The following is a 55,742-nucleotide window of genomic DNA, read 5'->3' as shown; positions in this document are numbered from 1 at the left end:
CGACGACCCCCGCGGCCCGGGCTCGCATGATCTCGTCCGGCGGCAGGTTGTCGGTCAGGTACAGCGTCATCAGCGGCTCGAAGGCTGCGCCTTCCGGCACTGCGGCAAGGATGCGCTCGCGGTAGGCCAGCGCCTGCGCCGCAGTGGTGACCGGCGGGCGCAGGTTGGGCATGATGATCGCGCGGCCGAACTGGCGCGCCGTGTCGGGCACGACCGTCTGCATCGCGGCGCCGTCGCGCACGTGCAGATGCCAGTCATCCGGTCGGGTCAAGGTCAGCGTCGTGGAGGTCATGGGCAGGGATTGTCCCACCACCGGACGGGGGAAATCACTGGCAACACATTGCCGGCCAGCAGGAGGGAGCAAGCTCTATCCTCGCCTGTTTTCCCTCATCGACCGCCTGGGAGAGACTGCCATGAACCCGATCGCCAAGAACACCCGCGCCACCGTGATCCCCTGCCTGCGCTACCGCGAGGCGCCCGCCGCGATCGACTGGCTGTGCGAGGTCTTCGGTTTCGAGCGCCACCTCGTCGTGCCGAACGACAGCGGCGGCGTCGCGCATGCGCAGTTGAGCTTCGGCAACGGCATGGTGATGGTGGCGTCGGCCGACCAGGAATCGGAGTACGGCGATCTCGTCAACCTGCCCGATCAGGTGGGCGGGATCGAGACGCAAAGCCCCTATCTCGTCGTCAACGATGCGGATGCAGTCTACGAACGGGCCAAGGCTGCCGGCGCGCAGATCATCATCGAGATCAAGGACGAGGATTACGGCGGCCGCGGTTTCACCTGCCGCGACCTCGAAGGCCGGCTGTGGAACGTGGGCACCTACGACCCCTGGCCCGCACAGTGAGTCAGTGGAAGTCGCGGCTTGCGGTGCCGAGCCGCCCGAGCAGCGGTGTCAGGTCTTCCAGGTGGTGAGCGACCAGGTGGCACACGCCGTTCTGCTTCTGCCACACGCCTGACACCGCCAGCAGGCGCGATTCGAGCAGCGCGCGCCGCTGTCGCTCGCGCACGCGTGGCCAGACGATCACGTTGACGGTGCCCGTCTCGTCTTCGAGCGAGACGAAGATCGTCCCCTTCGCCGTGCCCGGCTGCTGGCGCATCGTGACGATGCCACAGGCGCGCGCGAGCCGGCCGTCGGGCAGGCCGTGCAGCGCCTCCGACGTCAGCAGGCGCCGCTTCGCGAGCATCGGCCGCAGCAACTGCAACGGGTGGCTGCGCAGCGTCAGCTTCATCGAGCTGTAGTCGAACAGGATCTCCTCGCCTTCGGCGGCGGGCAGCAGTTCCAGCTGCGGCTCGGCCATCGGCGCATCTTTCAGCAGCGCAGTCGTCGGCTGCCATGCCGCAGCCTGCCAGACCTGCTGGCGCCGGTGCCCCGCCAGGCTGCGCAACGCATCGGCGCCGGCCAGACGCTTCAGGTCGGCCGGCTCGAGCTGCGCCCGGCGGGCCAGGTCCTGCACGTCCTCGAACGGCCCGTCGCCCCGCGCCTGGGCAATGCGCTCGGCGACATCTTCGCGCAAGCCACCGATCGACTTCAGCCCCAGCCGCACCGGCGGTTGCCGGTCGCGCGGCGCGGGCTCGAGATCCTCGAAGCCGGCCTCGACACCGCTGTACTGCACGTCCACCGGCCGCACCTCGATGCCGTTGCGGCCCGCGTCCTGCACCAGTTGGCTCGGCGAGTAGAACCCCATCGGCTGCGAATTCAGCATGGCCGCCAGGAAGGCTGCCGGCTCGTGGCATTTCATCCAGCTGCTGTCGTAGGCCAGCAGCGCGAAGGAGGCGGCGTGACTCTCGGGGAAGCCGTATTCGCCGAAACCTTCGACCTGCTTGAAGATCTGCTCGGCGAATTCCTCCGAATAGCCGTTCTTCGTCATGCCGGCAATGATCTTCTGGTGGAAAGGTTTCACGTTGCCATGGCGCTTCCAGGCCGCCATCGCACGGCGCAGCCTGTCCGCGTCGCCAGGGGTGAAATCGGCACACAGCATGCACAACTGCATCACCTGCTCCTGGAAGATCGGCACCCCCAGCGTGCGGCCCAAGGCTTCGCGCAGTTTCTCGTCCTCGATCACGGTCGGCGGCAGCCCCTGGCACCTGAGCTCGGCTTCCCTCTCGCGCCGCTTCAGGTAGGGGTGCACCATGCCGCCCTGGATCGGCCCTGGCCGCACGATCGCCACCTCCACCACCAGGTCGTAGAAGGTGCGCGGCTTCAGGCGCGGCAGCATGCTCTGCTGGGCACGGCTCTCGATCTGGAACACGCCGATGGTGTCGGCGCGGCAGATCATGTCGAAGGTGGCCGGGTCCTTGTCGGGCACGTCTTGCAGCCGGAACGGGTGGCCGCGACGCTGCGCGATGAATTCCAGCGCACGCCGCAACGCACTCAGCATGCCGAGCGCCAGCACGTCGACTTTCATCAGACGCAACGTGTCGAGATCGTCCTTGTCCCACTCGATCACGGTGCGGTCTTTCATCGCGGCGTTCTCGATCGGCACGATACGGCTGAGCTTGCCCCTGGCGATCACGAAGCCACCGGTGTGCTGGCTCAGGTGGCGCGGGAAGCCCTTCAGCTGCCGCGTCAGCGCGATCCATTGCTGTACGCGGGGGTCGTTCAGGTCCAATCCCAGCTCGGCCAGGCGCGCGGCCATCACCTCCAGGCTGTCCCACCAGTGGTGGCTTTTCGCCAGTGCGTCGATCTGCGTGTCGTCGAATCCCAGCGCCTTGCCCACATCGCGGATCGCGCTGCGCGAGCGGTAGCTGATCACCGTCGCGGTGAGTGCGGTGCGCTCGCGGCCGTACTTCTGATAAAGGTGCTGGATCACCTCTTCCCGGCGCTGGTGCTCGAAGTCGACATCGATGTCGGGTGGCTCGTCGCGCTCCTTGCTGATGAAGCGCTCGAACAGCGTATTGATGCGCGCCGGGTCGATCTCGGTGATGTGCAGGCAATAGCACACGGCCGAGTTGGCCGCCGACCCGCGCCCCTGGCACAGGATCTTCTGCCCGCGCGCGAACCGGACGATGTCGAACACCGTGAGGAAGTATTTCTCGTAGCGCTTCTCGCCGATGATGCGCAACTCCTTCTCGATCAGTTCGCGCACCTTCTCGGGCACGCCTTGCGGGAACCGATCCTGCGCGCCCTCGTAGGTCATGCGACGCAGGTAGCTCGCGGCCGTCTCGCCCGGGGGCACCACTTCCTCGGGGTATTCGTAGGCCAGCTCGCCGAGACTGAACGTGCACTGTGCGGCCAGGTCCGCCGCGGCCTGCAGCAGCTCGGCCGGATAGAGCTGCGCGAGCCGCAGACGCGTGCGCAGGTGACGTTCGGCGTTGGGTTGCAACACCGTACCGCATTCGCTCACAGGTCGACCAAGCCGGATGGCGGTCAGCACGTCCTGCAGCGGCTTGCGTGACCGCACGTGCATGTGCACGTCGCCAGACGCCACCAGCGCCACGCCGGCCAGCCGGCCCGCTTCCCGCAGCGTGTGCAGCCACGCGTGATCGTCGATGTCGCGCAGCAGCTCGACGGCCAGCCTCCCGTGGTCGCCGAAAGATCTGCGCAGCCACCCTGCCTGCGCGAACACGGCATCCGACGAAGCCCGGCGGTCGGGCACCAGCAGCACGAAACAGTCGCGCAGGCGCGATGGCATCACCTGCGGCCATGTCAGCCGGTAACTGCCCTTGGGGCTGTTGCGGCGCAGCCGCGTGATGAATTCGCTTAGGTTTTCGTAGCCGTTGCGGTTGCGCGCCAGCACCACCAGCCGGAACGGCGTCGGCGCATCGACGCGAAATTCGCTGCCGATCACCAGATGCAGCACCGGCGGCTCGGTGCCCTGCTCCTTCGCCTCTTCCTTCAGGTCCAGCAGCGCCTGGTAGGCCCGCACCACACCGGCGAGCGAACATTCGTCGGTGACCGCCAGCGCGCGGTAGCCCAGTTCATGCGCCCTGCGCACCAGCTCGCCCGGGTGCGACGCACCGCGCTGGAAGCTGAAGTTGGTCAGGCAGTGAAGCTCGGCATAGGCCGGCAGCGGGGTGTGCATGGCTGCCTCGCCTCACCCGAACACGCCTTGCAGGAACCAGCCGGCCGTACCGGCGGGCATGCGCTCGCGGTAGATCCACAGCAGCCCGGCCCGCGGGTTGAATGCCACGAAGTAGTCGCGTGCCACGCGACCGGGCGCACCGGGCTGCACCGCCCACCAGCCGGCTTCGATGCGATGCGGCCCGGCCAGCAGCTGCAGCGTGCCGTGATAGTGCGGGCGGTTCTGGCGCGTCTGCAGCGGCAAGGGCTGCGCCAGCAGCCAGCCGGGCAGCGGCAGCCCTTCCGGCATCGCCGGTGGGCGGCTCGCGGGCTGCCATTCAGCGGCCGGCACCCAGCGCTGCATCGCCTCAGGCCGGTGGTCCGAGTACAGCACCGGCCGCAGCACCCGCTCCTGCCCCAGGCGCGCCGACAGCCGCTCCAGCAACTGCGCCAGGGATGCGCCTTCGCGCACGGCGCGACTGGCGTCCAGCGCCAGGCCCCGGCTTTCGGGCACCAGCGGCTCGACCTCGTCGGCCCGCAGGCCCAGTTCGCCGACCGGGCCGGCCAGGGGCACATGGGCCAGCAGTTCGCTCAGCAGTCGGCACAGGTGATCCGGCTCGCGCGTCAATTCGGCCACGCGCACTTCCAGGGCGCCGGCATCGTCGACACCGGGGCGATGGAAGTCGTGCCGCCAGTGCAGCACGAAGTGCCGCACCCCCGCATGGCGGGCGGTGAGCCAGCCGCACATCTGCAGCAGCAGGCGACGGGCGCCGAACATCAGTGCGCCGGCCGCCTCGACCCGGCCCGGAAGTTCGAGCCGGGCGTCGAACACCTCCGGCAGCGCCAGCCAGTCGAAGCTCTCAGGCCGCTCGCCGTAGGCCTGGTCGAACGCTTCGACCAGCGCCGCGCCGCAACGGCGGCTCAAGCCTGCCCGAGGCAGCGCATGCACCTGGCCCAAGGTGCGACAGCCCAGACGCTCCAGCAGGGCTTCGTGTTCGGCGGCAGCGCTCAAGGCCGCCAGCGGCATGGCGTCCAGCCGCTGGCGCCAGGGGGCACGGGTGCTCGGCGGCGCGCTGCGCGCGAAAGCCAGGGCCGCCAGGGCCGTCGGGGCCCGCGCCATCGCCTCGCAGCCCAGATCGCGCGCCTCGCGCTGCACACGCAGGCACAGGGCCTGTGCACCACCGAACAGGCGCAGACTGGGTTGTACGTCCATCAGCACGGCTTCGTCGAGCAACACCACGCGCGGCGTGAACTGCAGTGCCCAGCAGCCGATCGCGCGCTGCTGCACAGCGTCGTGCGCGGGTTCGGCAGGTGCCCGGCGGGCGTCAACCGGCCACGGGCTCGACGGCGTGATCAGGGCCAGCCAGTACGGCATTGCTGTGCTCCTGTGGTTCGACGGGTGGAACAACGGACGCCGGTGCCACCATGCCGCGCAGCCTGCTGGCCAGCACCCCCGACATGCGCGGCGGCAACGTGGAAAGTTCCAGCACGCCTTCGTGCGTCGGGCCGCGGCGCTTCAGCAGCCGCACCTGCAGGCTCCAGGGTTGTGCAGGCGCCGCCCACAGCCGCAGCGGTGCCGGCGAAGACTGCTGCTGCGCCTCTTGCGGGCGAAACATGAACAACGGCGCATCCGCCTGCTGGGCATGGGCCTGCAGGCGGCGCAAAGCCTGGGGCCGCGCCGGCTGCGGCAGCCACAGCAGCACGGCCGCCGTCTGCCGGCAGTGCAGGGCCTGCTCGGCGGCCCACAAGGCCTGGGCCGGCGTATCGACAGCCACCCAGACCAGCGCGGCGGGGTCCAGGTCGGTCAATGCCAGACCCGGCATGTGCGGCGCCGTGCCCTTCGGCGCACCGATCAGGACACTGGCGCCGCCCTTCTCGGCCAGCCGCCCCAGCGCCGGGCCGAGCAGGCGCCATTCACAGCCGGCCCCCGGCGGCAGCAGCACCTCTGTCAGCGCCCCGCACGGCCACCCCCCGCCAGGAAGTTCACGGTCCAGCATCTCGTGGCCGGTGGGCAGCACACGCCCGGCTGTCCCGCCCAGGGCGTCCCCGCGCCACAGGCAACCACGCTCGGCCAGCATCTCGACGCCCGAGGGCAACGACACAGACAAAGAAGCCGGCTCGGCCGGCTGCAGGGAGGGCGCTTGCATGGTCATGGATACTGTATGAACGTACAGTATATGAGCCGGTGCGCCGTGTCGAGCGGTAATCCTTCATGGTGCCGCGGCAAAGCGGGTCGGCATGAAGGCTGCCGCCCCCACCGGCCACACCCAACGAGCCTCACCTATTGAAGCAAGAAACTCCGATAGCTTGCGCTGATCGAAGGCTTCGAGCGAAGCTTTTAGCACTCACCCATATCGAGTGCTAATATTTGCGGAACGAAAGGAGGTTCTGGATGTCTATGGCTTCTATGAACGTCTCACCCGCTACTGCACTGACTGTCCGTGATCCCTGGGCCCTGGTGCCTTCGCTGGGCAACCTGGACGCGTACATCTCGGCCGTCAATCGTCTCCCGATGCTGACTCAGGAAGAGGAAACTCGCTACGCCCGCCAGTTCCGCGAGCACAACGACCTGGAAGCCGCCGGAAAGCTCGTGATGTCGCACCTGCGCCTGGTGGTGTCGGTGTCGCGCCAGTATCTCGGCTACGGCCTGCCCCACGGCGACCTGATCCAGGAAGGCAACGTCGGCCTGATGAAGGCCGTCAAGCGCTTCGACCCGGAACAGGGCGTGCGTCTCGTCAGCTATGCGCTGCACTGGATCAAGGCCGAGATCCACGAGTACATCCTGAAAAACTGGCGCATGGTCAAGGTTGCGACCACCAAGGCCCAGCGCAAGCTGTTCTTCAACCTGCGCTCGATGAAACAGAGCCTGAAGGAAGAAGCCGCCGAGGGCGACACCCATCGCACCACGCTGACCGACCGCGAGATCGATACGGTCGCGCGCGAGCTGAATGTCAAGCGCGAAGAGGTGATGGAGATGGAAACCCGCCTGTCGGGCGGGGACGTGGCGCTGGAGCCGACGATCGACGACGGCGAGGAAAGTTATGCGCCCATCACCTATCTGGCCGACGAAGGCAGCGAGCCGACCCGTGTGATGGAAGCCCAGCGCCGCGACGTGCTGGCAACCGACGGTGTGGCCCTTGCGCTCCAGGCACTGGACGACCGCAGCCGCCGTATCGTCGAGGAACGCTGGCTGAAGGTCAACGACGACGGTTCGGGGGGCATGACGCTGCACGAGCTGGCGGCCGACTACGGCATCAGTGCCGAGCGCATCCGCCAGATCGAAGTGGCGGCCATGAAGAAGATGCGCAAGGCGCTGGCCGATTACGCGGCTTGAGCTCGAGCGTCGTCGCCTCTACCCACGAGCAAGCCGCCTCCGGGCGGCTTTTTTCATGGCCTTGCCGGGGGCCGTCGACTCCGCCGCGCCAACGGGCGCGCCGGCAAGCAGGGGCCGTCAGGCACCGAACACCCACCTCAACGCGAGGCCGGCCAAGGCGCAGCCGCCGATCACTTCCATCACGCCGCGCTGGAAACGGAACAAGGCCAACGCTGCAGCGACTGCGATCAACGCGCTGGCAGTCTCGATGCGCCCGCCCAGCCCTTCGGGCCACAACACGTGGTAGGCGAAGAACAACGCCAGATTCAGGATCACGCCGACCACCGCGGCGGTGATCCCCGTCAACGGCGCGGTGAACTTGAGGTTCTGGTGGGTCGACTCGACCAGCGGGCCGCCGAGCAGGATGAAGGCGAACGACGGCAGGAAGGTGAAGAAGGTGACCACCGTGGCCGCCAGTGCGCCGGACAGGAACAGCGCCTCGGGGCCGAGCACCGCCTTCGTCCAGCCGCCGACGAAGCCGACGAAGGCCACCACCATGATCAGCGGGCCGGGGGTGGTCTCGCCGAGCGCGAGGCCGTCGATCATCTGCGCCGCGGTGAGCCACTGGTGGTGATCGACGGCGCCCTGGTAGACGTAGGGCAACACGGCGTAGGCGCCGCCGAAGGTCAGCAGCGCAGCCTTGGTGAAGAACCAGCCCATCTGCGCGAGCGTGCCCTGCCAGCCGCCGAAGCCGGCCGCCAATGCCGCCATCGCTGCCCCCCACAGCAACACGGCGATTGCCGCGACAGCTGCGAAGCGGCCCCAGCGGTGGCGGGCGTGCGGCGGCGTCGGCGTGTCGCCGTCGATCGCTGCCGGCCCGTAACCGTCTTTCGCGGCACCGTGGCCGCCGCCCATCGCAAAGTGTCCGGGCGCCCAACGCCCGCCGGCTGCACCGATCAGGCCCGCGGCCAGCACGATGAAGGGAAACGGCACGTTGAACGCGAAGATCGCCACGAAGGCAGCCGCTGCAATCGCCCACAGCGCACTGCTCTTCAGCGCCCGGGAGCCGATGCGCCAGGCCGCGTGCAGCACGATGGCGGTGACCGCCGGCTTGATCCCGTAGAACAGTCCGGCGACCAGCGACGTGTGACCATACGCGAGGTAGACCCACGACAGCGCGGTCAGGATGAACAGCGACGGCAGCACGAACAGACCGCCCGCCACGATGCCGCCCCAGGTGCGGTGCATCAGCCAGCCGATGTACGTCGCGAGCTGCTGGGCTTCGGGGCCGGGCAGCACCATGCAGTAATTCAACGCATGCAGGAAGCGATGCTCGGAGATCCAGCGCCGGCGCTCGACCAATTCCTGGTGCATCACGGCGATCTGCCCTGCGGGGCCACCGAAACTGATGAAGCCGAGTTTGAGCCAGAACAGGAAAGCCTGCCGGAAACTCGGAAGTGCCGGCCTTTCCTGCGGTGGCATCAAGCAGCCTGCAGCAGTTGCTTCATGTCCTCGGTGAGCGCCTGGGCACCGGAACCATGGCGCGTGAAAAGGCGGATGCGGCCCTGCGTATCGAACACGTAGACACCGGCGGTGTGGTCCATCGTGTAGCTGCCGGGCGTCTTGCCGGGCACCTTCGCGTAGAACACCTTGAACTCCTTGGCCACCGCAGCCGTCTGCTCCGGCGTGCCGCGCAACGCGACGAAACCCGGATCGAAGTTGCCCATGTAAGCCTTCAGCAACTCGGGCGTGTCGCGTTCGGGGTCGACGGTGATGAACACGCCCTGCAGCTTGTCCCTGTCAGGTCCCAGCGCCTGCTTGACCTGCGCCAGCTCGGCCAGTGCGGTCGGACAAACATCGGGACATTGCGTGAAGCCGAAGAACACGGCCACCAGCTTGCCCTTGAAGTCGGCCAGCGTGCGCTCCTGCCCGTGCTGATCGGTCAGCTTGAAGTCGCGGGCGTATTCGGCGCCGGTGATGTCGATGCTGTGGAACTTCGCGCCGCTGGCGCCGGGTGCGCCGGCACGGTCGCAGGCAGCCAACACCGCCGATGCACCGGCAAGCAGAAGAAGGTGACGTCGTTTCATGCCAGCCAGGGCCTCGTGTAGTGGTCGATCAGCAAGGCTGCGAACAGCAGCGACAAATGCAGGATGGAAAACCGGAAGGTGCGGCGCGCGAGCGGGTCGGAATAGTTGCGCCACAACCGCCAGCCGTAGGCAATGAACCAGCCGCCGAGCACGATGGCCGCGCCCAGGTAGAGCCAGCCGCTCATGCCGTAGATGAAAGGCAGCAAGGTGGCAGCGAACAGCACGAAGGTGTAGAGCAGCACATTGAGCCGCGTGAACTCGGAGCCGTGCGTCACGGGCAGCATCGGCAGGCCGGATTTGCGGTAGTCCTCGGCGCGGTAGAGCGCCAGGGCCCAGAAATGCGGCGGGGTCCACAGGAAGATGATGAGGAACAGGATCATCGCTTCGGGGCCGACGTCGCCGCGCATTGCAGCCCAGCCGAGCACCGGCGGCATGGCGCCCGAAGCACCGCCGATGACGATGTTCTGTGGCGTCAGAGGCTTGAGCACCACCGTGTAAATGACGGCATAGCCCACGAAGGTGCCGAAGGTCAGCCACATCGTCAGCGGATTGACCAGTGCATAGAGCACCGCCATGCCGGCGCCGCACAGCACGCCCGAGAAAACCAGCGTCTGCGTGTTGGTGAGCTGGCCCTTGGCGGTCGGGCGCCAGGCGGTGCGCGCCATCTTCGCGTCGATGTGCTGCTCGACGAGACAGTTGAAGGCGGCGGCGGCGCTCGCGACCAGCCAGACGCCGGCGGTCGCCGCCAGAGCGACGCCAAGGTCGGGCAGGCCCGGTACCGCGAGGAACATGCCGATCACGGCACAGAACACGATCAGCTGCACCACGCGCGGCTTCGTCAACGCGTAGAACTGTGCGACGCGCGACGGCAGGGTGTGGGAGCTGGCGATCGATCCAGACATGGCGGACAGGGTGGGGAAGCGGTCGATTCTAGGACGCGAGCCGGGCCGTGCCGGTGGCGGGCGACGGACTCGCAGCGATGCGGCGCAGCCGGGTGCGGGTCAGCAGGGCGGTCAGCACGCCGACGAGCACTGCGGCCCCTCCCGTGTGGCTCACGGCGGCGGGCAGCGGCCAGCCGAGCACCACGTTGCTCAATCCGGTACCGAACTGCCAGGCGGCGCAACCCAGCAGCGCCCATGCAAAGCGCCGCGCCTGCCGCTCGTGCCCCTGGATGGCCAGCAGCCGCCATGCCAGCAGGCCGATGGCGACGAAAACCACATAGGCCGCGAGGCGGTGCGTGTAGTGGATCGCCGTGAGCGCCGCAAACGGCAGGTAGCCACCGTCGCGGCCGGCACCGAGCTCGCGCGCGATCGTGTAGCCGTGCTCGAAGTCCATGGCCGGCCACCAGCTGCCGTTGCAGGCCGGAAAACCCCGGCAGGCGAGCACCGCGTAGTTCGTGCTGACCCAGCCGCCGAGCGCCACCTGGAGCCAGACCAGTGCGAACACGGCCCAGGCCAGCCGGTGCACGCCGGGCGGCAACTGCAGCCGACGGCCGCGGAAGACCTGCGCCTGCGCTGTCAGCAGTGCGACCAGCATCAGCCCACCCAGCAAGTGCGCCGTGACGATGGCCGGGTACAGCTTCCAGGTGACGGTGAGTGCGCCGAAGGCACCTTGCACGCAGACCCACACCAGCGTCACGCTCGCCCACCACGGCGACAAGGCGATGTGCCGGCGCAGCAGCCAGCTTGCCACGGCCATCACGGTGATCAGCACGCCGACACCGGTGGCGAGATAGCGATGCACCATCTCGATCCAGGCCTTCTTGTGCGTGACCGGTCCGGTCGGCATCTCGGCTTGCGCCGAGCTGATCTCCTGGTGCGCACCGAAGGGGCTGGCGCTGCCATAGCACCCCGGCCAGTCGGGGCAGCCGAGACCCGAATCGGTCAGCCGCGTGAAGGCACCGAAGAGCACCAGATCGAAGGTCAGGAACAGCGTCAGCAGGGTCAACGCGGCCAGCCGCTGCGCGGGCGCCGCGCGGCGAGTGCGCAACCACACCCAGGCGAGCGGGCCGAGCGCGATCACGATGCCCAACAGGGCCATGCGAACGATCGGCGTGAGGTCGTAGAGCGCCTGCGATTCCATGGCGGTGTCCGTCAGCGCCCCGCGCGGTCCCAGTGCTGCGAGGCTCGCAGCAGCTTCGACAGGTCGCGCTTGATCTTCGCCGGGTCGGCGTCGGCCGGAAAACGCATCATCCAGTTGCCCATCGGGTCGACGACGTAGAGATGGTCGTCGAGCCGGTGGCCCGCGGCAGGTGCAAGCCACGATGCCAGCGCCTGTCGCGGCACGCGCAGCACCTGCGCGCCGGTGATGGCCTGCAGCACTGATGCACGCACGGCGGCGTCATCGGTGACGAACCAGACCTTGTCGAGACGGTCGCGGTCCTTGCCCAGCGTTTCGCGCAACTGACGCTGCAGGTAGAGGTTGCGCTCGCAATCCGCATCGCAGGCGCCACCGGCGACCGTGACGAGCAGCCATTGGTCCTTCAGCGACGCAGCGGGCACGGGTCGGCCCTGCAGGTCTTGCAGCGGCAGCTCGGCCATCGGCTGCGGCGGGAGGATCAGTTCACCGTAGTTCGTGCGGCCCTCGGGCCGGATCACGTAGTAGGTGAAGTACGACGCGATCACCGGCGCAGCGCAGACCAGCAGCACCAACAGCATCTTGAAGCGTCCCACGCGGGTGCGGCGATCGTCTTCCACCGCCGGCGTCGGCATGCTGTGCACCGTGAAGCTCAGCGGCTCCGGCGTCGCCGCATCAGCGCGCGCCGCGGAGCCGGGGGCGGAGGAGTTGGAACCAGACATACAAACCTGCCATCAACGCACTCATGGCGAACCACTGGAACGCATACCCATAGTGCTTGTGAACGTCCACCGCGGGCGCGGGCCACTCGCGCAGCAGGCCGTCGTCGGGCCCACCGTTCGCCACCGCGGTCTGGACGACGGAAACCGGCCACAAGGACGTGCCGATCTCCTGCTCGTAAGACGCAAGGTCGAGATTTTGCCGGATGGGGCCCGATGCTGTGCCGTCGAACTCGTATAGCTTGGCGGGCGGCGGGGCAATGCGGCCTTCCAGGCGCACGTCGCCGGCCGGCGTCGGGACCTTGGGCAGACGGGTGCGGTCCTGCACGTCGCGCGGAGCCCAGCCGCGCTGCACCAGCACCGCATCACTGCGACCGCTCAACTGCAGCGGCGTGACGACGTAGAAACCCGGCCGGCCGTTCATCTGCCGGTTGTCGAGGAAGACGGTGTGCTGCTCCACCCAGTGCCCATGCAACATCACGGGGCGGTGCAACAGGGCCGGATCGGCATCGCTGGGCCGGCTCGTCTCGTTCAGCATGACCGCCGGCAAGCGCGACCGGCTGTCGATCGCCGCCTGCAACGCTTCTTTCTGCGCCGCGCGGCCAAGCTGCCAGCGACCGAGCGAGGCAGTCACTGCGATGCCGGCGAGGGCCGCAGCGAGCACGACCCAGCGCCGCCAGGAGGAATGTGGGTGGGACTCGGACATGTGCGTCAGGGGTGCGGAGGATAATCGCCGCATGAAAATCCTTGTCGGCCTCGCCTTCGTTCTCATCATCGCGAGCCTTGCGTCAGCCCTTGTCTTCATGATGCGAGACGGCCGCAACGGCAAGCCCAAGACCAGCAACATGGTACGTGCGCTCGCGCTGCGCGTCGGGCTGTCGGTCCTGCTGTTCGTCTGCATCCTGCTGAGCTACAAGCTTGGCTGGATACAGCCCACCGGCGTGCCCATCGTCCGGTGAGTCGTGGCTCTTCCCGATAAAAGACAAACGCCGCGTCATGCGGCGTTTGTCGTTCTCGATGTGTCGTCTGCAAAGGGCGGCGTACCGCCCCCGCTCACATCCAGTAGACCAGCACGTACAAGCCCAGCCACACGACGTCGACGAAGTGCCAATACCACGCCGCACCTTCGAAGCCGAAGTGACGCTCGGGCGTGAAGTGGCCCTTCATCAGGCGCAGCGTGATGAACAACAGCATCAGCATGCCGACGAACACGTGGAAACCGTGGAAGCCGGTCAGCATGAAGAAGGTCGAGCCGTAGATGCCCGAACTCAGCTTGAGGTTGAGGTCCTGGTACGCATGGGCGTACTCATAGCCCTGCACGAACAGGAAGGTGATGCCCAGCAGCACCGTGATCCACATGAAGGCGATGGTCTTGGCGCGATGGCCCTCGCGCAGCGCGTGGTGGGCGATCGTCAGCGTGATGCCCGACGTCAGCAGCAGCGCGGTGTTGATCGTCGGCAGCGGCCAGGGGCCCATGATCTGGAACGGCTCGACGATGCCGGCCGGCGACGCGGTGGCACCGGTGCCCGGCGCGGAGCTGGGCCAGATGGCCTTGAAGTCGGGCCACAGCAGCTGGTTCTCCAGGTCGCCGAGCACGGGCAGCGTGTACAGGCGCGACCAGAACAGCGCGCCGAAGAAGGCGCCGAAGAACATCACTTCGGAGAAGATGAACCAGGCCATGCTCCAGCGGAACGACACGTCGATGCGGTCGCTGTAGAGGCCGCCCTCGCTTTCGCGGATCGCCTCACCGAACCACTGGTACAGCACGAAGGCCCACCACAGCAGGCCGAACAGCAGCGAGTAGGCGCCCCAGCCGTGGCCGTTGATCCACTGGCCTGCGCCCAGAATCACGAAGAACAGGCCGATCGCGGCCATGACCGGGTGCCGCGAGGGCCCGGGCACAAAGTAGTAAGGCGTGCTGCCTTGATGCGTCGCTGCCGACATGTTTTCTCCTAATGAACCTGACTCTTGTCTGTCTTGAGATGCTCGCGGGCACACCGCCCTGCCGCTCGCTTCAACAAATCAACCTGCCACGCCGCTGCCGATCACCCATCGCACCAGCAGGATCAACACCACGACGAAGACCGCTGCGCCGAGGATGCCCGCGATGATCACGTGCACCGGATTCAACTGACTCACGTCCTTCTCGTACTCGGACGACTTGCGCACGCCAAAGAAGGACCACGCCACCGCCTTCATCGTCTGCAGGAACGAGCCCTTACGCGCCACCACGGACTTCAGCTCGGCTTCGGGACGGTGGCCGCTCATGTGCGTGGCTCCTGCGTCCCGGCCTTTGCGGCGTTCTGGCCCTCGGGTGCAGGCGGCACCTTGCCGCCAACCTCGAAGAAGGTGTACGACAGCGTGATCGTCGTCACGTCGCGCGGCAGCTTTGGGTCGATGACGAACACCACCGGCCATTGCTTGGATTCGCCCGGCTTGAGCGTGTGCTCGCTGAAACAGAAGCACTCCAGCTTGTTGAAGTGCGATGTGGCCTGCTTGGGCGCATAGCTGGGAATCGCCTGCGCGGCCATCGTGCGGTCCTGCACGTTGCGGAACTCGTACATCACGGTGGCGAGCTCGCCGGGGTGCACCGTCACCGAGCGCGTCGCCGGCTTGAAATCCCACGGCCCACGGGCATTCGCGTCGAACTCGACCGTGATGGTGCGCGAGGTGTCGACCTGCGTGTTGGGCGAGGCCCGGTGCGACATGCCCGGGATCAGGCGCTCGCTCAGCGAGAGCACGTTGATGCCGAGCGCGTTGCAGATCGCCTCGTACATCGGCACGAGCGCATAGCCGAAGCCGAACATCATCGCGACGACGACGAGCAGCTTGCCCAGCATGCGGCGGTTGTCGCGTCGTTCACTCGGTGCGGCAGGTGTGCTCATGGTGTGACCGTACTGCGCAAAGGCCCGATCAACCGCCGAAGAAGGCCATGCGCACGATGAACCCGACGAAGAACGCGGCCACGACCGACGCCAGGATCAGCGCCAGCCGCAGGTTCTGCTTCTTCTTGTCGGGAGTCGTCATGGCAGGCCTTTCGCGGCGATCTTCAGCCGATGACCTTGGTGGCGCTGGCGTTCAGCTTGGGCGGATTTTCATAGGTATGGAAGGGCGCCGGCGACGGCACTTCCCACTCCAGGCCTTCCGAGCCCTCCCAGGGCTGCTGCGGCGCCTTCTGGCCCTGACCACGCATCGCCGGCAGCACGATGAAGACGAAGAAGTACACCTGCATCAGGCCGAAGCCCAGGGCGCCGACGCTGGCCAGCGCGTTGAAGTCGGTGAACTGCATCGGATAGTCGGCATAGCGGCGGGGCATGCCGGCCAGCCCGAGGAAGTGCATCGGGAAGAAGGTGACGTTGAAGGTGATCAACGAACCCCAGAAATGGATCTTGCCGCGGGTTTCGCTGTACATGACGCCGGTCCATTTAGGAGCCCAGTAGTAGTAGCCGGCGAACAGCGCGTACAGCGAGCCCGCCACCAGCACGTAGTGGAAATGCGCCACGACGTAGTAGGTGTCCTGCAGCTGGATGTCAACCGGCGCCACCGACAGGATCAGGCCGGTGAAGCCGCCCATCGTGAACACGAAGATGAAGCCGACCGCGAACAGCATCGGCGTCTCGAAGGTCATCGAGCCGCGCCACATCGTGGCAATCCAGTTGAAGATCTTCACGCCGGTCGGCACCGCGATCAGCATCGTTGCGTACATGAAGAACAGCTGGCCGGTCACCGGCATGCCGGTCGTGAACATGTGGTGCGCCCACACGATGAACGACAGGATGGCGATCGAGGCGGTCGCGTACACCATCGACGTGTAGCCGAACAGGCGCTTGCGCGCGAACGCCGGCACGATGTGGCTGACGATGCCGAAGGCCGGCAGGATCATGATGTAGACCTCGGGGTGGCCGAAGAACCAAAAGATGTGCTGGTACATCACCGGGTCGCCGCCGCCGGCCGGGTTGAAGAAGCTGGTGCCGAAGTGGCGGTCGGTCAGCGTCATCGTGATCGCGCCCGCGAGCACCGGCATCACCGCGATCAGCAGGTAGGCGGTGATCAGCCAGGTCCAGGCGAACATCGGCATCTTCATCAGCGTCATGCCGGGGGCGCGCATGTTGAGAATGGTGACGATGATGTTGATCGAGCCCATGATCGACGAGGCACCCATGATGTGCATCGCGAAGATGCCGGCGTCCATCGAGGGGCCCATCTGCAGCGTCAGCGGCGCATAGAGCGTCCAGCCGGCCGCCGGGGCGCCGCCGGGCATGAAGAACGACGCCACCAGCATGACGGCAGCGGGGATCAGCAGCCAGAAGCTGAAGTTGTTCATCCGCGCGAACGCCATGTCGGACGCGCCGATCTGCAGCGGGATCATCCAGTTCGCGAAGCCGACGAAGGCCGGCATGATCGCGCCGAACACCATGATCAGCCCGTGCATCGTGGTGAACTGGTTGAACAGCTGCGGGTTGACGATCTGCAGTCCGGGCTGGAACAGCTCGGCCCGGATCAGCAGCGCGAGGACGCCGCCGACCATCAGCATCGTGAAGCTGAACAGCAGGTACAGCGTACCGATGTCCTTGTGGTTGGTTGCAAAGACCCAGCGACGCCACCCGTGCGGATGGTCGTGCGCATGATCGTGGGCATGGTCGCCCGCAGCGTGACCGTGGGGGTCGAGAACTGCGCTCATCGTCGGTTCCTTTCGAATACTGCTTGCGTCACTGGCGGGCGGCCACGACTTCGGACGGTTGAACGATCTGGCCCGTCTTGTTAGACCAGGCGTTCTTCGTGTAGGTGATCACCGCAGCGATCTCGGTGTCGGACAGCTGCTTCCACGGCGGCATCGCGCCGTTGGCTGCGCCGTGCAGCACGATCCGGAGCTGCTTGGCCTTGTCGGCGTCGAGCACGATCGGCGAGCCGACCAGCGGCTTGATCGGGCCGGCGCCGGTGCCGTCGGGCTTGTGGCAGGCCGCACAGTTGGCGGCGTAGACCTTTTCGCCGCGGGCGGCCAGAGCGTCGAGTTCCCAAACCTTGCTCGGGTCGTCGGCCTTGGCGGCGATTTCCTTCTTCTTGGTCTCGACCCAGGCCGCATAGTCCTGCTGCGACAGCACCTTCACGTGGATCGGCATGTAGGCGTGCTCCTTGCCGCACAGCTCGGCGCACTGGCCGTAGTAGTCACCGACCTTCTCGGCGCGGAACCAGGTGTCGCGCACGAAGCCGGGAATCGCGTCCTGCTTGACGCCGAACGCCGGCACCATCCAGGCGTGGATCACGTCATTGGCGGTGGTGACGACGCGGATCTTGCGATCGACCGGCACGACCACCGGATTGTCGACCTTCAGCAGGTAATCGTCGCCGACCGGCTGGCCGGCATCGGAGGCTTGCCGCTGGGCGGTGTCGAGCGTCGAGACGAAGGAAATGCCCTCGCCCTCGCCCTTCAAGTAGTCGTAGCCCCATTTCCACTGGTAGCCGGTCGCCTTGATCGTGATGTCGGCGTTGGTGGTGTCCTTCATCGCGACGACCGCCTTGGTGGCGGGCAGCGCCATGCCGATCACGATCAGGAAGGGCACGATCGTCCACGCGATCTCGACCTTCACGCTCTCGTGGAAGTTGGCCGGCTTGGCGCCCTTGGACTTGCGGTGCTTGATGATCGAATAGAACATCACGCCGAACACCGCGACGAAGATCGCCCCGCAGATCCACAGCATCATGTAGTGCAGGTACTGCTGCTCCTCGGCGATCCGCGTGACCGGCGGATGCATGTCGAGCTGACGCACCGCGGGGCCGCCCGGCAGATCGTTGACGGCCATCGCACAGGTGGTGGCAAGCGCCGCGCCCAACCCGAGGCTCGCCTGCCCCACCTTGTGCCAAAGAGCTTTCATGGTCTTCATCGTGGTCACTTCAGTTTTCAAACTCTCTTCACCGGCGCTGCGCTGACCACCCTTCGTCACGAAGGACGGCAGCGTCGCGCAGCGCGGTGCGCAATTCTTCGGCCAGGCGAGCGCGCAGTCCGGGCCTCACGTGCTGCCCGATCTCCACGCTCGTTCCGCGCGCCGACAACACGATCAGCGCCTCCGCATGGTCCGGGCACTCGACCCTCACCCGGCGGGGGTCGAACTCGACCCGCTCGGTCCTGCTGCCGTCGCAACGCTCCACCACCAGGCGGCCCGATTGCAGAGCGACGCGCTCGCGGTCGCCAGCATGGCGCGCATAGAGCAGCATCGCCGCGGCCACCCCGAGCAGTTCGACCCAGGCAAAGAACATCACCACCCTGGCGCCGTGCGCCCAGAAGTAGGAGGCAATGCCGAAGGACACCACGCACAGAGAGGCGTACACCGCCATCAACTGCCGCGGAGAAATGGAGCAGTTGCGCTTGAGGACCCACTCCACGCCCCACTGCGTGCCCGACTCGCAGTCGCCCTGCCGGACGACCTGCCCGAACCGCAAAGGGCCAGGCACGGGCATGGGTGAAGCGACGGTCGCCACGGTGCTACTGCTCCAGTCACCTGGGCCGGACAAGTCCGAGGCTGTAACGACTGCGGAACCTACCCAACCAAACCGAAGGATTTTAGCGCAGCGCAAAGACCCGTCACAACCGGCCTTGACGAAGATCAGAAGCGTCTCGTGTGCAGTCTTCGGCGAATGGCTTGCAGCCGCTCACCGCGGCCGTTGCGATGAGCGCACCATCGCCCGCATGTCGGCCAGCGGCACACGTGTCTCGCCGCCGGCGGACGCACGTGGAGCGCCCTTGAATGCATGGCCGTAGACGATCTCGAAGCTGATCGCGACGCGTGATGCACCGGCCGCCAATTGCTCGAGCAGCGCTGCCTTCCAGCGCGGTGTGCGCAGCCCGGCGTGCCGCCCGGGATGGGTGTTGCGCCCGAGCGTGCGCAACTCGGCCAGCGCCTGCTCCGGCGTCTCCCAGGTCAGCGTGATGTGCTCCATGTCCATCACCGGGTCGGCGAAGCCGGCCTGCACCATCATGTCGCCGAGGTCGTGCATGTCGACGAACTCGGCGCCAGCCGGACCGTGGCCGTGACGTGCATGCAGCGTACGCAGTTCCTGCACGGTGTCCGGCCCGAAGCACGAGAACATCAGGAACCCGTCGACCGCGAGCGCCTGGTGCCAGCGGGCGATCATCTGCGCGGGGTCGGCGGCCCAATGCAGCACCATGTTGGCCCACAACAGCTCGGCTGCGGCGGCACCGGCTTGCGGCTCGGCCAGCGCAGACGGCCCCTTGGCCCAGTGCGACGGCGACCACCAGGGTCGGCGCTGCGCGGCGATCCACGCGTCGCGCGCTGCGTCGGTGGGCTCGACTGCAGTGAGTTCCGCCTGCGGATAGTGCTCGCGCAACAGCTCGCGACTCGCCGAGCGCGAACTCCACCAGTCGAGCACATGCCGTGGACGCGCCTTCATGATCTCCAGCCGCCCGGACATGCGGCGCGCGACTTCGCCGTGCAGCCACGGCGCCTCGGCGCCCGAGCGCCACCATGCGGCTGTGGCAACGGGGTCGAAGATGCGGGAGGAAGTCGGCATGGGCCCCGCAGTATATTGAGCGCACGGCCGCCCTGTGGGCGACGGGTGCAGGAACGGCCCGGGCCTCCCTTCACGGAGAACTATGTTCACGAGCCTGCTGAACCCCTCGGCACTGCTGAAGTCGCTGCCCAGCCTCTGCGCCGTGTGCCTCACCTGGCAGGCGCAACGCGTGTGCCCTGCCTGCATTGCGCGCTTCGCGCCGAAGGTGCAACGCTGCCTGCGTTGCGCAGCCCGCGTGCCCGATGGCATGTCGACCTGCGGTGCTTGCCTGAGGCGCCCACCGCCCTTCATGCTCGCGGTGGCGGCAGCCGACCACCACTATCCCTGGAGCCGGCTGGTCGCCGACCTCAAGTTCCACGCCGGGCTCGACCTCGTCGAGCCGTTGGCGCAGCGGCTGTTCGCCGCGCTGCAAGGTCGTGCCGGCAACCCGGTATCGCCGGATCTGATATTGCCCGTGCCGTTGTCCCGCGCCCGACTGGCCGAGCGCGGCTACAACCAGGCCTGGGAGCTGAGCCGCTGGCTGGCGCGCAGGCTGGGTCTGCCGGCACATGCCGACTGGCTGCTGCGGCTGCGAGACACGGCGCACCAGATCGATCTGTCGCTGCCGCAGCGGCAGAGCAACCTGCGCGGGGCCTTCGCGGTCCAGCCGCGAAGGCTCGGTGCGCTGCGCGGTCGGCAGGTGGCGATCGTCGACGACGTGATGACCACTGGCGCGACCGCCGGCGAGCTGGCGCGCACGCTGCTGCAGGCGGGCGCTGCCGGGGTTCAGGTGTGGGTCGTCACCCGCACTCCGCTCGATTGAACGACTCATACGCCGATAATCGCGGGCCATGTTCCGCATCGTGCTCGTTGAACCAGAGATTCCGCCCAACACGGGCAACGTGATCCGCCTGGCGGCCAACACCGGCTGCGAGCTGCATCTCGTCGAGCCGCTGGGCTTTTCGATGGAAGACCGGCTGATGCGGCGTGCCGGTCTGGACTATCACGAGTACGCCGACGTGCGGCGCCACCCCTCGTGGGCTGCCTTCGTCGAGGCGCAGCACCCCGATCCGCAACGCCTGTTCGCATTCACGACGCAGGGCAGCCGGCCCTTTGCACAAGTGGCATGGCAGCCGGGCGACTGGCTGGTGTTCGGCTCGGAGACGCGTGGGCTCGCGCCAGACCTGCGTGCTTCGTTCCCGGCCGTGCAGCGCGTGCGCCTGCCGATGCGCCCGGGGCAGCGCAGCCTCAATCTCTCGAACACCGTGGCGGTGGTAGTGTTCGAGGCGTGGCGGCAGAACGGCTATGCAGGCGGCGGGTAGGGCCCGGGTCCCGGCTCACTCCGGCTGAACCCCGGCGGCCTTGATCACCCGGCCCCAGCTCTCGCGCTCGTTTTTCATCAGGTTCGCCAACGCCTCAGGCGCGGTTCCGGCCGCGCTAAAGTACTGCGCGAGCATCCTGCCGCGCACCTCGTCGCTCTTGATGATGCGCACCAGCTCGGTACTGAGCCGGTCGATGACCGGCTTCGGCGTGCCGGCCGGGGCCAGCACCGCCTGCCATGAAATGGCCTCGAAGCCGGCGTGGCCCAGCTCGGCGAAGGTCGGCATCTCCGGCAGTGCGGCGCTGCGGCCGAGCGTCGTGACACCGAGCGCCTTGAGCTTGCCGGCTCGTACCTGCCCCATCGCGATGCCGGGCACCATGAAACCGGCCTGCACCTGGCCCGCGAGGATCGCGTTGACCACCTGCGGAAAGCCCTGGTACGGCACGTGGACCAGGTCGATGCCAGCGCGGGCCTTGAACAGCTCCATCGCGAGATGCGAAGCACTGCCGTTGCCGACCGAGCCGTAGTTGAGCTGGCCGCGGCGCTCTTTCGCGACGCGCACGAAATCAGCCAGGGTCTCGACGCCGAGCTGCGGCGACACCACCAGCACATTGGGGCTGGTGGCGACCAGCGACACCGGCACCAGTTCTTTCGCGGGGTCGTAGGGCAGGCTCTTGCTGAGCAGCGGCGCCGTCACCAGCGGCCCCTGGATCGTGAACAGCAAGGTGTAGCCGTCGGCCGGTGCCTTGGCGACCTGCCCGGTACCGATGTTGCCGCCTGCCCCGGGGCGGTTCTCGACCACGATGGACTGTCCGAGCGACGCAGCGAGCGGTTCGGCGATCACGCGCGCGATCAGGTCCGGCGACGTCCCCGGCGGGAACGGCACGACCAGCTTGATCGTGCGCGCCGGCCACGCCTGCGCCACCGCGGGCCAGCAGATCACCGCAGAGCCGGCGGCGGCCCTCTTCAACAGCTCACGACGTTGCATCGAAGTCTCCTTGTGTCCTTGCGTTGTGCGTCGAGCTCACCACTCCGAGCGCGCGCTGCGACCCATCAGATACTCCAGGCCTTGCCGAGCCGTGAAGCGGCCGTCGAGCACCTGCACGACCGCCTCGGTGATCGGCATCTCGACCGCCCACTCACGTGCACGCTGCAGCACCGTCGGTGCGCTGTAGACGCCCTCGGCGACATGGCCGAGCTCGGTCAGGATCTGCGACAGGGATTGCCCGCCGGCCAGCTTCAACCCGACCTGCCGGTTGCGCGACAGGTCACCGGTGGCGGTGAGCACCAGGTCACCGAGGCCGCTCAGGCCCATGAAGGTTTCGGCGCGCGCGCCGAGCGCAAGGCCCAGGCGGGTCATCTCGGCCAGGCCACGCGTGATCAGCGCGGCACGTGCGTTGAGGCCAAGCCCCATGCCGTCGGCGATGCCGGTTGCGATCGCGAGGACGTTCTTGACCGCTCCACCCACCTCGACACCGGCCGGGTCGGCCGACGTGTAGACGCGCAGCGAGTCGCTGTGAAAGGCCTGCACGGCCGCTTCGGCAAGCGCCGCATCGGTGGTCGCAGCCACCAGTGCCGTCGGCAGCCCGCGGGCCACTTCGACGGCAAAACTGGGCCCGGACAGCACGCCTGCACGCGCGCCCGGCTGCACTTCCCGCGCGACCTCGTGGCCCAGCAAGCCGGTGCGCGCCTCGAAACCCTTGCACAGCCACCAGACGCTTGCATGCTCCGGGACGCTCGCGAGCATCTCGCGCAGCGCAGCCATCGGCGTGGCGATCACGAGCAGGCCATCGCGCGCGTGTGCCAGCGCGGCGCCGAAATCGGGGGTCACCTGCAAGGCCTCGGGCAACCCGGCCTCGGGCAGGTAGCGCTCGTTGCGGCGCAAGGCCCGCATGTGCGCAGCCTGCTCGGGATCCCGCGCCCACAGCATGGTGGGGTGCCGCGACGCCGTGCTGGCGGCGAGCGCCGTCCCCCAGGCGCCGGCCCCCAGAACGGTGATGTTCATCGGGGCAACCGGCGCAGATCAGGCGTTGGTGATGATCGGCGAACCACCGTTGCCGCCCTGCTGCTGTTGCTGCTGGGCTTCGTACATCGCCTGGAAGTTGACTTCGGCCAGATGCACCGGCGGGAACCCGGCGCGCGAGACCATGTCGGCGACCACGGCGCGCAGGTAGGGGTAGACGATCTGCGGGCAGGCGATGCCGATGATCGGGTTCATCTGGTCTTCGGGGATGTTGCGGATCTCGAAGATGCCGGCCTGCTTGGCCTCGACCAGGAACAGGGTCTTGTCCTTGACCTTGGTGTGCACGGTTGCCACCACGCAGACTTCGAACACGCCGTCGGCCACCGGCTGGGCTTCGAGGCCCAGGTTGATGTCGACCTGGGGCTGCTCCTGCTCCAGCAGGATCTGCGGCGAGTTGGGCTGCTCGAGCGACAAGTCCTTCACATAGACGCGCTGGATCTGGAACACGGGGTTGTTGTCTTGATCGGCCATGGTGTGAACGTCTTCCTCAAACGAAAAAGCCCGCAACCGAAGTGGTGCGGGCTGCAATCGCGCATTATGTCCGAGCCGCGCGATGGCTCGGCGCGCCTCGTTCTCAGGAGGCCTGACCTTCGAGAAGCGGCGTCAGCGCGCCGCGTTGGTCGAGCGCGATCAGGTCGTCGCAACCGCCGACATGCGTGTCGCCGATGAAGATCTGCGGCACCGTGCGCCGGCCGGTCATGTTCATCATCGCTTCGCGCTGCACCGGGTCGAGGTCGACGCGGATCTCCTCGATCTCGGCGACACCGCGCTGCTTCAGCAGCATCTTGGCGCGTTGGCAGTAGGGGCAGACCAGCGTGGTGTACATCTTCACGGCTTGCATGCGGCAGTCCTCATTTTCAGGCGGCCGATTTCTCGATCGGCAGATTGGCCTCGCGCCACGACGCAACGCCGCCGGTCAGCGGCACCGCTTTCTCGTAGCCCAGTTTGCGCAGCGTAGCGGCCGCACGGGACGCGCGCGCGCCGGTCGGGCAAACCAGGACGATGGGCAGGGACTTGTTGGACGGCAGCTCCTTGGAGTTCTCCAGGCTGCCGAAAGGGACGTTGCGAGAACCGGCGACATGGCCGGCCGCATATTCGGCCGGGTCGCTGACGTCGACGACGACGCCTTTCTCGCGGTTGATGAGATGCACCGCCTGCGCAACGCTGATGCTGCCACCGCGGCCGCCACGCGCGACCATCGGCCACACCAGCAGGCCTCCGGAGACGAAAGCGGCGAGGATGAGGATCCAGTTGTCGATGAAGAATTTCACTGAGAAAGCCCGAACGATTGTTGAGGGTCTGTAACGGCCGCGGATTATAGAATTCCGGGCTTTTGGGCGGGCCCTCGCACCCCTACACACCTCAGGAGGTCTTCGATGTACAAGCTCGTGCTCATCCGTCATGGTGAGTCCACCTGGAACCTGGAGAACCGTTTCACGGGCTGGACCGACGTCGATCTGACGCCCACCGGCGTCGAGCAGGCCAAGGAGGCCGGTCGCGTCCTGAAGGCCGAAGGCTACGACTTCGACGTGGCGTACACCTCGGTGCTGAAACGTGCGGTCTGGACGCTGTGGCACGTGCTCGACCAGATGGACCGCACCTGGCTGCCTGTGGTGAATTCATGGCGCCTGAACGAGCGTCACTACGGCGCGCTGCAGGGCCTCAACAAGGCCGAGACCGCGAAGCAGTACGGCGACGAGCAGGTGCTGGTCTGGCGCCGCAGTTACGACACGCCACCGCCTGCGCTCGATGCGAACGACCCGCGCGGCCAGCGCCAGGACATCCGCTACGCGAAGCTCGCGCCTTCGGACATCCCGTTGACGGAATGCCTGAAGGACACCGTGGCACGCGTGCTGCCGTACTGGAACGAGACGATCGCGCCGGCCATCAAGTCGGGCCAGCGGCTGGTGATCGCCGCGCACGGCAACAGCATCCGCGCGCTGGTGAAATATCTCGACAACATCTCCGACAGCGACATCGTCGGGCTGAACATTCCCAACGGCATCCCGCTGGTGTACGAACTCGACGCCGACCTGAAGCCGATCAGGCACTACTACCTGGGCGACGCGGAAGCGGCGGCAAAGGCGGCTGCCGCGGTGGCGAACCAGGGCAAGGCCTGACGGCGTTTCGATGCATCCTCAGAGCGGCTTGAAGCCATAGAGCTTCTCCGCCGGCAAGCGCACCAGCACGTCCTTGTCGGGCACGATCCCGACGATCGCAAACTCTCGCTGCGACGTGTCGCGACGCACCGGGTCGACCAGTGCGTCGCTGGTGCGGTTGGTCAGACAGGCCACCAGTGGAGCACTCGCGTTGGCCCCGCGGCGCACCACGACGGCAGTCTCGCCGGACTGCAGCTTCACGAAACAGCCCGGCGGATAGATCCCGAACTCCTTGATCAGCGCGGCGGCCAGTGCGTCGCCCTGGCCCTCGATGAACAGCTCGCGCGCGGCGTGATTGGCCGGCAGTGCCGGCCGGCCGGCACGTGCGCTGATCCGGGCCGTGAAGACGTCGGCCTGGTGCAGCAAGCGGGCCGGCTCCGACACCTCCTGCAAGGCCAGCGGATAGCCGGCGCCGCTCGGCTGTTCGTGGTGTTCACCGACTGCGCGCAGCCACTCGGCATCGTCGACGCCGGCCGCCCTGAGCATCTCCACCCCGGCCATCGGGTGGCCCTGCACCAGCGCGCGCTGGCTTTCGGTCAAGGGCAGCGCCTGCGCGGCGAGCCGGCCCTGCAGATCGATCATCGCGATGTTCATGGTCAGTGCGGCTCGCACGAGCGTCGAGATGCGCGCTTCATCCCAGCCGAGGCGCTGCGCCATCAGCAGACTCACCAGCGCCGCATGCACCGAGTGGGTGACGCCGTAGAGCGCGTGCCGATTCGGGTCCTGTCGCAGGATCAGGTAGATGCCGATGTCGGCGTCCTGGCGCGCGAGGGTGACGAGTTGCCGCGCCAGCTCGGCGATGCGGTCTGGAAACCTGGGTTCGCTGGACGACGAGCGCAATACGTGTGCGAGCCGCAAGGACAGGTGTTCCCACAGGCCGAACGGGTTCTCGCTGGGGGTGTCGGCCTCGCGCCGGCGTGCGGCCTTCATCTCTTCTTCGTCGACGAAGGCGCCGCGTGTGAGCAGCGTGGCCAGTTGGCCGGGGTCGGTCAGCACCTGGCCTCTCGCCAGCAGGAGCTTGCCGTGCGCATCGCGGATGCCCCAGGGCAGAGGAATCCCCAAACGCACCTGGTCCTGGACCAGCTGGAGCAGTTGCATGCCGCCTCCTTCCCCGCTTGTGCGGAGTCGAACTGCGTGACCTCCCCAGGACACCCTCCCTGACCGGATTTCGGCAGACGGCAGAAAAACTTGAACGCCGAGGCCCGCAAGTGAGCGCCGGCTGCGCCCCGGGGCCTGTCAGTGCAGTGTCGACAGATGGGCGGCAATGCGGTCGGCCAGGCCCTGCGCGAGTGCACGCCGGTCGGCATGCCGGGTGCCTTCGGCCGGCAGGAAGCCGACACGCACCTGCAGCGAACGAGCACACACGACCCACCACAGCGATTGCACCAGGCTGGTATCGCCGACATAGGCGGCCGCCCGGCTCACGGCATGATCGGCGTCGCTGTAGCGCAGTGCGATCGGTTGCACCGGCGCTTCGGTCGCGATGGCCGCCTGCAGGATGTTGGCGTGAAACGGCAGCAAGGCGGTGCCGTCGGACGTGGTGCCCTCGGGAAACACCGCGACCGTGTCGCCGGCACGCAGTGCATCGGCCACCTGGTGCACCACACGCATCGCATCGCGCCGCCGCTCACGCTCGATGTAGAGCGTATCGGCCGCCGACACCAGCCGGTGGATCAGCGGCCAGCGCTTCACCTCGGCCTTGGACACGAAGCGCGCGGGCGACACGGCGTTGATCGCGACGATGTCCAGCCAGGAGATGTGATTGGCGACATAAAGCTTCGCACCGGGACGCGGCGTGCCGCCGACGATGAGTTCGATGTCCAGTAGGCGCAGCAGCTTCAGCGACCACCAGCGCACCCGTTCGCGCCGCGCCGGGGCGTCGAGCCGATCGAAGCGCAGCAGGACGATGGCAAGCCCGTGCAGCACGTGCAACACCAGCCGGACGAGCCGCACCATCGCGCGCATCGCTTTGCGTCCGGTGAATCGTCAGGCCGTCGGCAGCTCGGACTCGTAGGCCACCTGCCCGGCCACCACGGTGCAGCGCACGCGGCCTGGCAGTTCGTAGCCGGTGAACGGGGTGTGGCGGCCTTGGCTCTTCAGTTGTGCAGGCTCGACCCGCCAGGTTGCTTCCGGGTCGAACAGGCACAGGTCGGCCAAGCCTCCCTCGACCAGGCGCCCAGTGCTGGACGCCAGCGATCCGATCGCGTCGCCTAGCACGCGCACCGGCTCGCTCGTGACCACCGCCAACGGCCGCATCAGGCCGGCGCCGGTGTCCCGGCCCCACTTCAGCGCCAGGCTCAGCAGCAGTTCGAGCCCGGTCGCACCCGGCTCGGCTTCACCGAAAGGCAGCGTCTTGGCGTCTTCGTCGACCGGCGTGTGGTCGCTGGTCAGCGCATCGATGGTGCCGTCGGCCAGCGCGGCGCGAATCGCATCGCGGTCGCGCTGCTGGCGCAGCGGCGGCGTCAGCCGCATCGCTGCATTGAAGTAGCCGATGTCGACATCGGTCAGGTGCAGGTGGTTGACGCTGACGTCACAGGTGACGGGCAGCCCCTGGTCCTTCGCTGCGCGCACCAGCGCCAGACCCGCGGCGCTGCTGAGCCGGCACAGGTGCACGCGTGCGCCGATGGTGCGCACCAGTTCGAAGATCGTGTGCAGCGCGATGGTCTCGGCGATGACGGGCACGCCCGACAGGCCCAGCCGTGTCGCGACCGCTCCGCTCGCCGCCACCCCCTTGCCGAGGTGCGCGTCCTGCGGGCGCAGCCAGACGGTGTAGCCGAAACTTGCGGCGTACTGCAGCGCGCGCTGCAGCACCAGCGTGTTCTCGAGCGCCACGTCGGCCTGCGAGAAGCCGACACAGCCGGCTTCCGTCAGCTCGGCCATCTCGGTGAGCGCCTCGCCGGCCAGGCCGCGCGTCAGCGCGCCTAGCGGGTACAGCCGCGACTGGTTGAGGTTGCGCGCCCGGAACTTCAGCATCTCGACCAGGCCCGGTTCGTCGAGGGGCGGATCGGTGTCGGGCGGGCACACCAGGCTGGTCACGCCACCGGCAACCGCAGCCGCCATTTCACTTTCGAGCATACCTTCGTGCTCATGGCCCGGCTCACGCAGCCGCACCGACAGGTCGACCAGCCCAGGGGCGACGACCAGGCCGCCCGCGTCTATCACGCGGTCTGCGCCGAAGTCGGCGCTGACGCTGCCGAGCGAGACGATACGGCCGGCAGCGATGGCGACGTCGCCGACGCGGTCCAGAGTGGAGGCCGGATCGATCAGGCGGCCGTTCTTGATGAGGATCTTCATGTGTTGCTGCCCCGTGCTTCGGTCAGGCCTCGTTGCCGGCGATGATGGACATCACCGCCATGCGCACCGCGATGCCGAACGTCACTTGCGGCAGGATGACGCTCTGCTTGCCGTCGGCCACGGCCGAGTCGATCTCGACGCCGCGGTTGATCGGGCCGGGGTGCATCACGATGGCGTCGGGCTTGGCGTGGGCCAGTTTCTCGGGCGTGAGGCCGAAGTTCTTGAAGAATTCACCGGCCGACGGCAGCAGCGCGCCGCTCATGCGCTCGTTCTGCAGCCGCAGCATGATCACCACGTCGGCGTCGCGGATGCCTTCCTTCATGTCGTGGCACACGCGCACGCCCATCTCCTTCAGGTCGCCGGGCACCAGCGTCTTGGGGCCGACCACGCGCACCTCGGCCACGCCGAGGGTGGTCAGCGCATGGATGTCGGAGCGCGCCACGCGCGAATGCACGATGTCGCCGACGATCGCGACGGTCAGCCCGGTGAAGTCCTTCTTGTAGTGGCGGATCGTGTACATGTCGAGCAGCCCTTGGGTCGGGTGCGCGTGGCGGCCGTCGCCGGCATTCACGACATGCACGTGTGGCGCGCAGTGCTGCGCGATCAGGTACGGCGCGCCCGACTCGCTGTGACGCACGACAAACATATCGGCGTGCATGGCCGACAGGTTGGCGATGGTGTCGAGCAGGCTTTCGCCCTTGGCGGTCGACGAGCGCGCGATGTCGAGGTTGAGCACGTCGGCCGACAGGCGCTTGGCGGCAATCTCGAAGGTGGTGCGCGTGCGGGTGCTGTTCTCGAAGAACAGGTTGAACACGCTCTTGCCGCGCAAGAGGGGCACCTTCTTGACCTCCCGATCGTTGACGCTCAGGAAGGTCTCGGCGGTGTCGAGGATGTGGTGGATCACCTGCCGCGGCAGGCCCTCGATCGACAGCAGGTGGATCAGCTCGCCGTTCTTGTTGAGCTGCGGGTTGCGCTTGTAGAGCATGACGGCCTCTTGGGGGACTTTTGTTCTCAGAGTGACAGCGCCTTGACGTCGAAGCTGAAGCGGCCCTGCTCGTCACGCGCGAGCGACAGCCGCTGCGTCGGCGGCAGCGACACGCGTGCGGCCGAGAAGGCCGGTTGGATCGGCAGTTCGCGCCCGCCGCGGTCGACCAGCACCGCGAGCGTCACGCTGGCGGGGCGGCCGAAGTCGAACAGCTCGTTGAGCACCGCCCGCGTCGTGCGGCCGGTGTAGAGCACATCGTCGATCAGCAAAATGTGGCGGTCCTTCACGTCGAACGGCAATCTGGTGTGATCGGCGCCGCCGGACAGCCCGCGCGACCCGAAGTCGTCGCGGTGCAAGGCGCTGGAGATCACGCCGTGCTCGCCGGGCAGCGCCAGATCGCGCTGCAACCGCTCCGACAGCCAGGCTCCCCCGGACCAGATGCCGACCAGCACGCTGTCCGGCCGCAACAGGCCGTGCACGCCGGTTTTCAGGTCGAGGTAGATCGCTTCGGCGTCGAGATGCAAGGTGCTCATGTCGGTGTCGTCCGCAGGTACTGTTCGAGGATGATGCAGGCTGCAGCCGCGTCGGCATCGCGCACGCCGGCCGCCTGCGCTTCGGTGGTGGTGTAGCGCTCGTCGACCTCGTGCACCGGCAGCCGAAAGCGGCCGTGCAGCTGACGCGCAAAGCGACGCGCGCGTACGGTGTTCTCGTGTGCGCCCCCGTCCGGGTGGAAGGGCACGCCCACCACCAATGCGTCGGGCTGCCATTCGTCGATCAGCCGGCCGATCGCCGCGAAGCGGGCGTCACCCTCGGCCGCGACCGTGCGCAGCGGCTGGGCGGTGCCCGTCAGCGAGTTGCCCGATGCGACACCCACACGCTTGAGCCCGAAATCGAAAGCGAGAAAGCTGCGGGGACGGTCGGGCGAGTCGGCACCGGCCGGGCTCATGCGTGCCCCGCCTCCTGCATCAGCATGCTGGGGTGGATGCCGAGCAGCGATAGCGCGCGCTCGTAGCGCCGCTCGATCGGCGTGTCGAAGATCACCTCGGGTGCGGCCGAGACGTTCAGCCAGCCGTTGCGGGCGATCTCGTCTTCGAGCTGGCCGGCGCTCCAGCCGCTGTAGCCCAGCGTCACCAGCACCTTCCTGGGACCCGCGCCGTTGGACAGTGCTTCCAGCACGTCCTTGCTGGTGGTCATCTCCAGCCCGCCGGGGATCGCCAGCGAAGAGTTGTAGTGGCTTCCCACCGGCTCATGCAGCACGAAGCCGCGCTCCGTTTGTACCGGGCCGCCGAAGAACACGGGCGTCTCGGCCAGGTCTTCGCGGTCGAGCGTCAACTCGACCTTCTCGAACAGGTTGCGCAGCTTGATGTCGATCGGCTTGTTGATGACCAGCCCGAGGGCGCCTTTGTCGGTGTGTTCGCACAGGTAGACCACGGCGCCGGCAAAGGTATCGTCCGCCATGCCGGGCATGGCGATCAGGAACTGGTTGGTCAGGTTGATGCTGGCGGGGTCGGCGGCCATGCGCGGATTCTATTCCTCTGCGAACATGCGCCCCATGGAGAAAATCCTGGACTCGGCGCTGGTCTGGTTCCGCCGCGATCTGCGGGCGCACGATCATGCTGCGCTGTACCACGCCCTGAAGGGCGCCCGGCGCGTCTGGTGCGCCTTCGTGTTCGACACCGATATCCTCGACCCGCTGCCGCGGGCCGACCGACGCGTCGAGTTCATCCGCGACAGCGTGGTCGAACTGGACGAAACGCTGCGCCACCTGGGCGAGCAGCACGGCCGCGCCGATGTGGGGCTGGTCGTGCTGCACGGCAAGGCGACCGAATGGATCCCGCGTCTGGCGGTGGATCTGCATGTGCAGGCCGTCTACGCGAACCACGACCACGAGCCCGCCTCCCATGCGCGCGACGCCAAAGTGCGCGGCCTGCTCGCCGACGTGGGCGTGATGCTGCACACGGCCAAGGACATCGTCGTCTTCGAGGCCGACGAGGTGATGACGGTCGCCGGCACCGCGTATGGCGTGTTCACGCCCTACAAGAACGCCTGGTTGAAGCAACTGGCGCCCTTTTACTTGAAACCCTATCCGGTGGCGCGCTACGCCGACGCACTGGCGCCCCGGCCGGCCCAGCACCGCCGGGGTGTGCCGCCGCTGCGCGACCTGGGCTTCGAGCCGACCAACCTGCATCAACTGAAGGTGCCGATCGGCACACGCGGCGGGTACGAGTTGCTGGACGACTTCCTCGAGCGGATCGACCGCTACCACGAGACCCGCGACTTCCCGGCGGTGAAGGGGCCGAGCTATTTATCGGTGCACCTGCGGTTCGGCACGCTGTCGATCCGTGAAGTGGCCCAGCTCGCATGGGAGCGCAGCAGCGCCGGCTCGCGCGGTGCGCAGACCTGGCTGTCGGAATTGGTGTGGCGCGACTTCTACCATCAGATCCTGCACCACCATCCACGTGTCGTGGGGCACAGCTGGCGGCCCGAGTACGATGCCCTGCGCTGGGAGCACGGCAAACACGCCGAGCGCCTGTTCTCGGCCTGGTGCGAGGGCCGGACCGGCTTTCCCCTCGTCGACGCCGCGATGGCCCAGATCAACCAGACCGGTTACATGCACAACCGGCTGCGCATGATCACCGCCAGCTTTCTCGTCAAGGACCTCGGCATCGATTGGCGCTGGGGCGAGCGCTATTTCGCCGAAAAGCTGAACGACTACGACCTGGCCGCCAACAACGGCGGCTGGCAGTGGGCCGCGTCGACCGGCTGCGACGCGCAGCCGTACTTCCGCATCTTCAATCCCGTCGCGCAAAGCCGAAAGTTCGATCCTGAGGGCCGTTTCATCCGACGCTACCTGCCGCAACTGGCGAAGCTGCCCGACACGGCGCTGCACGCGCCCTGGCTCGCCAAGCCCGTGGAACTGGAGGCGGCCGGCCTGCACCTGGGAGCGGACTACCCGGAGCCCATCGTCTCGCACAACGACGCACGGCAGCGCACGCTGCAACGGTTCGCGGCCGTGAAGCGGACGCGCTGAAACTGGGGCTGCCTCGCCTCGCGAGCACGCTCAGAACAGCTCGATGTCGCCGATCTTGGTCGAATCTTTCAGCAGCCCCTGGCGCACCAGTTCACCGTGTCCGCAGACGCGGTTGCGGCCGTTCTGCTTGGCGAAATAGACCGCCTGATCGGCACGCTCGAAAGCGGCGCTGGGAGCGTCGCCCGGCAGCACCTCGGTGAAGCCCACGCTGGCAGTGACCTTCCCGACCTGTGGAAAGACGTAGTTCTCCATGTTCAGGCGCAAACGCTCGAAGGCGTGGGACGCGTCTTCCTCGCTGGCGCAGCGCAACAACACGACAAATTCTTCCCCGCCGAAACGGTAGAGCCGGTCCTGGAAACGGAAGGTGCTGCGCAGGATGCGCGCGACCAGCAGCAGCACCTCGTCGCCGATCAGGTGGCCGAAACGGTCGTTGACGAGCTTGAAGTGGTCGATGTCGACGACGCCGAGCCAGTGACGCGCCGACGACGCGTCGTGCCGGCGCTCGTCGCTGCTGCCCTGCGCCGGTCCGGCGGGCCGCAGCGCGGTCTTCAGGAACGCTTCGTCGAAGGTCTTGCGATTCAGCAGGCCGGTGAGCGTATCGCGCTCGCTGTAGTCGAGCAGCCCATGGAAGTTGCGATAGATGCGCAGGATGCTGTTGACCATGCGCTGGGTCCCGGCCCCCACCGGCGCTTCGGTGCGCACTTCGATGACGCCGATCGCCTCGCCCTCGGCCAGCAGGGGAAACAGCGTGATGCGCTCGCCGTCGTCGGTCTCGCCGCACACCACCGCCTGCGCGCCGATGCAATCGCTGCGCAGCGTGGCCGTGTCGCGAGGTGGTAGATCTTCGAACGCCACCCACGGCGGGTCGGATACCGCGGTCACCTGCTGGTCCTCCAGCCGGGCGCGCAGCAGCCAACGAGATTGATCGCCCTCGCCGACCAGTTTCCAGACCGCCACCTCGAGCGGATGGAGCAGGTCCATCAGCGCGTGGGCAAGTGTCACGTCCAGCAGGTCGCGATCACGGTAGCCCGTGAGGGCGGCAAGGTGGTCGATGGCCTTGGGCATGGCAGTGTCGAGGTCTGAGCGCGTCGAGGCCTGGCGACACCGGAGGCGGCGTCAGGCCGCCGCCTGCGTCAGGTCCGACTCCGAAGCATAGCGCCCGATCAGCGCCAGAAGCTCCTCTTCGCTGTACGGTTTTCCGAGGTAATGGTTGACTCCCAGCTCAGCCGCGTAGTCGCGATGCTTCTGCGCAATGCGCGAGGTGATCATGATGACCGGCAAATGTGCCAGGCGAGCATCGCCGCGGATATTGCGCACCAGATCGAATCCGTCCATGCGCGGCATTTCGATGTCGCTCAGCACCACCGTCGGCCGCTCTTCGCTCAGGCGCTCCAGGGCTTCCAGGCCGTCCTTCGCCACCGTCACGCGGTAGCCTTCGCGAGCCAGCAGGCGCTGCGTGACGCGGCGCACCGTCAGCGAGTCGTCCACCACCAGCACCAGCGGGGCGACGGGCGCCTCGGGCTGTACCGGCTTGATGGCGACCGCCTGCTGCAACGGGGCCTCTGCGCCCGGTTGCAGTGCAGCGGCTGTCATCGCGCGGGCCGCTTCGCCGTAGACGGTCGCCAGCGCCACCGGGTTGTAGATCAACGCCACGGCGCCGGAGGCCAGCAGCGTCATGCCGGCCAGGCCGGGCAGACGCGACAGCTGGGGCCCCAGGTTCTTCACGACCACTTCCTGGTTGCCGAGCACTTCGTCGACGTGCAGCGCGACACGCTGCTGGGCGCTTCGGATCACGATGATCGGCACCGTGCGGCCGATCTCGGTGCCGCGCGCACTGGATTGCAGCAGCGCACCGAGCCAGAAGAACGGCATCATCTGGTCGCCCATCGAGTAGACGCTGCTTTCGTAGCTGGCCATCACGTCCTTCGCCGTGCCGCGTCGGACGATCTCGATCAGGTTGGACGGAACGCCGACCACCACCTGACCGCAGCGCATCATCACGACCTGCGTCACCGCGGTGGTCAACGGCACCACCAGCTTGAAGCTGGTGCCCTGACCCGCGCTGGTGGCCGTCTCGATGCGGCCGCCCATCGCGTTCACGTCGGAGCGCACGACGTCCATGCCGACCCCGCGGCCGGCCAGCTCGGTCACCGTCTCGGCGGTCGAGAAGCCCGGCGTGAAGATCAGGTTGGCCAGTTCGGCATCGGTCGGCTGGGCGTCGGGCGCCAGCAGGTTCATCTGCACCGCACGGTTGCGGATCTTGCCCAGGTCGAGGCCGGCGCCGTCGTCGCGGAACTCGATCGACACCTCGTTGCCCTCCTGGTGCAGCGAGACGATGATGGTGCCGACGGCGTCCTTGCCCTGCGCCGAGCGCACCTGCGGCGGCTCGATGCCGTGCGTCACGCAGTTGCGCAGCAGGTGCTCGAACGACGCTGTCATGCGCTCCAGCACGCCGCGGTCGACTTCGATCGAGCCGCCGACGATGTCCAGGCGCACCTGCTTGCCGGTTTCCTTGGCCGCCAGCCGCACGACGCGGTACAGGCGTTCGGACAGGCCCTCGAACTCCACCATGCGCGTGCGCAGCAGGTCGTCCTGCAGGTCGCGCGTCAGGCGCGCCTGCGCGGCGAGTTCGTCTTCCGTGGTCTGCAGCGTGCGCTGCAGGGTGCGCTGCACGGTGGCCACGTCGTTGACCGACTCGGCCATCATGCGGGTGATTTCCTGGAAGCGCGTGAAGCGGTCGAACTCCAGCGGGTCGAAGTTCTGGCCCTCGGCCTTGGCGGCCTCCATGCGCGAACTCATCTGCGTCTCCGCCTGCAGCTCGATGTCGCGCAGTTGCTGGCGCAAGCGCTCCAGGTTGTCGGTCAGGTCGGTCAGCGAGCCCTTGATCTGGGTGACTTCGGATTCCAGACGGGCGCGGGCGATGCTCACCTCGCCGGCCTGGTTCACCAGGCGGTCGAGCAGTTGCGCGCGCACGCGCACCGCTGCGTGGTGCCCGGCGCCGCCCGGGCGTGCCGGCTGCACCGGCGTCGGCGACGAAGACCCGGCAAAACGTGACCAGTCGACACCTGGCGTCGACGCGGGAGCAAGCTGGACGGCCGGTGCAGCAAACACCTCAGGGGCCGGCGACTCGGCGATCGCGTCCGGCACGTCGACCGGGGCGACGTCCGTCGCTGCTTCGGGTGCCAGCGGCATCGACCCGGACGTGAAGAACTCGCCCTTCGGCGCGTGCTCCTCGACCAGCGCGGCCGGGGCCTCGAGCGGCAGGGTCTGCACTGCCGCGGTCGCCTCGGCATAAGCTTGTGCGTCGTGCGAGCGTAGCGCCTCGAACACGGCAGCCAACGCGTCGACACGGCCTTGCAGCGGCTCCAGTTCGGCCGGCGTGATCTCGCCGCCGTGCACCAGCAGGCGCTCGATCGCGGTCTCGAGCCGGTGCGCCATTTCGCCGAGCCGCATGGCGCCGGCGAGGCGGGCGCCGCCCTTGAACGTATGCAGCGTGCGCATGCAGGCGTTCGCGTGCTTCAGCTCCTGCGGCTGGTCGAGCCAGCCCTGCATCTGCCCGGCAAGCTGCGGCAGCAGTTCCTGGCCCTCTTCCTCGAAGATCGGGAACAGGTCGGCGTCGACCGCATCGACCGCATCGATGTCGTCGTCGATGTCGACGCCGCCCGGCAGGCCGGTCACGTGGGTGGTGGACTGCGCCGTGGTGTCGATCGCCGGCAATTGCCGGAAGTCGGCTTGTCCCAACCCCAGCGGCGCCAGCGTCGGCACCTGGGGCTCGGCAGGCACCGACGGGGCAGGCACGGGCGCCTCGAAGGCCGGCTCGGCCGCCTGGGGGGCTTCGGCGGACGGGGCAACAGCCTCGGGCACTTCAGGGGCCGGTTCAATGATCTCGGCTGCTTCGACGGCCGGTTCAGCGGCCTGAGACACTGCGGACTCGGACACCTCGGGCAGCATCAGGTCCACCGGTAGCGGCGCTTGGACTTCGGGTGTTTCGACCTCGACCTTCAGCGTCTCTTCGGGCTTCTCGAGCCCCCCGGTGCTGTGCACGTCGTCGCGCTGCAGGCGGGCGTTGACCGCCTCGAGCAGGCGAGCGGACTCCAGCTCGTGCCGCAACAGCCGTTCAAGCAGCTCGGGCGCCGGCTCCTTCAGGAAGCCCGCGGCGAACTGGTGCAGCAGACGGCGAATCTCCTCGGCGACATCCACGAAGAGACGGGCCTCTTCGGCGGAGCCGCTGCCGATCGCCTGAGAGCGCATCAGCGCGTGTTCCAGGCCGCGCGCGAGATGCGACAGATCACTGAAACCGACCGTGGACGAACTGCCGGCCAGCGAATGCGCCAGCGCGATCGGCGTCTCGCCGACCGGGCGGTGCAGTTCCATCGCCCACTCGGCGACCTCGGTGGTCAGGCGGCGCGACAGTTCGTCGGCCTCGGTGAGGTAGATGTTGAAAAGCGGGATGCTGATGCGCAGCGGGCCGACGATCTTGACCTGATCGTTGTTCTGCTCGGCCGCCGGGGCTTCGGCTTCAAGCGCCGGCATGGCAGCGCCGGAGGGCGCGGCTTCGACGATGGTTTGCACGGAAGCCGGCTCGAGCGCACCGAGATCCAGGTCGAACGACACGTCCAGCGCCGGCAACTCGCCGAGCGCCGGCGCCGCAGCCGCGTTGTCAGGGGTCTCGGTGGAGAGATCGAATGACTCGATCGACTCGACGACATCCGGCAACGCGTCGGCCGCAAGGTCGCCATCGAGTCGTACGTCGCCTGCGGGCAGCTGGGCGGGGGGCACCGCGGAGGCGCCGCCCTCGAATTCGTCCAGACTGATTTCGAGTTCGGGCAGCACGGACGGCGTTTCGAGCGTGGCGCCTGGCAACGGCTCGGATCCAGCCGTGCCCTCGGCTGCAACGGCCGGTTGCGCGTCGGGGGCCTGCAGCGGGGCACGGCGACCTTCGAGGCGCAACGCATCGGCGGCTGCCCGCACGGGCGCACTATGGTGCGTCGGCTCGGTGCGGGCCGCGATCTCGTCGATCCAGACCCCGAGGTAGGCCAGCACGTCAGCGGTCAGGCCGAGCAGGTCCTCGTTGGCCGGCCGCTGTTCGGCCAGCCACGCGTTGTAGAGTTGTTCGCACGCCCACCCTGCCTCGCCGAATTCATTCAGCCCGACCATGCGGGAGCTGCCTTTCAGCGTATGGAAGGAGCGGCGCACCGTGGTCAGCTGCTCGATGTCGTCGGGCTGGCGTCCGAGCTGCGCCACCGCCTCGTGGGCGTTGCCCATCACTTCCCGGGCTTCCTCCAGGAAGATGTCGCGCATCTCGTCGTCTTCTTCGAGACCGGAGCCGGTCGCAGGCGCCGGTGCCGGACGGGCAACCGGCGCAGGCGCAGGTGCAGGCGTCGGCAACGGCTCGAGCGTCGCCGCGTCGGACGCTGTGGCGACAAAGTCTGCCATCGCCTGCGCGACCTGTTCACGCGCGTCGTGCACGTTGGTCTGGCCGAGTTCGGCCTGCTGCACTGCCTCCTGGGCACTGGCGACGGACGCCACCAGCGCCGGCTGGTCGGCGACGATCACTTCCTGCGACAGTTTCAGCAAGCCTTCGGAAACGTCGTGCAGGGGCACGTCCTCGCGCACCGCCGTTTCGCCCAGACTCTGTGCCTGCTCGATCAGGCGCGGCTCGATGATCAGCGGCAGCGTCGCTTCGACAGGCTCGTCGTGCGGCGCCGCCGCGGTCTCGCTGCGCCCCATCACCGGACGCAATTCGCCACGTTCGGCGTCGTACACGAACAGCGACTTCGCCATCTGGGGCTGGTAGCTGAGCATGTCGATCAGGAAACCCAGCGCCCCCAGGTTCCCGGCCAGACGGTCGAACGTGCCGGCCTCGGCCGCACGCACCGGATCGACTTCGGTCGAGATCAGCTCGTCGATCACATCGCGCATCTTGAGCACGGCGTGCGAAGCCTGGTCCATGCCCAGCACCGACAGCACACCGCGCATCGCCGTCAGTTGTCCCGGCACGGGCATCAACACGCTGCGGTCGGACGGGTCGCGGAAGAACTGGTCGATGTTCTTTTCGGCGTCGGTCAGCGAGGAACGCAGTTCCTGCACCACGCTGCCCATGGTCTGGCGGTCGGAGACGCGGCGGTACAAATCCTCCATCCACGGCTCGAGCGGCTCGGGCGGGCGGCCTGCACGGACCGACTCGATACGTTCGGCCAGACGGCTGGAGCGCACCTCCTGATCCGGCTGGTCGAAGTCCACGTCGTCGAGCGAGGCCTCCAGGTAGAGCACGCTGGTCGCGACTTCCATCGCCAGCGACGGCACCGGACTGGCATTGCTCTCGACCGTCTGCTGCACGGCGTGCTGCAACGCCTGCGCCAGCGCTTCGCCGGCGGGGTAGATCTTGCGCAAAGAATCGCCGACCAGGCTGAACTGCTCGTTCAGCGCGGACATGCGGTGCATTTCGCCGCCGGCCACCGCGGACCAGGAATCCTTTGCGGCCGACACGCGCTTGCGCGCCTGGGTCAGCAGGGCCGGATCGAAACGGCCGAGGTGCGAGACTTCGTAGTCCACCGGCACGGCGGCATCCAGCCCGTACACCTGGCGCACCGACGCCAGCCTCGGCGCTTCGGCGGGGTCGAACGGAGTGCACTGAGAGCAGAAGAAAAGCAGGTCTTGCGCCAGGCGGTCGGACACGGCCGACTCGCCGCGCGCCAGCATGCCGAACTGCGCCAGGATGCGCGACGCCACGCGCTTGGTGTAGACGTCCGAACGCAACAGTCCCTGCGCCTGCCCCTCGAAGAAGGCCGACGCGAGCCGCCAGAACGTGGCGACCTGGAAGCTGACGGGTCCTGCGCCCAGGCCGGCGCACAGGTCGCTCATCTGGCGAGCGGCGGGCGCCGCCCCGCGCATCAGCGAGAGCAGCAGCCGTTCGAGTTCCTGCCGCGTCGACTCGTCGGCGGCACGCTCAGCCACCTCGCCGATGGCCGGAAGCTCGGCCCAGCGCCAGTCGACACTCCAGAGGTCGGCCGGATGGACGCGGTCGGCACCGGCCAGTTCCTGCACGCCGCGGTACTGCGGGAACAGCGAAACCGGAGACACCTTCTTGCCGGTCAGGACACGCGATAGATAGTCGAGCAGACCGAACGAGGCCTTCTCGATCGCATCGACCGCTGCCGCGTTGAGCTTCTGCGGCTTCTGCACATAACGCTGCACCGCCGCCTCGGAGGCGCGCAGCACGGCCGCAGCCGCCGGCATGCCGACCAGCTCGAGCGCGCCGACACCCTGGTGCAGTTGCTGGCGGGCGGTGCGCAGCACCGCCGGGTCGACGTCGTCCACATCCGAGCCGGCGACGCCTTCGGACTCCTTCAGAAAGCGCCGCAACGCCTTGTGGGCGGCATCGAGCGACTTGCGCAACTCCTCCTGCACCCAAGCCAAGGAGCTCAGGTCGTCGCTGGTCATCGTGTCGCGGTTGCTGTCCATCCAGTGCCCCGTGGGGAATATGTCTTCAGAAAAACCAGGTCCCATTGGAAGTAAGGGCGGCCAGGCCGCCCCTACTTCTTGCGGCGATCAGCCGATCTTGAATCGTGACACCGACTGCTTCAGCTCTTCGGCGGACTTCGACAACTCGCGCACCAGCTGCGCCGTCGAGCGAGTACCTTCACCCGTCTGCTCGGTCACCGCGAAGATGTGCTGGATGTTGCCGGCCACCACGTTGGCCGATTCGGCCTCGCGCAGCGCCTGGTTCGAGATCTGTCCGATCAGTTCTGCGAGCTGGCGCGACACGCGGTCGATCTCGCCGAGCGCGGTACCGGCCGCGTCAGACAGCTTCGCCCCTTCGACCACGCCTTGCGTCGAACGCTCCATGGCGGCCACCGCGTCCTGCGTGTCGGTCTGAATGGTCTTCACCAGGGCCGCAATCTGGCGTGTGGCGTCTGCCGAGCGTTCAGCCAGTCGCTGCACTTCTTCCGCCACCACCGAGAAGCCGCGGCCTGCTTCGCCGGCCGACGCGGCCTGGATGGCTGCGTTCAGTGCCAGCACGTTCGTCTGCTCGGTAATGTCGGAGATCAGTTCGGTGATTTCACCGATCTCCTGCGACGACTCGCCCAGCCGCTTGATCCGCTTGGAGGTTTCCTGGATCTGGTCGCGAATAGCGTTCATACCGCCGATCGCGTTCTGCACCGCCGCGCGACCCGACGCGGTCGCGTCCAGAGACTGGCGCGCCACCTGGGCCGATTGCTGGGCCTGTGCGGACACCTCGTTGATTCGACCGGCCATCTGCAGCACCGACTCACCGGTGTCGCGGATCTCGCGCAGCTGCTCCGTCGAAGCGGCCAGCAGTTCGGTCGACGTGGCTTCGACCTGCTGCGTCGTTTCCGTCACGCGCGACACCGTGCCCTGCACCTGCGAGACCAGTGTGCGCAGCTCTTCCACGGTGTAGTTCACCGAGTCGGCGATGGCGCCGGTGATGTCCTCGGTCACCGTCGCCTGCTGTGTCAGGTCGCCTTCGGCCACCGTCTGCAGTTCGTTCATCAGTCGCAAAATGGCCGCCTGGTTGGCGTCGTTGACGCGCTTGGCTTCCTGCTCCTGGCGCTCGGCTTCGAGTCGCTGCTGCTCGGCGATCACGGCGCGCTGGCGCTGGTCTTGCAGGTAGGCATAGGCCAAACCGGAAATACCCAGCAATGCGAGCAGCAGAGAGATCGCGACGAAGATCAGGTTCGCGGTACCGAAACCGGCCTCGCCGGACAGGCGCTCCTGCACCGACTCCAGACCTTTGCGCAGCGGTTCGCTGTCGGCAATGATCGCCGCCTGCGCTTCACGGGCGGACACCAGGCCCTGCAGGTTGCCCAGAATGGCGCCCGCCTGCGTGCGGGTCTGCTCGTAGAGCTCCAGCAGCGCTTGCAAGCGCTCCTTGGTCTGCTCGTCCTTCGTGCCGGGCAGACGCAGCTCGGGGCTGCCTTCGGCCAGGCCCTGGGCGATCTCGCGGAAGGAGTTCAAGTCCTTGCCAAGCAGGAACACCGCTTCCGGGCTCACGCCTTCCATCGTCAGGAATTCGTTGGCCGACTTGCCGATACGCTGCGTCAACATCACCAACTGCCCCGCGGCGGAGATTTCAGCCGGTGAGGCGTTCTGCTGCAGCTTCAGCGATGCGACCGTCTCGGCAATTTCGAGCAGGTCCGAGGATTGGCGGTTGATCGCGCGCAGCGCCTGACCAACCTGCGTCAGGATCTGCTGCTGCGACAACACCGTGTTGGCGTTCTTCTCGGCGCGGTCGACCAGCGGCATCAGCGGTTCGAGCGCCGCCTGCACGTCCTGCGAGGCAGGCGCCAGCCCGGTGTTCGAATCGCCCTTGTTCAGGCCACGCGTGTCGCGTGCCAGCACCGAAGCGCTTTCCTTCACTTCGGGGAAGGCCTGCGGACTGCCGATCAGCGCCTGCGACACCGACTTCGCAAGACGCTGCGACTGCATCAGCGCCTGACCGGACGCCCCCACCTGGGCGGCCACGCGGTTGGCAGCGGTCTGGGCGAGGAACACGACGATCACCAGACCCAGCAGGCCCGCGCCGGTCACGGTCCAGAGGATGCGCTGTTGCGAACTGGCCGGCAGGTGACCGATCAGCGGCACCGCGACGCCGTCTTCAGCCTCGCCGCTGGACATGCGGGTCTCGGCGAATTCGCCGGGCAGCTCCGAGGGCGCGACCTCGGAAATCATCGAGGAATCGGTCGTCACCGTGGAGGCCGGAGAACGATCCATCGCGATCGCCCCGCCGGGACCTGGCAGCGGCAGATCGCCGAGCGCCGGGGAAGCCTCATCGAACGGCGTGTCCGGCGCGTCGTCTGCCGACGACTTCTTGCCTAAACCTTTGAACTTGTTGATGAAACCCATATTTCCCTCTAGCTCTCGCTCGAACTTTGGGCGTTCAGCCCACGATCCTCAAAAAGGCCTCGTCGCCAGCCAGCGCGCTCAGGCTCAATTCCTGCCACCGGCGGCCCTGGCCGTCACGGTAGCGCCCACCGACGAAGGCCGGCTTGGCCTGGCCGTCATCGGCTTCCGGTTGCAGTTGTTCCTTGCCGCGCAGGCCGGCGAGTCGCTCGACCAGCAGTGCGCAGTTGATTTCCAGCATCGGATTGAAGGCAACCAGGCGAGCCTGGTCCCGCAGGCTGTCCGAAGGCGTTACCGCCGCTGCTGTGTTCCTGAAACCCAGGAAGCCCGCCAGGTCCACCAACCCGTGCAGGCCGCCTCGCAGATTCGCCACCCCCAGGAACCACGGCGTGGTGTGAGGGACCGCCACGAAAGCCCCGAAGGGAAAAATTTCGCCGGCATCCGACAGGGGCAGCAGAAAGCCCTGCCCGGCCGACTCCACAGCCAGCCAGTTTGCCGTGCGAGCCTCGGTACGGGCCGCCTGCAAACGTTCGGCCAGCCGGCTTTGCAACTCACGCAGCGCTTCTTTCTTCGCCATTCGTCTCGCCTGTGTGCCTGTGGGATCTCGCGCGCGGGGCGTCTACGATGCGCCCCTGGTCGCTGTCAGTCGAACGCGCGGATCTTGGCGATCAGTTCGTCGGCATCGACAGGCTTGACGACATAGTCGCGCGCGCCCTGGCGCATGCCCCATACCTTGTCGGTTTCCTGATTCTTGCTGGTACACATGATCACCGGCACGTCCGCGAAGTTGGGGTCGCGAGTGATCGCACGCGTGAGCTGGAAGCCGTTCTGGCCCGGCATCACGACATCCATCAGGATCAGGTCCGGCTTGTCCTCGGCCAGACGGCGCATGGCTTCCTCGCCGTTCTCGGCGGTGCGCACCGTGTAGCCCTTTTTGGTCAGCAACTCGGACAGGAAGTGCAACTCCGTCTTGGAGTCGTCCACCAACAGGATTTTCTTGACTGGCATGGCTCAGTTCCTCACTCGTCACCGCGACTGCGCGGCGTCTTCCAACGATACGTTTGGCAACTCGCCATTGTGCTGCGGCGCCGCGTTGTTTTCTTGTCTCAGGCCACCCGACTGCTGTATTGCTCCACAGCTTGGAGCAATTGATCCTTGGTGAACGGCTTGGTCAGGTAGTCTTGCGAGCCGACCATGCGGCCGCGTGCCTTGTCGAACAGGCCGTCCTTCGACGACAGCATGATCACCGGCACCTGCGCGAACTTCGGGTTGCGCTTGATGATGGCGCAGGTCTGGTAACCATCGAGCCGGGGCATCAGGATGTCGCAGAAAATGAGGTGCGGCTCATGGTCGTTCACCTTGGCCAGGGCGTCGAAGCCGTCCTCGGCCAATACCACCTGGTATCCCCCCTGCTTCAGGAAAATCTCTGCACTTCGGCGTATCGTGTTGCTGTCGTCGATCACCAGTACTCTGGTAGCGGCGTCTGCCGTCGTCGCGTTGTCGCTCACTGACCCCTCTCCTCAACGACTTGCGTGGTTGGATTGCGTAGGCTAAATCTGCACCATCTCGAAGTCCTCCTTGCGGGCGCCGCATTCGGGACAGGTCCAGTTCATCGGAATATCGGCCCAGGCAGTGCCCGGTGCGATGCCGTGTTCAGGGTCGCCGGCGGCCTCGTCGTAGATCCATCCGCAAATCAGGCACATCCAGGTTCGAGACTCGCTCACTTTGTATCAGTTTCACTACAATGATGCGAGTCATTGTAGCCTTACCAATACACGAAACCGCGAGGGTTTGTGCGAACTTACACGTGATTGTTCACGTGAACTTTGTAACCGCATCGAGTAGCCGAATCGGCTTTCCATGACCACAGAACCCGACCTTCAAGACACCCCGCAAGAGCCCTCGCAAGACCTGACCGGTCCGCCTTGCGTCATGACCTTCAACGCGAACGACCCGAGCGGCGCCGGCGGCCTGGGCGGCGACGTCGCGACCCTGTCGGCGATGGGAGCCCACCCGCTGCCGGTGGTCACCGCGGTGCTGATGCGCGACACCGCTGAGGTGTTCGACCACCACGGCATCGACGAGGACGTGATCGTCGAGCAAGCCCGCAGCATCCTCGAGGACGCCGCGATCTCGGCCTGGAAAGTGGGCTTCCTGGGCAGCGCCGAAGGGGTCAGCGCGGTCGCCGAGATCCTCAGCGACTACCCGGACGTGCCCCTGGTCTCGCATGTCCCCAACCTCGCCTGGATGGAGGAAGCGGACCTCGAGGCCTATCACGAGGCCTTCCGCGAGCTGGTCCTGCCGCAAACCGAAGTGCTGGTCGGCAACCACAAGACGCTGACCGACTTCCTGCTGCCCGAATGGGACGCCGACCGACCGGCGTCACCGCGCGAGCTGGCCAATGCAGCGGCCGAGCACGGCACCCGCTTCGTGCTGGTGACCGGCGTGCAGCTGCCCGACCACTTCATCGACAACGTGCTCGCCACCCCCGAGGGCGCCATCACCGGCGAGAAGTTCGAGCGTTTCGACACCTCCTTCATCGGTGCGGGCGAGACGCTCTCGGCCGCGCTGGCAGCCATGCTGGCGAACGGCGCCGAGCTGCACATCGCGGCGTCCGAGGCGCTGGCCTTCCTCGACCAATCGCTCGACGCGGGCTTCCGTCCCGGCATGGGGTCGGTCGTGCCGGACCGCTTCTTCTGGGCTCAGCCGCCCGCCGAGGAGGACGAGGCCCAGGCCGGCACCGACATCGAGTCTCCGCAAGACCCCCGACATGTCCACTAACGCAGCCCTGTTCGAGCGCGCGCAGCGCGTGATCCCGGGCGGCGTGAACTCTCCCGTGCGCGCCTTCCGCGCGGTGGGCGGCACGCCGCGCTTCATCCACCGAGCCGAAGGCGCGTACCTGTTCGACGCCGAGGGCCGGCGCTACATCGACTACATCGGCTCCTGGGGACCGATGATCCTCGGCCATGGCCACCCGACGGTGCTCGAGGCGGTGCGCAAGGCCGCCGCCGACGGCTTCTCGTTCGGCGCCCCTACCGAGCGCGAGGTCGAACTGGCCGAGGAGATCCTCAAGCTGGTGCCCTCAATGGAGCAGGTGCGGCTGGTCAGCTCGGGCACGGAAGCAGCGATGAGCGCGATCCGGTTGGCCCGCGGTGCCACCGGCCGCGCCAAGCTGATCAAGTTCGAGGGCTGCTACCACGGCCATGCCGATGCGCTGCTGGTCAAGGCCGGGTCGGGGCTTGCCACGTTCGGCAACCCGACCAGCGCCGGTGTGCCGCCCGAAGTGGTGCAGCACACGCTGGTGCTCGAGTACAACAACATCGCCCTGCTCGAGGAGGCGTTCGCGCTGCACGGCCCCGACCTCGCATGCGTGATGATCGAGCCGATCGCCGGCAACATGAACTTCGTGCGTGCCAGCGTCCCGTTCATGACGCGGCTGCGCGAGCTGTGCTCGCGGCACGGTGCGCTGCTGGTGTTCGACGAGGTCATGACCGGTTTTCGCGTCGGCCTGCACGGCGCACAAGGCCTGTATGCGAAGCTGATTCCCGGCTTCCGGCCCGACCTCAGCGTGTTCGGCAAGGTCATCGGCGGCGGCATGCCGCTGGCGGCCTTCGGCGGCCCGCGCGACGTGATGCAGCAACTGGCGCCCACCGGCCCGGTGTACCAGGCTGGGACGCTGTCGGGCAACCCGGTCGCGACCGCCTGCGGGCTGGCGACGCTGAAGGAAATTCAGCGGCCCGGCTTCTTCGAGGCGCTGGCCAAACGTACACGCTCGCTGACGGCCGGCCTCGCTCAGGCCGCGCAGCAGGCCGGCCTGGCCTTCTCGGTCGACAGCGAAGGCGGCATGTTCGGCTTCTTCTTCCTCGACCCGTTGCCGCAGCACTACCAGCAGGTGATGGCGACCGACCAGGCAAGCTTCAACCGCTTCTTCCACGGCATGCTCGAGCGCGGGGTCTATCTTGCGCCTGCGCTCTACGAAGCAGGCTTCGTCAGCGCGGCGCACACCGCAGCCGACGTCGAAGCCACCGTCAACGCGGCCCACGAGGCGCTGCGCTAAAGCTTTGCCGGCCGCCACGTGCGGCCGGACCCCTCTTCGGAATCTCCCGATGCACCTCCACATCCTCGGCATCTGCGGCACCTTCATGGGCGGCATCGCCGCACTCGCGCGCGAGGCCGGCCACCGCGTGACCGGCTGCGACGCCGGCGTCTACCCGCCGATGAGCGACCAGTTGCGCGCGCTCGGCATCGACCTGATCGAGGGCTACGGGCCTGACCAACTCGACCTGCAGCCCGACGTCTGGGTGGTCGGCAACGTCGTCTCGCGCGGCAACCCGCTCATGGAGGCCATCCTCGACGCCGGCCTGCCCTACATCAGCGGCCCGCAATGGCTGGCCGAGCACGTGCTGCAGGGCCGCCACGTGCTGGCGGTCGCCGGCACGCACGGCAAGACCACGACGACATCGATGCTGGCTTGGGTGCTGGAGCATGCCGGGCTGCAGCCGGGCTTCCTGGTCGGCGGCGTGCCGGAGAACTTCGGTGTCTCCGCGCGCCTGGGGGCCGCAGCCGCTGCGCGGGCCGCACCGCCCCCCGAGGGGACTGTCCCGTCTGGGGGCGGCCCGGTGGTGGCACGGTCCGCTCCGTTCGTGATCGAAGCGGACGAATACGACACCGCCTTCTTCGACAAGCGCAGCAAGTTCGTGCACTACCGGCCTCGCACCGCGGTGCTGAACAACCTCGAGTTCGACCACGCCGACATCTTCGAGGACCTGGCTGCGATCGAGAAGCAGTTTCACCACCTCGTACGCACGGTGCCACATTCGGGCCGGCTGGTCGTCAATGCGCGAGAGCCGGCGCTGCAGCGGGTCCTGCAGCGCGGCTGCTGGAGCGACACCGTGGCCTTCGGCGGTGCCGACGGCTGGAGCGCGGCCGGCGAACCGCATGCCTTCGACGTGCTGAAGGCCGGCCAGAAGGTCGCCCGCGTCGAGTGGGAGCTGCTAGGCGAACACAACCAGCTCAACGCGCTGGCCGCGATCGCGGCAGCCGAGCATGTCGGCGTCGCGCCAGCCGACGCCGCCCGCGCGCTGGCCGCGTTCCGCAACGTCAAGCGCCGCCTGGAGCTGCGCGGCGAAGCGAACGGCGTGAAGGTCTACGACGATTTCGCGCATCACCCGACGGCCATACGCACCACCGTCGACGGGCTGCGTCGCAAGGTGGGCGCCCAGCGCATCCTGGCGGCCTTCGAGCCGCGCTCCAACACGATGAAGCTGGGGACGATGAAGTCGCAGCTGCCTTGGTCGCTGGAACAGGCCGACCTCGCCTTCTGCCACAGCGGCGGGCTCGACTGGGATGCCGCCGAGGCGCTGGCACCGATGGGTCAGCGCGCCACGGTCGCGGACAGCGTCGATGTGGTGGTGCAGCGCATCGTTGCAGTTGCCCGGCCGGGCGACCATGTCCTGTGCATGAGCAACGGCAGCTTCGGCGGCATCCACGCCAAGCTGCTGCACGCGCTGGCCGGGCAAGCCGCCTGAGCGGCCGCACTCCGGCGCAGACTCAACTGCGACTCATCGAGGCCTTCAGCGCCTCGTTCAGCAGCGCCAGGCTGTCCTGCAGGTGCGCCTGCGTCTCGATCGAGACACGGCGGTTGGCTGCGGCCCTCTGCAGTTGAGCCTGCAACTGCGTGGCGTTGTAGCGCATCAGGCTCAGCGCATCGGGCGGCAGGCTGCTGGAGCCGCGCGTCAGCATCACGGTCATGCGCTTCAGGTGCTCACGCTGCAGGTTGCGGCGCAACCGGTCGATCTCGGCGCCCGCCTTCACCTCGCTCCAGACCGCATCCTGCAGGGTCCGGTAGACCTCCTGCAACGAGATGGCTCGCGCCGCCTTGGCGCCCAGGTAGTTCGGCAGGTCGAGCAGCCGCGTCGCGACACCGCCGCTCAGCAGGCGGTCGAGCGCCGAGGTCTGCGCGTCCAACACGGCATCGGGCACGCTGACCGGCCCCACCGCGCTGCGATCCAGATAGTCGGGCGGCAGGCTGCTGAGGAACTCGGGACGGAAGCGGAAGCTGTCGGTGCTGAACAGGCCTTCGGCCAGCAATTGCAGCGCCTCGCGCTGCTTGGCCGGGTCGACCGGGGTGTAGGTGCGCCGGCTGCTGGTGCCGGGCAGGTCGCGCACCTGCACCATGCCGCCGACGTACTTGCTGGCGAGTTCGGCGGTACGGCTCATCTGCCGGAAGCCGCTCAGCAACAGGCGGCGCTGGCGCACGGGGTCTTCGCCGTACTGCGGTTCGCGCACCTGCACACGCTGCCACAGTTCCTGCGACAGCTTCATGCGCTTGTCGGCATAGGCCAGCGGATCGTCGCCGAGGTCGAAGCGGTTCGCCAGCGGGTCGATGCCTTCGAACCCGCCGAAACCGCCGGCGTCGTAGTCGTCGGCATAGGCCAGCTCGGGCTCCACGCTGCGCGCAGCGATGCGCGCCAGCTCGGCCGCTTCTTTCTGGCGATCGATCGGCTTGTAGGCGTATTCGATGGCCCAGTAGTCGTAGGGACCCAGCGTCGTGTTGTTGTAGGCACCCTGGCGTTCGCCTTTCAACGCGAGGTTGAACGCGTTGTAGTCCATCACCGAGCCGGAGATGCCGTGCGCTTCGGTGTAGCCGCTGTCGGCCAGCTGCGAACGCTTGACGACGGTAGAGCCCTTGAAGTTGTGCTTCAGGCCGAGTGTGTGCCCGACCTCGTGCATCACGGTGTCCTTGACCACCGACTGCACGAAAGCCTCCGCCTCGGGGCTGCCGGCATTGAACTCGTCGCGCTCCTCGAGCGTGTCGAGCACGAAGTCCATCTCGCCGGCTGCCTCCATGGCGTAGTGGCACAGCTCGTCTCGCTGGCTGGTGCGCCAGCCGGCGGTCAGCTGCGCCAGCCGCTCCTGCGAACTCCTGCCGGTTTCCTCGATGAAAAAGCGGCGCGAACTGCGCGTAAAGACGTCGGCCATCGAGATGTCGGCATCGAGGATCTCGCCGGTGCGCGGGTCGGATTGGTGCGGGCCGCGCGCGAAGCCGGCGTCCGCGCCGACGTACCAGCGCACCGAGGCATGGCGCGCATCCAGCGTGTCCCAGTTTGCATCGTCCGGTTGCTGGCGCACCACTACCGCGCCCTTGAAGCCGATACGCTCGAAGGCCTTGTTCCATTCGAGCACGCCGGCCTCCACGGCGGGGCGATAGCGCACCGGAATGTTCTTGTCGAGCCAAAACACGATGGGTTCCTTCGGCTCGGATAGCGTCGCCTGCGGGTCCTTCTTCTCGAGGCGCCAACGGTTGATGTAGTGCACCCGGGGGTTGCTCTTCAGGTCGGTCGACAGGTCGGTGTGCGCGTCGGTGAAGTGGCCCAGGCGCGGGTCGGCGCGGCGCGGCTGCATCGGCTCGTCCGGCAGCTTGGTGAAGTTGTAGACGAAGCCGACGAAGAAGCTGCGCGGGTCGGGAGTGGTGGTCGGCGGGCTGGCGGAGCCGGCGCCGTTCAGCGCGGAGGCCGGGATGCGTGGCGTCGCGAAATGCATGCGCACGTTGAGCGTGCTCATCTCGGCGCTGGCCCAGGACTGCTCGAAGAAGGAATTGTTGCGGTCGAAGTTGTACGGCAGCCGGAACGCCGCTTCGATGCGTGTCGAATAGCCTGAGATGTCACCGAGCAGGAAGCTGGCGTCGATCAGCACCGAATCGCGCTCGGGATGCTCGGCGCTGGCCACCGGGGTCGATCCCAGCAGGCTGTCGGAGAAGGCCTGCGCCAGTGCCTGCTGCAGAGGCGCATTGCCGTCGGCACGGTAGCCCAGGTTGCGGGCGACCAGCTGCATCTGGTTGCCGACGCGGCGGAAGCTGGCCACCCAGCTGTCTTCCATCTGGCTGGCATACAGGCCGCGCTCGCCGACCGAGCTGTGCACGTTGACCGACAGCAGGAAAGGCTGCTCCAGCCGCTCCCGGGGCACCTCGATCCACAGCCTTTCGTCCTTGCGCCACAGCGGGAAGAAGCCGGGCGACTCGGTTGCGCCGCGAATCACGTCGGCGAAGGGCCGCAGCGACGACGTGTGTGAGCGCTCTGCCGCGGCGGACACCGGCTTCGCGCTCCCCCCGGCCGGCTGCGCCGCGTCGACAGGCGCCGCCGGATGCACCTTGCCCGGGGCCGGCTCCGACGTCGGGAACATGAGCGTCGCGCAGCCTCCGAGGGTCATCAGAGCCACGAGCCCTCCCAGGGCATGCCAGCGCGTCAACAACACTTTCACTGCAGATCCTTCGTCGTACTACCCACGCGACGCTTACACGCTCCGCCGCCGAGCTTGAAGCAGTATAGGAAGCGAAACCGGTGTCGCAGACCCCTGATCGGGGGACCCGGCCCTCGTGCATGCCAGTGCCGTGCGGTACACCACGGTTCGAGCCCCGGATAGACTGGCCTTCTTCCGTCGTTGTTCCAGCGAACCAGCTCCGGGCGTGACTTTCTCCCACCTCCTCTATTTGCACGGCTTCCGTTCTTCGCCTTTGTCTGCCAAGGCGCAGCAGGTCGCACGGCGTATCGAACAGCGGCAGGCGAGCGGGCGTCCCACCGAGTGGTGGTGCCCCCAGCTGCCGCCGTCGCCCTCGCAAGCTCTGGACATGGTGCTGCGCGGTGTCGACGCCTGGCCTGTGGAGCGCATGGGCGTGATCGGCAGCTCGCTCGGCGGCTTCTATGCGACCGTGGTGGCCGAACGGCTGGGCTGCCGGGCGGTGCTGCTCAACCCGGCCGTCGACCCGGCACGCGACCTTGCCCGTTACATCGGCGAGATCGAGGCCTGGCACACCAGCGAGCGCTTCTACTTCCGCCCCGAATACGTCGACCAGTTGCGCGAAATGGCACCGGGGCCGCTGACCCGACCGCAACGCTATCTCGCCATCATCGCCAAGGGCGACGAAGTGCTCGACTGGCATGAGATGGCGGCGCGCTACCGGGGCGGCCACATCCGCCTGCTGGAAGGCGGCGACCATGCGTTGTCGGACTTCGACACCCACCTCGACGCCGTGTTCGACTTCCTCGACCCGGTCTAGCCTCGACAAACCGCACCGGCCCGCACGGGCTTGCGCCCGGGCCGGTGCCGAAGACAGGCGACAATCCCGGTCATGTTCGCCCTCTTTGAAGACGCCGGCAAATTCCTCGCCGGCCGCGTGATGTCCGAGGCCGAGAGTTCGATGCAGGTCGAACTCGACTCCGGCAAGCGCGTCAAGGTCAAGTCCGCCAACGTGCTGCTCAAGTTCGAGCAGCCGCAACCCGCTCAGTTGCTCGCACAGGCCGAGCCGCTGGCTGCCGAGATCGACCTCGACCTCGCCTGGGAGTTCGCCCCCGACGAGGAGTTCGGCTTCATCGACATAGCACGCGACTACTTCGACGAGAAGGCCTCCACCGTGCAGCAGACCGCCGCGCTGCTGCGGCTGTTCGAGGCGCCGCACTACTTCCGCCGCGTCGGCAAGGGGCGTTTCAAGAAAGCGCCGGAAGAGATCGTCAAGGCCGCGCTGCTGGGCATCGAGCGCAAGAAGCAGCAGCAAGCCCAGGTCGACGCCTGGGCCGCCGAACTGGCCTCGGGCAGCTGCCCGCAGCCGATCCGCGAGCAGCTCTACCGGATTCTGTTCAAGCCCGACAAGAACGCCCTTGAATACAAGGCCGTGGTCGAAGCGGCCAAGCACGCACATGCCGCCCCTCTCGACCTGCTCCAGCGCGCCGGGGCGATCGACAGTGCCTATCAGTTCCACTGGCGGCGCTTTCTGTTCGAGCACTTCCCGAAGGGCTACGGTTTCCCGCCGCTGGCCGCACCCGCCGTGCCCGGCGACCTGCCGCTGGCCACGGTGCAGGCCTTCAGCATCGATGATTCCGCCACCACCGAGATCGACGATGCGCTGTCGGTTCAAGGACTGGGCAGCGGCACCGTCGTGTTCGGTGTCCACATCGCTGCCCCGGGCCTCGCGATCACGCCCGGCACGCCGTTGGACCAGGTGGCACGCAACCGCTACTCCACGGTGTACATGCCGGGCTACAAGATCACGATGCTGCCCGACGATGTGGTGCAGGCCTACACGCTGAGCGAAGGCCGCGACTGCCCGGCGGTGTCGCTCTACGTGACGCTGGACGAGGCGACACTGGACGTGAAGGCGAGCGAAACCCGGCTGGAGCGCGTGCCGATCGGCGCCAACCTGCGCCACGATCAGCTCGACGGCGTCATCACCGAAGCGTCGCTGACCGGCCAGGCGCCGGCAGATTACCCCTTTCCCGCCGAGCTGGCCTTTGCGTTCCGGCTTGCACGCCACCTGAAGGCGCAGCGCGAGGTGGTGCGCGGCAAGCCGGAGAACTTCACCCGCCCGGACTACAACTTCCGGCTCGAGGGCAACGGCAGCGGCGAGCCGACCGGCCACGAGAAAGTGATCATCGGCACCCGCAAACGCGGCGAGCCGCTGGACCTGATCGTCGCCGAAGCGATGATCCTGGCCAACAGCACCTGGGGCGGCTGGCTGGCCGAACTCGGCGTGCCGGCCATCTACCGCAGCCAGGCCAGCCTGCTGCCGGGCGTGAAGGTCCGCATGAGCACCAAGGCGCTGCCGCACGCCGGCATGGGCGTCAAGCAGTACAGCTGGGCCACGTCGCCGCTGCGGCGCTATGTCGACCTCGTCAACCAGTGGCAGATCATTGCGTGTGCGCGACACGGCCGTACCGCTCCGCTGGCGGCGCCCTTCAAGCCGAAGGACGCCGAGCTGTTCTCGGTCATCTCCGGCTTCGACGCGGCCTATTCCGCGTACAACGACTTCCAGTCCGGCATCGAACGCTACTGGACGCTGCGCCACCTGGCACAGAACGGCATCACCGAGCTGGTGGCCGCCGTGATGAAGGACGGGCTCGTGCGTGCCGAGACACTGCCGCTGGTGTTGCGGGCAGTGGGCGCCGAGAACCTGGCACGCGGCGCCCGGGTCAAGGTGCGCATCGCATCGGTCGATGAGCTGACGCTGGACGTCCACGCCAGCGTGATCGACCGGCTCGACGAGGCACCGCTGGCCGACGACACGACCGAGGACGAGGCCGAGGATGGCCAGGCGGCAGCCGGCCCGTTGTCGCTGGCCATCGACGTCGAGGACGGCGAGCCGCGCGAAGGCGACAATACCGCCGCCACCACTCCCGCCGCCTGACGACGGATGCTGAAGAACTTCACCACCCTGCAGATCGCGCTGGCGATCTCGATCGGCGTGCACGCCGTGCTGCTCGCCGTGCGCTTCGTCGACCCGGAAGGCTTCAACCGGATGTTCGAGGACACGCCGCTCGAAGTGGTGCTGGTCAACGCGCGCTCGGCCGATGCACCGGTGAAGGCGCAGGCGATCGCGCAGGCCAATCTCGCCGGCGGGGGCGAGGCGGAGAAAGGCCGCGCCACGTCGCCGCTGCCGCCGTCGGCGCTGATCGCTCTCGGCGACTCCATGGAGGACAGGCGCAAGCAGATCGAGACCCTGATGGAGCAGCAGAACCGGCTGCTGACGCAGATCAGGAACGAGCTGGCCGCGCTGCCGCCGCCCGACCCTCGCCGCGACAAGGGCTCGCCGCAGGACAAGGCGCAGGAAGACCGCCGTCGCCAGTTGCTGCGCATGCTGGCCGAGATCGAGAAGCGCATCAACGAAGAGAACTCGCGGCCGAAGCGACGCTTTATCAGCCCGAGCACGCGCGAGGAGGTCTACGCCATCTACTACGACCAGCTGCGCCGCAGGATCGAGGACCGCGGCACGCGCAACTTCCCGGAATACCAGGGCAAGAAGCTTTATGGCGAGCTGACGATGATCGTCACGGTCGACGCCTACGGCCACGTGGTCGACACCGAGATCGTGCAGCCGTCGAACTCGCGGGTGCTCGACCGCCAGGCCATGGCCATCGTGCGCGCTGCCGGGCCGTTCGGTTCCTTCTCGAGCAGCATGCGCACCAAGGCCGACCAGATCGTCGTGGTGTCGCGCTTCCGGTTCACGCGCGACGACGCGCTCGAAACCACATTGACGACCAACTGAGCTCGCACTGCGCCGCATGGATCGCTACGCCGTGGCCGGCAACCCGGTCGAACACAGCAAGTCCCCGTTCATCCACGGCTGCTTCGCCCGACAGACCGGCCAGGCGCTCGAATACACCCGCTTGCTGGTACCGCTCGACGCCTTCGTCCCGGCGGTAAAGGCCTTTGCCGCTGCAGGCGCGAAGGGCTGCAACGTGACCGTACCCTTCAAGTTCGAGGCCCATGCCGCGGCGGCGTGCAGCACCGAGCGCGCCCGGCTGGCTGGGGCCGCCAACACGCTGCGTTTCGACGCAGCTGGCTGGTTTGCCGACAACACCGACGGCGCCGGGCTGGTGGCCGACGTGCAGCGCAACGCCGGCTTCGACGTCGCCGGGCGCGACCTGCTGCTGGTCGGCGCCGGTGGCGCGGCGGCAGGCGTGCTCGGGCCGCTGCTCGAACTGCGCCCGCGCCGCGTGGTCGTGGCCAACCGCAGCGTGCACAAGGCCCAGCAACTGGTGCGCGCGCACCAGCCGCTCGCCGAGCGCTGCGGCGCCGAGTTGAGCGCAGCGGCCCTGGACGGATGCGGCACGGGCTACCAGTTGGTGCTCAACGCGACGGCCGCCAGCCTGCAAGGCGACGGCGTACCGGTGCCCGCATCGGTGCTGGCACGCGGCGCACTGGCCTACGACATGATGTACGGCCCGGCCGCCGCCGGCTTCCTGCAATGGGCCGCAGCGCATGGTGCGACCGGCCGCGACGGCCTCGGCATGCTGGTTGAACAGGCCGCCGAAGCCTTCTTCGTCTGGCGCGGCGTGCGGCCCGACACGACACCGGTGCTTGCCCAACTGCGCAGCGCATCCGCCCGGGCCTCGTGATGAAGCCGCTCTGGTCCGCCGCCGGTCGGTTGCTGGTGCTGTGCGTGCTCGCCGGGCTGGCGCTGCAGTTGTACTTCCTGCTGCGCATCGTGCTGATGACGGTGATCGACCCGCAGTCGACCAGCTTCCAGCGCGCAGAGGCCGTCCGCATCGTCGGCGAAAAAGGGGCGCTGCCCTGGCGCCAGGCCTGGCGCGACTACGACGACATCTCCGATCACCTGAAGCGTGCCGTGATCGCATCGGAGGACGCCGGCTTCACCGAGCACGACGGTATCGACTGGGACGCGATCGAGAAGGCCTGGGAACGCAACGCGCGTGCGCAGGAGCGCACGGCCCGTCTTGCGCAGCGGCAGAAGAAACCGCCGGCACGACCGCCGAAGATCGTCGGCGGCTCGACCATCACGCAGCAGTTGGCGAAAAACCTGTTCCTGTCCGGCGAGCGCAGCTTTCTGCGCAAGGGCCAGGAATTCGTC

The 55,742-nt window shown here is 67.6% G+C and carries 53 protein-coding genes (2 of these 53 running past the window's edge); 15 read left to right on the top strand and 38 right to left on the bottom strand.

Features of this window, described 5'->3' with window-relative positions; translation table 11 throughout:
- Positions 1-292, bottom strand: partial view of a dihydroorotase gene (gene pyrC, locus M8A51_RS04425; RefSeq protein WP_251776912.1) — the start only. It extends 743 nt beyond the left edge of the window; only the first 292 of its 1,035 coding nucleotides appear in the window; its start codon is at positions 290-292; the stop codon falls past the left edge of the window.
- Between the two features lie 121 nt (positions 293-413).
- Here pyrC and M8A51_RS04420 point away from each other — a divergent pair, with 121 nt between their 5' ends.
- The gene (locus M8A51_RS04420; protein WP_251776911.1) at positions 414-848 is read left to right on the top strand and encodes a VOC family protein; all 435 of its coding nucleotides are present in this window, start codon (positions 414-416) and stop codon (positions 846-848) included.
- A 1-nt stretch (position 849) separates the two neighbouring features.
- Here the strand turns inward: M8A51_RS04420 and M8A51_RS04415 are convergent, their stop codons facing one another.
- The 3 genes from M8A51_RS04415 to imuA are packed head-to-tail and all read right to left on the bottom strand — an operon-like array spanning position 850 to position 6,151.
- Positions 850-4,026 carry an error-prone DNA polymerase gene (locus M8A51_RS04415; RefSeq protein WP_251776910.1) on the bottom strand — a complete coding sequence of 1,059 codons (3,177 nt, stop codon included), beginning with the start codon at positions 4,024-4,026 and terminating at the stop codon, positions 850-852.
- Between the two features lie 12 nt (positions 4,027-4,038).
- Positions 4,039-5,379 (bottom strand): Y-family DNA polymerase, encoded by a 1,341-nt coding sequence (locus tag M8A51_RS04410; RefSeq protein WP_251776909.1) that lies wholly within the window; start codon positions 5,377-5,379, stop codon positions 4,039-4,041.
- The gene (gene imuA / locus M8A51_RS04405) at positions 5,330-6,151 is read right to left on the bottom strand and encodes a translesion DNA synthesis-associated protein ImuA (protein WP_251776908.1); all 822 of its coding nucleotides are present in this window, start codon (positions 6,149-6,151) and stop codon (positions 5,330-5,332) included. The genes M8A51_RS04410 and imuA overlap by 50 nt, the downstream gene beginning before the upstream one ends.
- 251 nt (positions 6,152-6,402) lie before the next feature.
- Between imuA and rpoH the strand changes: the two genes are divergently transcribed.
- Positions 6,403-7,338, top strand: a complete 936-nt coding sequence (gene rpoH / locus M8A51_RS04400) for an RNA polymerase sigma factor RpoH (RefSeq protein WP_251777042.1) — start codon at positions 6,403-6,405, stop codon at positions 7,336-7,338.
- Between the two features lie 117 nt (positions 7,339-7,455).
- Here rpoH and chrA read toward each other — a convergent pair whose 3' ends face one another.
- From chrA to M8A51_RS04370, 6 genes are read right to left on the bottom strand one after another with little or no spacing between them, the layout of a single operon-like run.
- Positions 7,456-8,799, bottom strand: a complete 1,344-nt coding sequence (chrA, locus tag M8A51_RS04395; protein WP_251776907.1) for a chromate efflux transporter — start codon at positions 8,797-8,799, stop codon at positions 7,456-7,458.
- Complete coding sequence (locus tag M8A51_RS04390; protein ID WP_251776906.1) at positions 8,799-9,404, bottom strand: SCO family protein; 606 nt, start codon at positions 9,402-9,404, stop codon at positions 8,799-8,801. Before M8A51_RS04390 ends, chrA begins: the two co-directional genes overlap by 1 nt.
- On the bottom strand, positions 9,401-10,306 hold the full coding sequence (cyoE, locus tag M8A51_RS04385; RefSeq protein WP_251776905.1) for a heme o synthase: 906 nt from the start codon (positions 10,304-10,306) through the stop codon (positions 9,401-9,403). Before cyoE ends, M8A51_RS04390 begins: the two co-directional genes overlap by 4 nt.
- 28 nt (positions 10,307-10,334) lie before the next feature.
- Positions 10,335-11,486: a COX15/CtaA family protein gene (locus tag M8A51_RS04380; RefSeq protein ID WP_251776904.1), complete on the bottom strand. Its 1,152-nt coding sequence runs from the start codon at positions 11,484-11,486 to the stop codon at positions 10,335-10,337.
- 11 nt (positions 11,487-11,497) lie between these two features.
- On the bottom strand, positions 11,498-12,202 hold the full coding sequence (locus M8A51_RS04375; protein ID WP_251776903.1) for an SCO family protein: 705 nt from the start codon (positions 12,200-12,202) through the stop codon (positions 11,498-11,500).
- Entirely contained in the window at positions 12,156-12,905 is a 750-nt protein-coding gene (locus M8A51_RS04370; RefSeq protein ID WP_251776902.1) for an SURF1 family protein, read from the bottom strand. Before M8A51_RS04370 ends, M8A51_RS04375 begins: the two co-directional genes overlap by 47 nt.
- A 31-nt stretch (positions 12,906-12,936) precedes the next feature.
- Between M8A51_RS04370 and M8A51_RS04365 the strand changes: the two genes are divergently transcribed.
- On the top strand, positions 12,937-13,158 hold the full coding sequence (locus M8A51_RS04365; RefSeq protein WP_251776901.1) for a twin transmembrane helix small protein: 222 nt from the start codon (positions 12,937-12,939) through the stop codon (positions 13,156-13,158).
- A 94-nt stretch (positions 13,159-13,252) separates the two neighbouring features.
- Here the strand turns inward: M8A51_RS04365 and M8A51_RS04360 are convergent, their stop codons facing one another.
- From M8A51_RS04360 to M8A51_RS04325, 8 genes are all read right to left on the bottom strand, one after another.
- Entirely contained in the window at positions 13,253-14,143 is an 891-nt protein-coding gene (locus M8A51_RS04360; RefSeq protein ID WP_251776900.1) for a cytochrome c oxidase subunit 3, read from the bottom strand.
- Positions 14,144-14,221: 78 nt separating this feature from the next.
- Positions 14,222-14,467 carry a DUF2970 domain-containing protein gene (locus M8A51_RS04355; protein WP_251776899.1) on the bottom strand — a complete coding sequence of 82 codons (246 nt, stop codon included), beginning with the start codon at positions 14,465-14,467 and terminating at the stop codon, positions 14,222-14,224.
- Positions 14,464-15,084, bottom strand: coding sequence for a cytochrome c oxidase assembly protein (locus tag M8A51_RS04350; protein WP_251776898.1), 621 nt, complete (start codon positions 15,082-15,084; stop codon positions 14,464-14,466). Before M8A51_RS04350 ends, M8A51_RS04355 begins: the two co-directional genes overlap by 4 nt.
- 28 nt (positions 15,085-15,112) lie before the next feature.
- Positions 15,113-15,226, bottom strand: coding sequence for a cytochrome oxidase small assembly protein (locus tag M8A51_RS04345; RefSeq protein ID WP_251776897.1), 114 nt, complete (start codon positions 15,224-15,226; stop codon positions 15,113-15,115).
- A 22-nt stretch (positions 15,227-15,248) separates the two neighbouring features.
- Positions 15,249-16,880, bottom strand: coding sequence for a cytochrome c oxidase subunit I (gene ctaD, locus M8A51_RS04340; protein WP_251776896.1), 1,632 nt, complete (start codon positions 16,878-16,880; stop codon positions 15,249-15,251).
- A gap of 28 nt (positions 16,881-16,908) precedes the next feature.
- Entirely contained in the window at positions 16,909-18,072 is a 1,164-nt protein-coding gene (gene coxB / locus M8A51_RS04335; protein ID WP_251776895.1) for a cytochrome c oxidase subunit II, read from the bottom strand.
- Between the two features lie 37 nt (positions 18,073-18,109).
- On the bottom strand, positions 18,110-18,580 hold the full coding sequence (locus tag M8A51_RS04330) for a DUF2244 domain-containing protein (protein ID WP_251776894.1): 471 nt from the start codon (positions 18,578-18,580) through the stop codon (positions 18,110-18,112).
- A 267-nt stretch (positions 18,581-18,847) separates the two neighbouring features.
- Positions 18,848-19,726, bottom strand: coding sequence for a methyltransferase domain-containing protein (locus M8A51_RS04325; protein ID WP_251776893.1), 879 nt, complete (start codon positions 19,724-19,726; stop codon positions 18,848-18,850).
- Positions 19,727-19,808: 82 nt separating this feature from the next.
- On the opposite strand from M8A51_RS04325, the gene M8A51_RS04320 reads away from it, so the two are divergent.
- Both M8A51_RS04320 and trmL read left to right on the top strand, forming a co-directional pair.
- Positions 19,809-20,528 (top strand): ComF family protein, encoded by a 720-nt coding sequence (locus M8A51_RS04320; protein WP_251776892.1) that lies wholly within the window; start codon positions 19,809-19,811, stop codon positions 20,526-20,528.
- A gap of 28 nt (positions 20,529-20,556) precedes the next feature.
- Positions 20,557-21,027, top strand: a complete 471-nt coding sequence (gene trmL, locus M8A51_RS04315; protein WP_251776891.1) for a tRNA (uridine(34)/cytosine(34)/5-carboxymethylaminomethyluridine(34)-2'-O)-methyltransferase TrmL — start codon at positions 20,557-20,559, stop codon at positions 21,025-21,027.
- Positions 21,028-21,042: 15 nt separating this feature from the next.
- Here the strand turns inward: trmL and M8A51_RS04310 are convergent, their stop codons facing one another.
- The 5 genes from M8A51_RS04310 to M8A51_RS04290 all read right to left on the bottom strand — a co-directional run bounded on the left by M8A51_RS04310 (position 21,043) and on the right by M8A51_RS04290 (position 24,320).
- Entirely contained in the window at positions 21,043-22,014 is a 972-nt protein-coding gene (locus tag M8A51_RS04310; protein ID WP_251776890.1) for a Bug family tripartite tricarboxylate transporter substrate binding protein, read from the bottom strand.
- A 36-nt stretch (positions 22,015-22,050) separates the two neighbouring features.
- Positions 22,051-23,031, bottom strand: a complete 981-nt coding sequence (locus M8A51_RS04305) for an NAD(P)H-dependent glycerol-3-phosphate dehydrogenase (protein ID WP_251776889.1) — start codon at positions 23,029-23,031, stop codon at positions 22,051-22,053.
- Positions 23,032-23,049: 18 nt separating this feature from the next.
- The gene (gene secB, locus M8A51_RS04300; protein ID WP_251776888.1) at positions 23,050-23,520 is read right to left on the bottom strand and encodes a protein-export chaperone SecB; all 471 of its coding nucleotides are present in this window, start codon (positions 23,518-23,520) and stop codon (positions 23,050-23,052) included.
- Positions 23,521-23,623: 103 nt separating this feature from the next.
- The gene (gene grxC / locus M8A51_RS04295; RefSeq protein ID WP_251776887.1) at positions 23,624-23,890 is read right to left on the bottom strand and encodes a glutaredoxin 3; all 267 of its coding nucleotides are present in this window, start codon (positions 23,888-23,890) and stop codon (positions 23,624-23,626) included.
- 16 nt (positions 23,891-23,906) lie between these two features.
- Entirely contained in the window at positions 23,907-24,320 is a 414-nt protein-coding gene (locus M8A51_RS04290) for a rhodanese-like domain-containing protein (protein ID WP_251776886.1), read from the bottom strand.
- Between the two features lie 105 nt (positions 24,321-24,425).
- Here M8A51_RS04290 and gpmA point away from each other — a divergent pair, with 105 nt between their 5' ends.
- A complete protein-coding gene (gene gpmA, locus M8A51_RS04285; protein WP_251776885.1) occupies positions 24,426-25,169 on the top strand; it encodes a 2,3-diphosphoglycerate-dependent phosphoglycerate mutase in 744 nt (247 codons plus the stop codon).
- Positions 25,170-25,187: 18 nt separating this feature from the next.
- Here the strand turns inward: gpmA and M8A51_RS04280 are convergent, their stop codons facing one another.
- From M8A51_RS04280 to M8A51_RS04250, 7 genes are all read right to left on the bottom strand, one after another.
- On the bottom strand, positions 25,188-26,306 hold the full coding sequence (locus tag M8A51_RS04280; protein ID WP_251776884.1) for an HD-GYP domain-containing protein: 1,119 nt from the start codon (positions 26,304-26,306) through the stop codon (positions 25,188-25,190).
- A 138-nt stretch (positions 26,307-26,444) separates the two neighbouring features.
- Positions 26,445-27,164, bottom strand: a complete 720-nt coding sequence (locus tag M8A51_RS04275; protein WP_368408519.1) for a lysophospholipid acyltransferase family protein — start codon at positions 27,162-27,164, stop codon at positions 26,445-26,447.
- A 30-nt stretch (positions 27,165-27,194) separates the two neighbouring features.
- Positions 27,195-28,502, bottom strand: a complete 1,308-nt coding sequence (locus M8A51_RS04270; protein WP_251776882.1) for a dihydroorotase — start codon at positions 28,500-28,502, stop codon at positions 27,195-27,197.
- Positions 28,503-28,524: 22 nt separating this feature from the next.
- Complete coding sequence (locus M8A51_RS04265) at positions 28,525-29,487, bottom strand: aspartate carbamoyltransferase catalytic subunit (RefSeq protein WP_251776881.1); 963 nt, start codon at positions 29,485-29,487, stop codon at positions 28,525-28,527.
- A 26-nt stretch (positions 29,488-29,513) separates the two neighbouring features.
- On the bottom strand, positions 29,514-30,020 hold the full coding sequence (gene pyrR / locus M8A51_RS04260; RefSeq protein WP_251776880.1) for a bifunctional pyr operon transcriptional regulator/uracil phosphoribosyltransferase PyrR: 507 nt from the start codon (positions 30,018-30,020) through the stop codon (positions 29,514-29,516).
- Positions 30,017-30,433: a Holliday junction resolvase RuvX gene (ruvX, locus tag M8A51_RS04255; RefSeq protein ID WP_251776879.1), complete on the bottom strand. Its 417-nt coding sequence runs from the start codon at positions 30,431-30,433 to the stop codon at positions 30,017-30,019. The genes pyrR and ruvX overlap by 4 nt, the downstream gene beginning before the upstream one ends.
- Positions 30,430-31,005 (bottom strand): YqgE/AlgH family protein, encoded by a 576-nt coding sequence (locus tag M8A51_RS04250; protein ID WP_251776878.1) that lies wholly within the window; start codon positions 31,003-31,005, stop codon positions 30,430-30,432. The genes ruvX and M8A51_RS04250 overlap by 4 nt, the downstream gene beginning before the upstream one ends.
- A 34-nt stretch (positions 31,006-31,039) precedes the next feature.
- Between M8A51_RS04250 and M8A51_RS04245 the strand changes: the two genes are divergently transcribed.
- On the top strand, positions 31,040-32,518 hold the full coding sequence (locus M8A51_RS04245; protein ID WP_251776877.1) for a cryptochrome/photolyase family protein: 1,479 nt from the start codon (positions 31,040-31,042) through the stop codon (positions 32,516-32,518).
- 30 nt (positions 32,519-32,548) lie between these two features.
- Here M8A51_RS04245 and M8A51_RS04240 read toward each other — a convergent pair whose 3' ends face one another.
- From M8A51_RS04240 to M8A51_RS04210, 7 genes are all read right to left on the bottom strand, one after another.
- Entirely contained in the window at positions 32,549-33,583 is a 1,035-nt protein-coding gene (locus tag M8A51_RS04240; RefSeq protein ID WP_251776876.1) for a GGDEF domain-containing protein, read from the bottom strand.
- A gap of 51 nt (positions 33,584-33,634) precedes the next feature.
- The gene (locus M8A51_RS04235; RefSeq protein WP_251776875.1) at positions 33,635-39,982 is read right to left on the bottom strand and encodes a hybrid sensor histidine kinase/response regulator; all 6,348 of its coding nucleotides are present in this window, start codon (positions 39,980-39,982) and stop codon (positions 33,635-33,637) included.
- Positions 39,983-40,069: 87 nt separating this feature from the next.
- Complete coding sequence (locus tag M8A51_RS04230; protein ID WP_251776874.1) at positions 40,070-42,385, bottom strand: methyl-accepting chemotaxis protein; 2,316 nt, start codon at positions 42,383-42,385, stop codon at positions 40,070-40,072.
- A gap of 34 nt (positions 42,386-42,419) precedes the next feature.
- Entirely contained in the window at positions 42,420-42,959 is a 540-nt protein-coding gene (locus tag M8A51_RS04225) for a chemotaxis protein CheW (protein WP_251776873.1), read from the bottom strand.
- Positions 42,960-43,024: 65 nt separating this feature from the next.
- Positions 43,025-43,390 (bottom strand): response regulator transcription factor, encoded by a 366-nt coding sequence (locus M8A51_RS04220; RefSeq protein ID WP_251776872.1) that lies wholly within the window; start codon positions 43,388-43,390, stop codon positions 43,025-43,027.
- A gap of 98 nt (positions 43,391-43,488) precedes the next feature.
- Complete coding sequence (locus tag M8A51_RS04215; RefSeq protein ID WP_251776871.1) at positions 43,489-43,890, bottom strand: response regulator; 402 nt, start codon at positions 43,888-43,890, stop codon at positions 43,489-43,491.
- 42 nt (positions 43,891-43,932) lie between these two features.
- Positions 43,933-44,085: a rubredoxin gene (locus M8A51_RS04210; protein WP_251777041.1), complete on the bottom strand. Its 153-nt coding sequence runs from the start codon at positions 44,083-44,085 to the stop codon at positions 43,933-43,935.
- 157 nt (positions 44,086-44,242) lie between these two features.
- Here M8A51_RS04210 and thiD point away from each other — a divergent pair, with 157 nt between their 5' ends.
- The 3 genes from thiD to mpl are packed head-to-tail and all read left to right on the top strand — an operon-like array spanning position 44,243 to position 47,910.
- Positions 44,243-45,163, top strand: coding sequence for a bifunctional hydroxymethylpyrimidine kinase/phosphomethylpyrimidine kinase (gene thiD / locus M8A51_RS04205; protein WP_251776870.1), 921 nt, complete (start codon positions 44,243-44,245; stop codon positions 45,161-45,163).
- The gene (gene hemL / locus M8A51_RS04200; RefSeq protein ID WP_251776869.1) at positions 45,153-46,439 is read left to right on the top strand and encodes a glutamate-1-semialdehyde 2,1-aminomutase; all 1,287 of its coding nucleotides are present in this window, start codon (positions 45,153-45,155) and stop codon (positions 46,437-46,439) included. Before thiD ends, hemL begins: the two co-directional genes overlap by 11 nt.
- Before the next feature lie 49 nt (positions 46,440-46,488).
- Positions 46,489-47,910, top strand: a complete 1,422-nt coding sequence (mpl, locus tag M8A51_RS04195) for a UDP-N-acetylmuramate:L-alanyl-gamma-D-glutamyl-meso-diaminopimelate ligase (RefSeq protein WP_251776868.1) — start codon at positions 46,489-46,491, stop codon at positions 47,908-47,910.
- A gap of 22 nt (positions 47,911-47,932) precedes the next feature.
- On the opposite strand, the gene M8A51_RS04190 is transcribed toward mpl, so the two are convergent.
- A complete protein-coding gene (locus M8A51_RS04190; protein ID WP_251776867.1) occupies positions 47,933-50,641 on the bottom strand; it encodes a zinc-dependent metalloprotease in 2,709 nt (902 codons plus the stop codon).
- A 205-nt stretch (positions 50,642-50,846) separates the two neighbouring features.
- Here M8A51_RS04190 and M8A51_RS04185 point away from each other — a divergent pair, with 205 nt between their 5' ends.
- The 5 genes from M8A51_RS04185 to mtgA form a co-directional block, all read left to right on the top strand.
- Positions 50,847-51,437 carry a YqiA/YcfP family alpha/beta fold hydrolase gene (locus M8A51_RS04185; protein ID WP_251776866.1) on the top strand — a complete coding sequence of 197 codons (591 nt, stop codon included), beginning with the start codon at positions 50,847-50,849 and terminating at the stop codon, positions 51,435-51,437.
- Positions 51,438-51,509: 72 nt separating this feature from the next.
- A complete protein-coding gene (locus M8A51_RS04180) occupies positions 51,510-53,558 on the top strand; it encodes a ribonuclease catalytic domain-containing protein (RefSeq protein ID WP_251776865.1) in 2,049 nt (682 codons plus the stop codon).
- A 6-nt stretch (positions 53,559-53,564) separates the two neighbouring features.
- Positions 53,565-54,416, top strand: coding sequence for an energy transducer TonB (locus M8A51_RS04175; protein WP_251776864.1), 852 nt, complete (start codon positions 53,565-53,567; stop codon positions 54,414-54,416).
- A gap of 16 nt (positions 54,417-54,432) precedes the next feature.
- A complete protein-coding gene (aroE, locus tag M8A51_RS04170) occupies positions 54,433-55,269 on the top strand; it encodes a shikimate dehydrogenase (protein ID WP_251776863.1) in 837 nt (278 codons plus the stop codon).
- Positions 55,269-55,742, top strand: the 5' portion of a protein-coding gene (mtgA, locus tag M8A51_RS04165; RefSeq protein ID WP_251776862.1) for a monofunctional biosynthetic peptidoglycan transglycosylase. Its footprint extends 273 nt past the window's final position; only the first 474 of its 747 coding nucleotides appear in the window; it begins with the start codon at positions 55,269-55,271; the stop codon falls past the right edge of the window. Before aroE ends, mtgA begins: the two co-directional genes overlap by 1 nt.

Source organism: Caldimonas mangrovi (genome assembly GCF_023721835.1).
Classification (GTDB): Bacteria; Pseudomonadota; Gammaproteobacteria; order Burkholderiales; family Burkholderiaceae_C; genus Caldimonas; species Caldimonas mangrovi.
The sequence above is the reverse complement of the archived record's forward strand: the minus strand, read 5'-3'. Positions and strand labels throughout refer to the sequence as shown.

Bases quoted from the DNA above. Each gene is read 5' to 3' on its own strand.
- M8A51_RS04420 (WP_251776911.1), top strand. From the start codon at position 414: ATGAACCCGATCGCCAAGAACACCCGCGCCACCGTGATCCCCTGCCTG.
- M8A51_RS04415 (WP_251776910.1), bottom strand. From the start codon at position 4,026: ATGCACACCCCGCTGCCGGCCTATGCCGAGCTTCACTGCCTGACCAAC.
- M8A51_RS04410 (WP_251776909.1), bottom strand. From the start codon at position 5,379: ATGCCGTACTGGCTGGCCCTGATCACGCCGTCGAGCCCGTGGCCGGTT.
- imuA (WP_251776908.1), bottom strand. From the start codon at position 6,151: ATGCAAGCGCCCTCCCTGCAGCCGGCCGAGCCGGCTTCTTTGTCTGTG.
- rpoH (WP_251777042.1), top strand. From the start codon at position 6,403: ATGGCTTCTATGAACGTCTCACCCGCTACTGCACTGACTGTCCGTGAT.
- chrA (WP_251776907.1), bottom strand. From the start codon at position 8,799: ATGCCACCGCAGGAAAGGCCGGCACTTCCGAGTTTCCGGCAGGCTTTC.
- M8A51_RS04390 (WP_251776906.1), bottom strand. From the start codon at position 9,404: ATGAAACGACGTCACCTTCTTCTGCTTGCCGGTGCATCGGCGGTGTTG.
- cyoE (WP_251776905.1), bottom strand. From the start codon at position 10,306: ATGTCTGGATCGATCGCCAGCTCCCACACCCTGCCGTCGCGCGTCGCA.
- M8A51_RS04380 (WP_251776904.1), bottom strand. From the start codon at position 11,486: ATGGAATCGCAGGCGCTCTACGACCTCACGCCGATCGTTCGCATGGCC.
- M8A51_RS04375 (WP_251776903.1), bottom strand. From the start codon at position 12,202: ATGTCTGGTTCCAACTCCTCCGCCCCCGGCTCCGCGGCGCGCGCTGAT.
- M8A51_RS04370 (WP_251776902.1), bottom strand. From the start codon at position 12,905: ATGTCCGAGTCCCACCCACATTCCTCCTGGCGGCGCTGGGTCGTGCTC.
- M8A51_RS04365 (WP_251776901.1), top strand. From the start codon at position 12,937: ATGAAAATCCTTGTCGGCCTCGCCTTCGTTCTCATCATCGCGAGCCTT.
- M8A51_RS04360 (WP_251776900.1), bottom strand. From the start codon at position 14,143: ATGTCGGCAGCGACGCATCAAGGCAGCACGCCTTACTACTTTGTGCCC.
- M8A51_RS04355 (WP_251776899.1), bottom strand. From the start codon at position 14,467: ATGAGCGGCCACCGTCCCGAAGCCGAGCTGAAGTCCGTGGTGGCGCGT.
- M8A51_RS04350 (WP_251776898.1), bottom strand. From the start codon at position 15,084: ATGAGCACACCTGCCGCACCGAGTGAACGACGCGACAACCGCCGCATG.
- M8A51_RS04345 (WP_251776897.1), bottom strand. From the start codon at position 15,226: ATGACGACTCCCGACAAGAAGAAGCAGAACCTGCGGCTGGCGCTGATC.
- ctaD (WP_251776896.1), bottom strand. From the start codon at position 16,880: ATGAGCGCAGTTCTCGACCCCCACGGTCACGCTGCGGGCGACCATGCC.
- coxB (WP_251776895.1), bottom strand. From the start codon at position 18,072: ATGAAAGCTCTTTGGCACAAGGTGGGGCAGGCGAGCCTCGGGTTGGGC.
- M8A51_RS04325 (WP_251776893.1), bottom strand. From the start codon at position 19,726: ATGCCGACTTCCTCCCGCATCTTCGACCCCGTTGCCACAGCCGCATGG.
- M8A51_RS04320 (WP_251776892.1), top strand. From the start codon at position 19,809: ATGTTCACGAGCCTGCTGAACCCCTCGGCACTGCTGAAGTCGCTGCCC.
- trmL (WP_251776891.1), top strand. From the start codon at position 20,557: ATGTTCCGCATCGTGCTCGTTGAACCAGAGATTCCGCCCAACACGGGC.
- M8A51_RS04310 (WP_251776890.1), bottom strand. From the start codon at position 22,014: ATGCAACGTCGTGAGCTGTTGAAGAGGGCCGCCGCCGGCTCTGCGGTG.
- M8A51_RS04305 (WP_251776889.1), bottom strand. From the start codon at position 23,031: ATGAACATCACCGTTCTGGGGGCCGGCGCCTGGGGGACGGCGCTCGCC.
- secB (WP_251776888.1), bottom strand. From the start codon at position 23,520: ATGGCCGATCAAGACAACAACCCCGTGTTCCAGATCCAGCGCGTCTAT.
- grxC (WP_251776887.1), bottom strand. From the start codon at position 23,890: ATGCAAGCCGTGAAGATGTACACCACGCTGGTCTGCCCCTACTGCCAA.
- gpmA (WP_251776885.1), top strand. From the start codon at position 24,426: ATGTACAAGCTCGTGCTCATCCGTCATGGTGAGTCCACCTGGAACCTG.
- M8A51_RS04280 (WP_251776884.1), bottom strand. From the start codon at position 26,306: ATGCAACTGCTCCAGCTGGTCCAGGACCAGGTGCGTTTGGGGATTCCT.
- M8A51_RS04275 (WP_368408519.1), bottom strand. From the start codon at position 27,164: ATGGTGCGGCTCGTCCGGCTGGTGTTGCACGTGCTGCACGGGCTTGCC.
- M8A51_RS04270 (WP_251776882.1), bottom strand. From the start codon at position 28,502: ATGAAGATCCTCATCAAGAACGGCCGCCTGATCGATCCGGCCTCCACT.
- M8A51_RS04265 (WP_251776881.1), bottom strand. From the start codon at position 29,487: ATGCTCTACAAGCGCAACCCGCAGCTCAACAAGAACGGCGAGCTGATC.
- pyrR (WP_251776880.1), bottom strand. From the start codon at position 30,020: ATGAGCACCTTGCATCTCGACGCCGAAGCGATCTACCTCGACCTGAAA.
- ruvX (WP_251776879.1), bottom strand. From the start codon at position 30,433: ATGAGCCCGGCCGGTGCCGACTCGCCCGACCGTCCCCGCAGCTTTCTC.
- M8A51_RS04250 (WP_251776878.1), bottom strand. From the start codon at position 31,005: ATGGCCGCCGACCCCGCCAGCATCAACCTGACCAACCAGTTCCTGATC.
- M8A51_RS04245 (WP_251776877.1), top strand. From the start codon at position 31,040: ATGGAGAAAATCCTGGACTCGGCGCTGGTCTGGTTCCGCCGCGATCTG.
- M8A51_RS04240 (WP_251776876.1), bottom strand. From the start codon at position 33,583: ATGCCCAAGGCCATCGACCACCTTGCCGCCCTCACGGGCTACCGTGAT.
- M8A51_RS04235 (WP_251776875.1), bottom strand. From the start codon at position 39,982: ATGGACAGCAACCGCGACACGATGACCAGCGACGACCTGAGCTCCTTG.
- M8A51_RS04230 (WP_251776874.1), bottom strand. From the start codon at position 42,385: ATGGGTTTCATCAACAAGTTCAAAGGTTTAGGCAAGAAGTCGTCGGCA.
- M8A51_RS04225 (WP_251776873.1), bottom strand. From the start codon at position 42,959: ATGGCGAAGAAAGAAGCGCTGCGTGAGTTGCAAAGCCGGCTGGCCGAA.
- M8A51_RS04220 (WP_251776872.1), bottom strand. From the start codon at position 43,390: ATGCCAGTCAAGAAAATCCTGTTGGTGGACGACTCCAAGACGGAGTTG.
- M8A51_RS04210 (WP_251777041.1), bottom strand. From the start codon at position 44,085: ATGTGCCTGATTTGCGGATGGATCTACGACGAGGCCGCCGGCGACCCT.
- thiD (WP_251776870.1), top strand. From the start codon at position 44,243: ATGACCACAGAACCCGACCTTCAAGACACCCCGCAAGAGCCCTCGCAA.
- hemL (WP_251776869.1), top strand. From the start codon at position 45,153: ATGTCCACTAACGCAGCCCTGTTCGAGCGCGCGCAGCGCGTGATCCCG.
- mpl (WP_251776868.1), top strand. From the start codon at position 46,489: ATGCACCTCCACATCCTCGGCATCTGCGGCACCTTCATGGGCGGCATC.
- M8A51_RS04180 (WP_251776865.1), top strand. From the start codon at position 51,510: ATGTTCGCCCTCTTTGAAGACGCCGGCAAATTCCTCGCCGGCCGCGTG.
- M8A51_RS04175 (WP_251776864.1), top strand. From the start codon at position 53,565: ATGCTGAAGAACTTCACCACCCTGCAGATCGCGCTGGCGATCTCGATC.
- aroE (WP_251776863.1), top strand. From the start codon at position 54,433: ATGGATCGCTACGCCGTGGCCGGCAACCCGGTCGAACACAGCAAGTCC.